Genomic DNA, 57,192 nt, shown 5'->3' on the forward strand with positions numbered 1-57,192 from the left:
GGCCTGCTACTACGCCCTCACCGCCTGGAGTACTGCCACCGGTGGAGAAGGCCCGTTGCCGTGGGACCGTCAGCGGCTCACGGACTGGCTCAAGGACCGGCAGAGCACGGACGGCGGATTCACCTTCCAGGCGGGCGACGAGACGGACTGTCTGTGGGCGACGTTCCGCGCCTGCAACGCACTGGACCGCCTGGGCGAGGCCCCGAGGGATCCCGACGGCTGTGTCGCCTGGATCCGCGCCCGGCTGGACGCGGAGGGGGCCTTCACCCGCTGGCCCGGCTATCCCGTGCCGGATGTGTGGGCCGCCTTCTGTGCGGTGGGAGCGCTCAGGGCGCTCGGCGCCGGGCTCGACGACCTGGCGGACGGGTTGGTCAGGACGCTGCTGTCCTTCCGTACCGCCCAGGGCGGATTCACCTACCGCGCTCCGGAGTTCGCCTCGGACGTACTGACGACATCCGCCCAGGTGATGGCCGGCCGCTTCCCGGACTCCGCGGCGCGCGAGGCCGTGCGCTGGATGGAGAGCTGCATGCTGCCGAACGAAGACGGCATCATGTACATGCCTGGGCGCGGTAGCGAGGTGCGGTGCACCCTCTGGGCCCTGTCCGCGGGGGCGTTCGAGGAGGACGCCGACGCCCGCGGCAGGATCACCAGGTGGCTCGGCGACGCCATCCAGAACCCCGACGGCGGATTCGGGTACTGGGAGGGCCGTGCGTCGGACATGGTGTCGACGTGCGCGGCCGCGGAGATGATGCACCGTACGGGAGGGAGCTCCGCCGCCGCGCCGCTGCGCGGTGTCGCCGCGTTCGTGGCCACCTGTGAGACGGCGCCGGGCCAGTACGCCAACGTGCCCGGCGGCCGGCCCACCCTGCGGGCCACCCTCCAGGCGCGCAGGGCACTGCAGCGGGCGGGCACGGTCGACGGCGCACCCGTCGTCGACGCACTCGCCCGGCACCGGGTCCGCGGCGGCGGCTTCGCCAACGAGGGCAACCGGGTGCCCGACCTGCTGAGCACCTATGAGGCCGTACTGGCGGCGGACGCGTTCGGGCTGGCCTGGGACACCGGTCATCTGGCGAAGTTCCTCGACAGCGTGCGCACGGTGGACGACGGATTCGCCTGGACCCCCTTGATGGCCACGAGCGGTGGCCCGCTCGCCGACTGCCTGGGGCGGCGACTGGAGCTGCGGCTGACCTCCGATCAGCACACCCTGCCACCCCTGGCCCTCTCGTGAAAGGCGCGGAATCTTGCCGACCGTCGATGTGACCAGCAGCCCCCTGACCCCTTCCGCCCGGCTGAAGGCCACGCTGCGCCTCACCCGGTGGCTGGCCGCGCACGGTTCGGACGCCGCGCATGTCGTGGTCTCCTTCCGCACCGCGGAACCCATGGCGTACTTCGCCGGGGGAGTGCCGTTGACGAAGTACGAGGACGGCACGGAGGAGGGCCGACAGGCCCGATGGGCGTCGGTCGTGTGTCACGTACACCCCGACCGCGACCACACGTACCGGTCCGAGCTGGCCGGGGAGATCAGGGAGGCGCTCGGCCTCGACGCGGTGAGCGCCCACCTGATGGTGCGGTTCGAACCCACCCACCCCGACCGGGTGTTCTACCTGGTTTCGGGATCCCTGACGAGCGGCGACCCCCTGCCGGTCACCCGCGATGACAAGAAAGGTCTCCCTCATGCACACCGCTGACCGCAGCGAGATCAGCGCCCGTGTCCTGACGGTCCTCGAGAAGCGCTTCGGCGACGCCGCCCACGCCCTGGCTCCGGACGTCGACCTGTCCGACACCCTGCCGGGCTTCGACAGTCTGGCAGCCCTGGAATACGTCACCGCGGTGGAGGGCGAGTTCGGCATCGAGGTGGATTTCGTCGGCGACGATGTCCGCTACTGGTTCAGCACGCTGGACCGGACCGCCCTGTACGTCCACGAGCGTGTCGAGGATCAGGCGGCGTGACCACGACGCCAGGACGCGACGGGGGCTCCCGGGCCTGGGCCCTCGACGAGATCTGGTTCGACACCTCCGGCAGCACGGGAGCCGCGCGCCGCTGGTTCCGGCTCCCTCATCAGATGGAGCGCGAGGTGCGGCTGATCGGCGAGAGCCTGGTCGGTCCGGTCGACCATGTGGTCAACTACGCCCCGCCGCAGCATCTGTTCGGCGCCCTGTTCGGCCAGTGGCTGCCGCGCATGGCGCAGGTCCGCGTCCACCAGGCGTGGTCCTGCCCGTACGAGCCGCTGCCCATCACGCCTGGCGAGCGGGTCCTGGTCGTCTGCGTCCCGATGGCCTGGGACCTGTTGCGCCGGAGCTGGTCGACACTGGAACGCGCGGGCTCAGTCGTCGCCCTGCACAGTTCGGCGGCCCCGCCGTCCGCGGCCCGTGACCTCGTGCGCCGCGCCGCTCCACTGCTTCGGGCCCACGAGATCCTGGGGTCGACCGAGACCGGGGGCATCGCTCACCGGCCGCTGGTTCCCGGGGAGAACGCCGAGGGCCGCTGGCGGGCCTTCCCCGATGTGTCCTTCGTCCATGACGCCAAGGCGCCGGCGGGAAGGGCTCAGGAACTGGTCGTCAGCGGCCCCCGTCTGGCCCGCCCGGAGAGCAGGACGTGCCCGCCCGCCTACTGGGCCACCGGCGACCTGGTGGATTTCACCGGTCCCCGTGCTTTCCGGCTGGTCGGGCGCAGCAGTTCGCTCCTCAAGGTCAACGGGATCAAAGTGCATCTCGCCCGGGTCAGCGAGCGGCTGAGTGCCCGTTTGCCGCAGGCCGAATGCGTGGTGCTGCCCGTGTCCGACGCTCCTCTCACGGGGGAGGGATACATGATCTTCTGGTCCGACCGGGGTCGTGGAACCGGTGTGACGGACATCAGAGAGGCCCTCCGGGAATTCCCGAGCCCGGCACGGATCGTGCACTTGGCTGACCTGCCGAGGACCGCCACGGGAAAGCCGGACCGGAAGGCCCTCTTGGCGGCCCTCTGACCGCCGTCGGCCGCCCCTGCCCCACCGCCAAAGTTCATTCAAAGGAAATTCGATGGTGCCCAGGTTGATCGTGGTGACCGGTGCGAGCGCCGGCATCGGCAAGGCCACGGCGAAGCGGTTCGCCGAGAACGAGGACAAGGTGCTGCTGGTCGCCAGGGGGCAGCAGCGGCTCACCCGAACGGCCGAGGACATCAGGTCGAGTGTGCCCGGAGCGGACCTCGACACCCTCGCCCTCGACATGTCCGACGTCGAGTCGGCGCAACACCTTCAGCAGCACATCCGGTCGACCGGGCTGCCGGTCAGCGGGCTGGTGTGCTGCGCGGGCTCGGTGCCCGCGTCCGAGGACGAGGGCATTCAGGCGGTCGCGACGGAATGGGAGGACGCGTACCGCTCGAACGTCATGACCGCCGTCATCGCCGTGGAAGGTCTGGCCCCTGTGATGGCTGACGGCGGAAGCATCGTGCTCTACAGCTCCATCGCCGCCTACCGCGGGTCCGGAGGGACGGGCGGCTACGGTGCCGCGAAGGCGGCCCTCCACTCGTACGTGCACGTCCTCGCGACCCGCCTGGGAAAGCGCGGCATCAGCGCCAACGCCATCGCGCCGGGATATATCGCGGGCACCGAACTGTTCGGTGACGGTCTCCCCGTCGCACGGGAGCGGATGCTCGTCCGCCAGACCGCCTTGGGACGCGCGGGAGACCCCGCGGAGGTCGCGGAGCTGGGTTTCTATCTCTGCTCGGAGCCGGGCGGCTACATCACCTCGCAGATCCTCCAGATCAACGGTGGCTCCTACCACGGGGTGTGAGCCGCCTTTCCCCCTTACGTACTTCGAACTCCCCTCTTCGATCAAGAAAGCGCGGTGACCCGTCATGAACGCCCGCGAAAAGGCGGACGCACACGTCCGAGCGATGATGCGCTGGCACTTCGATCCCGCCACAGGCTCCCGGTTCTGGCTGGAGCGCCGGAGTCGGCTGGGTTTCGACCCGCTGGAGGACGTGCGGTGCGTCGACGATCTGCTGCAGTTTCCCAATCTGGTGGACGAACTCCGTGACGTTCCGGTCGAGGCGCTGATCCCGCGGGGCCTCGGCACGGACGAGAAGATCTTCGCCGTGTACGAGAGCGGCGGTACATCGGGGGCACCCAAGCGCTTCGTGATGTTCGAGAACTGGTTCGACACATACATGGCATGGGAGAACTCCCACTACGGCGAAGACGGCGAAGGACACACCCTGGCCGTGGCGCCCAGCGGCCCCCATATGCTCGGTGAGTACTCCAAACGGATCGCTCAGGCCAGGGGAGGGATCCGGTTCTCCATCGATCTGGATCCCCGCTGGGTGAAGCGCCTCATCGCCGTCGGCGACAAGGCGGGCGCCGCCGCCTATGTCGACCACCTCGTCGACCAGGCCGAGCTGGTCCTGCAGTCGCAGGACATCGCCTTCCTGATCACCACGCCGCCGCTGCTGGGCCGGATGGCCGAGCGGTCCTCGGTCCGTGCGCTGATCCAGGAGAAGGTCCGCCTGGTGATCTGGACCGGAGCGCACATGGACGTCGACACGCTGGACTTCCTGGCCACGGAGCTCTTCCCCAAGACGCGGTTCCGGGGCTCGTACGGCAGCACATCGGTCCTCAGCGGCACGGTCCAGCGCCCCGCCCCGGACGGCGCGGACGATGTGGTCTTCGACTCGTACGCCCCCTACGTCTTCTACCGCGTGGTCGACCCCTCGTCGCACCGGCCGGTGGAGTTCGGATCGGAAGGCGCCGTGGTCATGAACTATTTGACCAAGTACGGTCTCGTGCCCAACAGTCTCGAACGCGACCTGGCCACGCGGGTTCCCAGCCCCACGCGGGTCGGGGACTCCCTGCGGAACATCCGCCCGGTGGCCGAGATGGACGGCCAGAAGATGATCGAAGGCGTCTACTGACCCATGCCTGCGGCCCCCTACATCGAACTCGACGGAACCAGCCTCTCGCCCCGCGCGGTTGCCGCAGCGGTCCGCGGCCGGGACGACGCCCGGGTGAGCCTCAGCCCTTCGGCCGTCGAACGGATGCGCGCCTCGGTCGGCCTCAAGGACTCGCTGCTGGCCGAGGAAGTTCCGATCTACGCCGTGACCACGGGCTTCGGAGACAGCTGCGTACGGCAGATCTCACCGGACAAGGCGCACCGGCTCCAGCGCAGCCTGGTGCTCTATCACCTCAACGGGGTCGGCCCGAAGGCCGTACCCGAGGTCGCCCGGGCAACCATGCTCATCAGGGCGAACGCACTGGCCAAGGGTGTCTCGGGGGTCCGCCCCGAAACGGTGTCGACCCTGCTCGAATGCCTGGCCCGGGACATCCTGCCGTTGATCCCCGAACGCGGGTCGGTCGGCGCCAGCGGTGATCTGGTACCGCTGTGCTACCTGGCCGCGGCCCTGATAGGCGAGGGCCAGGTCCTGCACCGCGGCACCGTGCGTCCGGCGCTGGACGCCCTGAGCGACGAGGGCATCCCACCGCTGCGGCTCGAGCCGAAAGAGGGCATCGCGCTCATCAACGGGACCTCGTTCGCCGCCGCGTACGCGGTCCTCGCCGCCGCGGACGCACGGGAGCTGACCTTCGTGGCCGAACTCGCGACGGCCATGACGCTGGAGGCACTGCACGGCAACGCGTCGGCGCTGCACCCCTTCGTCCATGCGAACAAGGCGCACCCCGGCCAGGTCGCGTCGGCGAAGGTCATCCGGACCCTGCTGGAAGGATCGCGGCTGGCCACGTCCTTCGAGGACATCCTCGTACGCCGCGAAAGACTGGACGGGCGGGGCTATCTCCGCTTGAACGAGAAGATCCAGGACACGTACTCCGTGCGCTGCGCCCCACAGATCATCGGCATCGTCCGGGACACGCTCGACTGGACGGACCGATGGCTGGGCACCGAGATCAACTCCGCAACGGACAACCCGCTGTTCGACGTCGACGAGTCCGGACTCCACCTCGGTGGAAACTTCTACGCCGGCCATGTCGGACAGGCGATGGACAGCCTGAAGACCACGGTGGCGGGCCTGGCCAATCTGCTCGACCGGCAACTCGCCCTCGTCGTGGACGAGAAGTTCAATGCGGGGCTGCCGCCCAATCTGATCGTCGCGCGCCCTCCGGACGATCCCGAGGCGGGGCTGCACCACGGCTTCAAGGGGATGCAGATAGCGGCCTCGGCCGTCACCGCCGAAGCCCTCAAACAGACCGGGCCGGTATCGGTGTTCTCGCGCTCCACGGAGGCGCACAACCAGGACATCGTCAGCATGGGCACCATCGCGGCCCGTGACGCGCGCACCGTCAACGGACTGGTCCGCGAAGTGGCGGCCATACATCTGCTCGCCCTCGCCCAGGCACTCGACCTGCGAGGGGTCGAGGCCGCCTCACCGGCGGTCCGGGCGGTGCACCGGCTCATCAGGAAGCACAGCGCTTTCGTCACCCATGACCGCCGGCTCGATCACGACATCGAGGCGGTGATCGGGCTGATCGAGACCGGAGCCCTGCGGCGTGCCACGGGCATCGACGACAACGACGACGACACCACCGCCTGACGACACCACGGTCTGACGACAACGAGGAGACTCATCGCATGATCAACAAGAAGATCCGCCTGTTCGGTATGGCGGGAACCGGAGTGCTGGCCCTGGGCATAGCCGCCGTGTTCGCCTTCCCCGCGCAGGCCACGTCCCAGCGGGTCATCGACCTGGAGATCGGGAACGACGGAGTGGTGCATACGGATGTCGGCGCACGCGGCCTGAGCGTCGGGGACGAGTTCGTCTACTCCGACAAGCTGTTCCAGGACGGGAAGCAGGTCGGGGAGGACGGCAGTTCCTGCCAGGTGACCAAACTGGTCGGCGAGAAGATCACCACCAACTGTGTGCTGTCCGTCCAGCTACCCGACGGACAGCTCACCGCGCAGTCGTTGTGGACCAAGGGCACCGATACGGTCCGGATGGCCGTCACCGGTGGCACCGGCGCCTACCGCGGTGCCACCGGCGAGTTGACCTGCAATGACATCCAGACACCGCATGAGACCTACCGCATCGCGCTGGACAGGTGAATCCGCCCCCCGTCCGCACGGGGACTACCTCTCACCCCGTTCCGGGTGTCCGGTGAGTTCCGGCTCCTCGGGACTGGCCATGTCCAACAGCAGCATCGCATCGTAGTCCGGGGTGCCGGGCGCAGCCTGATAGGTGACCAGGCGCTGACCGTCCGTGCGGAAGATCGCCATCACCTCGAAGTCCAGGCACATCGCACCGACCTCCGGATGCTGGAAGTGTTTCTGGCCGCCACCGCGCGCCTGTACGTCGTAGCGCTCCCACAGCCGGGCGAACTCGGGGTTCTTCAGGACCAGTTCACCGACGAGCCGGACCAGTTCCGGCTCGTCCGGATCCGCGCCCGCGATAGCACGCAGATGAGCCGCGCTGTGCGCGGCCATCTTCTCCCAGTCGCGGTACAGCGTCCGGGCCGTCGGGTGCAGGAACATGTAGCGGGTGAGGTTGCGGCGCTCCCGCGGCCAGTCGGTGATGCCCGGGAAGAGACGCAGCCCCGGCCTGTTGGCGGCCAGCAGGTCGTTGGCACGGCTGACGACGTACGCGGGTGCTGGGCGCAGTGTCTCCAGCAGGTTGCGGACCGATTCCCGCACCGCACGTGCGGGCCCCGTGGACGGGGTGGGTGTCTGGCCCGCGGCGAGCGCCACCAGTTCGTGCAGCCGGCGCGTCGCGTCGGCGGAGAGCCGGAGCGCCTCGCCGATGGCGGTGACGACGGCGGGTGAAGGTCTGGTCTCCCGGCCCCGCTCCAGCCGTGTGTAGTAGTCGACGCTGACCCCGGCCAGTGTCGCCAGCTCCTCGCGGCGCAGTCCCGGGGTACGTCGAAGACCCGTGCCCACGGGCAGACCCACGTCCTGCGGGTGAATCCGCGCGCGGCGAGCACGAAGGAAGCGACCGAGTTCCGTACCTTCACTCATCCCTCCATTGTCCCCAGAAGCCACCCATTCAGAGGGGCCCTGTCAGGGCCAGGAACGCTGGTGCCCCTAACACTTCGGTCTGTCAGCGGCCGTGCGCACCGGCCACGCTGGCCTTCCACGTCGTGATCCACATCCGATGTCCGCATTCGAATCCGTTGCCCGTATCCGATGCCGTGCCCAGCAGGGGCGCTGCAGTGAGGAGTAGTGCACGATGGGCGTGCAGCAGTCCGAGACAGACACAGGGACGGAAGAGGCCGCGGCCTCCGGGGAGGAGTCGGGGGGTACCGGCTCCGCCACCGCGGCTCTGGTCGCCGCCGTCCTCGGCTTCTTCGTGATCACACTTGATGTCTCCGGCGTCAACGTCGCGCTGCCCGCCGTGGGACGGGACCTGGGCGGTTCGTTGTCCGGGCTCCAGTGGGTCGCCGACAGCTACACCCTGATGTTCGCGGCCCTGATGCTCTCGGCCGGCGCGCTCTCGGACGCGGTGGGCGCGCGGCGCGCGTACGGCTGGGGGCTCGGGCTCTTCGTCCTGGCCTCGCTGGCCTGTGGGGCGGCGCCGACGCTCGGGGCGCTGACAGCGGCGCGGGTGGTGCAGGGGAGCGCGGCGGCGGTGATGGTGCCGGCCTCGCTGGCGCTGATCCGGCAGGCGTTCCCGGACCCGCAGGCGCGGGCGCGAGGCATCGCTTTGTGGACGGTCGGCGGTGCGGTGGCGATCGCCGCGGGGCCGGTCCTGGGCGGGCTCCTCACCACGGAGTGGAACTGGCGAGCCGTTTTCTTCCTCAATGTGCCCGCCGGGCTGGCCAGTGTTCTGATGCTGACCCGGGCGGGACGTTCGCCACGCCATCCTGCCGTGTTCGACCTGCCGGGGCAGCTGACGGCTGTGCTGGCGCTGGCCTCGCTGACCTTCGCCGTCATCGAGGGCGGGCACGACGGGTTCACCGGCACCGTGCTGGTCTCGATCGGGCTCGCGGTGGTGGCCGGGTCCTGTTTCGTGGCCGTCGAGGCACGACGGCGTATGCCGATGCTGCCGCTGGAGCTGTTCCGGCTGCGTGGCGTCAGTGTGCCGGTCGTCGCGGGTTTCGCCCTCAACGCCGCTTTCTACGGTGGGGTGTTCGTGCTGAGCCTCTTCTTCCAGGAGCAGCGCGGTCAGTCGGCGTTCTCAGCCGGGCTGATGTTCGTGCCCATGGCGGCGGTCACCGCCAACTTCAACTATCTCTCCCCGCGGCTGGTTGCCCGCTACGGCCCGCGGGCGGTGGTCGTCGCAGGGCTGCTGACCGGGGCATCGGGCAGCGGCAGCCTCATCGCCGTCGACACCGGCACGCCTCCGTGGGTCACGGCCCTGCTGATGATCCCGCTGGGCATCGGTGGTTCCCTCGCGATGCCGGCGTTGACGTCCCTGATGCTCGACAGTGTCGCCGCGGAACGGGCCGGCACCGCGGCAGCGCTGCTCAACACCAGCAGGCAGATGGGCGGAGCGCTGAGCATCGCCGTCTTCGGCGCACTCCTCGCGGGAAACTTCGCCACGGGCATGCGGGAGAGTCTTCTGATCACCACCTGCCTGCTGTTGGCCAACGCCTTGGGCGCCACGGCGCTGTTGCCGCGAAAGTGAGAACGTGAGCGAGCGCCGGGCGATCCGAGTGCCGCCGCCCGACGCCACGCGCCACTCACCGGATCCGCAGGCCGGCGAGGTACGAGGTGATGTTGCGCCGGGTCTCCGGCACGCTGTCGCCGCCGAACTTCTCGGCGACCGCGTCCGCCAGGACCAGCGCGACCATGGCCTCGGCGACGATCCCGGCCGCCGGGACGGCGCATACGTCGGAGCGCTGGTGGTGTGCCGTGGTGGCCTCGCCGGTGGCCACATCGATGGTGGCCAGGGCGCGCGGCACGGTCGCGATCGGCTTCATCGCGGCGCGCACACGCAGCAGTTCACCGGTGGTGATCCCGCCCTCGGTGCCGCCGGAGCGGCCGGAGGCGCGCCTGACGCCGTCCTCGGTGGCGAGGATCTCGTCATGCGCCTGGGACCCCGGCACCCGCGCCAGCTCGAAGCCGTCGCCGACCTCGACACCCTTGATGGCCTGGATGCCCATGAGGGCGGCGGCGAGCCGGGCGTCCAGGCGTCGGTCCTCGTGCACATACGAGCCGAGGCCCACCGGCACCCCGTAGGCCAGGACCTCGGCGACGCCGCCGAGTGTGTCGCCGTCCCGGTGGGCCTGGTCGATCTCGGCCACCATCGTCTTCGACGCGTCAACGTCCAGGCAGCGCACCGGGTCGGCGTCCAGCTTCTGCACATCGGAGGGGGTCGGGTACACCCCGTACGGCGCCTTCGCGCAGGCCAGCTCCACGATGTGCGAGACGATCTCGATCCCCGCGGTCTCCTTGAGGTACGACCGGGCGATGGCGCCCAGCGCGACGCGGGCCGCCGTCTCGCGGGCGGAGGCCCGCTCCAGGATCGGCCGCGCCTCGTCGAAGCCGTACTTCTGCATGCCCGCGAGGTCGGCGTGGCCCGGGCGCGGCCGGGTCAGTGGAGCGTTGCGCGCGAGATCCCTGAGCACCTCGGGGTCGACCGGGTCGGCCGCCATGACCTGCTCCCACTTGGGCCACTCGGTGTTGCCCACCATCACCGCCACCGGGGAGCCGAGCGTCAGCCCGTGCCGGACACCGCCGAGGAACGTCACCTCGTCACGCTCGAACGTCATCCGTGCCCCGCGCCCGTGGCCGAGGCGTCGCCGTACCAGGTGGTCCGCCACCATCTCCGTGGTGATCGGGACACCGGCGGGAAGTCCCTCCAGTACCGCGACGAGTGCGGGGCCATGCGATTCCCCGGCGGTCAGCCAGCGCAACCTGCTCAAGGGTGCTCCTTTCGCGTCTCAATTACCAGAAAATGAGTCCGGGATAGTTGAGCGATCTCCGTGTATGCGACTGTGACACTAGTCGTACATTTGCGGCCCGTGACGTGCAACAAGCTGCACTACAGGTTTCTGCACGCCGTTGCGGCGAGGAACCACTGGGATTCGTGCGGGATTTCCGCTTCAGTTGATGTGTTCTCCGGTGCACGCAATAAGAGATGGGGGATCATCATGCCCAGCACCGTCGCACTGTCGCTGCCCGCCAAAGGAGCGCCTTTCACGCTGACCGAGATCGAGCGCCGCCCGTTGCGCGATGATGACGTCCGGATTGACATCATGTTCTGCGGGGTCTGTCACACCGATCTGCATTTCGGTCATGACGACTGGGGTGGGACGTTCTTCCCTCTCGTTCCCGGTCACGAGATCACCGGGGTGGTGTCCGAAGTGGGCCCCTCCGTCACCACGTTCACGGTCGGCGACCGCGTCGGGGTGGGCTGCATGGTCAACTCCTGTGGAAAGTGCGCTCCGTGCGCATCGGGCGAGGAGCAGTACTGCACCGAAGGCTTCGTCAAGACCTACTCCGCGCTCGACCATGACGGGGAAGTGACCCTGGGTGGTTACAGCCAGTCCATCGTCGTGGCGGAGCCCTTCGTTCTCCACATTCCCGAAGCGCTGGACCTCGACAGTGCTGCCCCGCTGCTGTGCGCAGGCGTCACGGTCTACTCGCCGCTCCGGAAGTGGCAGGCGGGACCGGGCAAGCGGGTCGGTGTGCTCGGGATGGGAGGGCTCGGACACCTCGGCGTCAAGATCGCCGCGGCGATGGGGGCCGAGGTCACGCTGTTCGGCCGGTCACCGGACAAGAAGGACGACGCCCTGGGCTTCGGCGCCGCCCGGTTCGTGGACACCGGCGCGAGCGCGGACCTCGCCGGACTCGAGGGGTATTTCGACCTGCTCATCAACACGGTGCCGGCGCGTATCGACGTGGACGCGTATCTGGGGCTGCTCGGCCTCGGCGGCACCCTCGTCAACGTGGGCGCACCGGGCGATCCGATCGCCTCGTACAACGTGTTTTCGCTTCTGGGTGCCCGTCGTTGTATCGCCGGATCCTCCATCGGCGGAATACGTGAGACGCAGGACATGCTCGACTTCTGCGCGGCGCACCGCATCACCGCTGAGGTCGAGAAAATCTCGGCGGCCCAGGTATCAGAAGCCTGGGAAAACCTGTCGGACGTCCGGTACCGGTACGTTATCGACATCGCCACGCTCACCATGGCCTGACTCATGGAATCACCCGGAGAGCGATTCCCGGCTCACTTCCTGTCGTCTGCCGGCATTCAGGAAGAAAGCTGCTCGGGCCCGACCCGACTTCGCGGAAAAGAAGTTACGGAGGCAGATGTCATGTCAGTACAGCGGGTTCCCGTCCTCGTCGTCGGCGGCGCCTATACCGGGCTCACGACCGCGCTGAGTCTGGCAGCGCGCGGTGTGCGCCCCCTTCTGGTGGAGCGGCGGACAGCCATCTCCACGCTGCCGAAGGCATGGGGTCTCAATACCCGGTCCCAAGAACTGCTCAACACCTTGCCAGGTGTGGCAGAGCGCATCCGCGCCGCCATCGCCGATGCGCAGTGGCCGCGTATGAGCCACGGCACCTCTCTGGCCGATCCCGAGCGACAGTATCTCGACCCACCCCTGGAGCCCGATCCGCAAGAGCTCTCATCGGTGCCGCCGCTCGCGTGGATATCCCAGGCACGGGTGGAGGAGATCCTCCGCGCCAGCGCGGAGGAAGCCGGTGCGGAGGTGCGCCTGGGTACCGAGATGATCTCTCTTGTCCAGGACGAGGAGAAGGTCACCGCGACGCTGCGCGAGGCATCCACCGGGCATGAGTATGCCGTCGAGGCCGACTACCTGGTGGCAGCCGACGGAAACATGAGCCCCACACGGCACATGGTCGGGATCGGTGTCCAGGGCGGCGGAGTGATCGGCCATATGTACGTCATCACCTTCGAAGCCGATCTGACGCGGTACGTCAAGGACGCTGTCGAGGTCATCGGCATGCCCGGCAGTGGCTGCAGCTTCATCCTGGACGGCTCCGAGCGGCACACCCTGTGGGTCGACTACTTTCCCGAGCGTGGCGAGACACCGGAGGACTTCACGGAGCAGCGCTGTGTGGACCGGATCCGCCGTGCGATCGGCGACCCGGACATCGACATCACCTTCATCAACGCCCGCTTCTTCCCCATCAACCACAAGCTGGCGGACCGCTTCCGTGAAGGCCGGGTCTTCCTGGCCGGTGACTCCGCACATGCCTGCCCGCCCAACGGCGGCCAGGGCGGCAACCTCGCCATCCAGGACGCCTACGATCTGTCCTGGCGGCTCGCCCTGGTGCTCACCGGACAGGCCGGGCCCGATCTGCTGGACATGTATGAAGTCGAACGGCGCCCGGTCATCGACATCACGCTCAAGCGCGAGGTCGAGCTCGCCAAGGTCTCGGAGGGCCGGGTGCCCGCCAGCTACAACCCCGCCGATCCCCATGCCCCCATCCCCACGCCCAAGGAGTTCCTCGGCTTCCGCTATCGCTCCCCGGCGATAGGGACCGAGGCCGACGATGACGGCAGCGTGCAGGAGGATCCGTGGCATCCCACCGGGCGCCCCGGAGGACGCGCCCCGCATGTCGCCCTCACCGATGGCCCAGGGGAGATCTCCACCCATGACCTGTTCGGTCACGGCTTCGTGCTGCTGGCCGGTCGCGAGGCCCCCGGCTGGGTCGCCGCCGCCGAAAAGGTCGCCCGCAAGCTGGGGGTCACCCTGGCCGCGCACCGGATCGGCGACCGCTATGCCGACAGCGACGACCTCTGGTGCACTCGCTACGGCATCGCGCCGGACGGGGCCGCGCTGATCCGTCCCGATGCCGTGGTGACCTGGCGTGCCAAGACGGCCGCGGACGACCTTGAGGGTGCCCTCACGACGGCCCTCAGCCACGCCCTCACCCGCTGACGGGAGCGTTGTCGCATCCGGTTCGGGTGCGGCAACGCTCATCGGCTTCCTGTCGGTGTGACGTGGCGCCGTGGTCTTCCGCATCCTGGCCGACGCCGGAGGCGAGCATATGGTCGCGCATGATCCAGCCGGCCTGGAAGCGGCTCTGCGCTCCCAGGTCGCCGAACATCTCCGCGATGTACTTCCGGCAGGTGCGCACTCCGATGCCCAGCCGCTTGGCCACGACCTCGTCCTTGTAACCGGCGGCGAGGAGTTGAAGGATCGCGCTCTTCGTCTCCTGGGTGAGGCACTCGGGGATTCTGCTGTTCCCGCCGGTCGGCCGGAAGGCCACACTGGTGGCCCAGGCGCTCACCACCATGTGCACGATGAACTCCACCAACGCTCCGTGCCTCACGATATGGGCTCTTCCGGTGTCCGCGCCGTCCAGCAGGAAGGCCACGGACCGGTCGAAGACGATGAGGGCGGGCAGGGTCGCCGCGGCGGTGCGGACCTCACCCCCTGCCGCCAGGACGTGCTCGACGCAACCGCGCACCTCCGCGTCGTAGCGCGATAAGTGCGGGAGCAGCACCCGTACGTTGACCGACGGGTTCAGCAGTCCGGAGTCCCGGCAGGTCACGTCCCGGGCGATCGAGGACACTCCCCGTCCCAGCGGCTGCACGGCGAACACTTCCTCTGCGCACCGCGCCGCGTAGTCCTCCACCATGTCACGGATGTCCGACGCGCCCTCGACCGTGACCACGGGGCTGACACCGACGTTCTCCGCGTCGTCGGCGCAGAGCCCGGAGATCATGTCGAGCTGCTCGCGGATCTCGTTGAGTTGGGTCTGCCAGGCGTCGATGGCTCCCGAGAGCGGCTTGGCGTACTGGAGTCTGATCATCTCCGGGTGCACCGCGGTCCAAGCGCCGTGCCCCTCGGTGTTGTGGCGCGCCAGCCGCATTCTCTTCAGTGTGGACAGCACGCCCTCCGCGTGTCCCGCGCCCCACCCGAGGCTTCTGGACAACCCCTCCATGGTGGCTCCGCCCGTGGTGACGAGGAACTGATAGGCCGTCAGCTCTTCATCGCTGATCAGCGGAATGATGTGCCCGAGGTCCACAGCCTTCTCCCATACTCGCTCCGAACCCGCTCTGATGACTGCGAGTCAAGAATAGACACGCAGTCATGTATGGACGCAAGTACAGACTTTGACTCGAGTTCGCGATGCAAATTCACAAAGGTCCGTACAAGCGCCCAGGTCAGTCAAATCTGCCTAAAGAAATAGTCGGGCTTGAGGCAAAAAATGTTCCGCGGTGTATTTTTGCATCCCTCTTTAACGATCACTGACTCACTCACCCACCCACCTGGAGTCGTCCGTGTGCGGAGCAGAACTCATGCCTTACACACCTGTCGCGATCGTCGGCATGGGATGCCGGTTCCCCGGAGCCGAGAGCGTCGACGAACTGTGGGACGTGCTCATGGGCAACACCGGCGCCGTGAGCCCGGTACCGCACGAACGCTTCGACATCGCCGACTGCTACGACCCCACCCCCATGACCCCCGGTCGAACGGTGTCGCGCCACGGTGGTTTCCTCACCGACCCCTTCGGCTTCGACGCGGCGTTCTTCGGTATCTCACCCGTGGAAGCAAGCGAGATGGACCCGCAGCAACGGCTTCTGCTGCACGTCGTATGGGAAGCCCTGGAGTCGGCGGGGATACGTCCATCGCTGCTCGCGGGAAGCCAGGGCGGTGTGTTCGTCGGGCAGGCGACGGCGGAGTACGCGGAGACCCCTCCCCGAGCCCATGAACCCGATGTCCGCGCCATGGTCGGCAGCCGGCTGCGTTCGGTGACGGCCGGCCGTGTCTCCCACGCCCTCGATCTGCGCGGTCCCAGCGTCGTGCTGGACACCGCGTGCTCCTCGTCCCTGGTGGCCGTGCACGCCGCACGCCAGAGTCTGCTGACCGGTGAGAGCGACCTGTGCATCGCCGCCGGAGTCAACGTCATCATGTCCGCGCACGACTCCATCGCCTACTCCCAGGGCGGCATGCTCTCACCCGGCGGACACTGCCGGTTCGGCGACGCCCGCGCCGACGGATTCGTCCGCAGCGAAGGTGTGGGCGCGGTCGTGCTCAAACGGCTGGACGACGCGCTGAGAGACGGCGACCCCGTGCGCGCGGTATTACTCGGCAGCGCGATGACCAACGATGGCGCGGCGAGCGGACTGCTGGTCCGCCCTTCCGTGGAGGGCCAGGCCGATGCGCTGCGCCGGGCCTGCGCCGGCGCCGGCGTCAAGCCTTCGGAGCTCGACTACATCGAGGCGCATGGCACGGGAACGCACATCGGAGACGAGGTGGAACTCCGCGCGCTCGCGGAGACGGCAGGGCTGGGGCGGGCGCCGGACCGGCCGTTGCTCACCGGGTCGGTCAAGACCAACCTCGGGCACCCTGAGGCCGCGGCCGGTCTCGCCGGACTGATCAAGACGGTGCTCATTCTCGAACACGGTGTCATTCCCGCGTCGCTGCACCTCGACGAGGCGCACGGCCTGCTCGCACAGGACGACTTCCCGGTGCGCGTGGTGACGCGGAACCAACCGCTGGACACGGCCGGTTCCGGTGCCCTGCTCGGCGTCACCTCCTTAGGACTGTCCGGGACGAACGCGCACGTCGTCGTCGGCACGCAGATCCCCGAGCGCACATCCACCGCCCACCGCACCGCCACGGACTCCGGGCCCCACCTGCTGGTGCTCAGTGCGCGGACGACCAGTTCCCTCCGCCGCCTGGCACGGGATTACGCGGACTACCTCGGGCCCTCGGGCCCCGGGCGTCGTCACCGGCTGGGTGACATCTGCTCCGCCGCGGCCATGGGACGCGACGCCCACCCTCAGCGGCTCTGGGTCGTGGGCGACGACCACGACTCCCTGTCGCAGCGGCTGCGGGCCCTCGCCGACGGCGAGATGCTTCCGGACGGCGGCATCGCGGAGGCCGGCCTGTCGGGGGACAAGCGCGTCGTCTTCGTCTTCTCGGGCCAGGGGTCCCAGTGGGAGGGCATGAGCCGCACGCTGTATCGCTCTTCGCACGCCTTCCGGGCCACGTTGGACGCATGTGACCAGGCCGTGCGCAGGGAACTCGGCTGGTCGGTCCTGGACCGTCTGATGTCCGACGACACCGAACTCCCCACCGACGTGAGCACCGTCCAGCCCGTCCTGTGGGCAGTGCAGGTGGCCCTCGCCGCCGCCTGGCGCGAACGTGGCGTGGAACCGGATCTGTGCATGGGGCACAGCATGGGGGAAGTAGCGGCCGCCCATGTCAGCGGCGCCCTGTCGCTCGAGGACGCGGCCGCGGTGATCTGCCGACGCAGCCGGCTGATGCAGCGCACGGCGGGGCAGGGCGCCATGCTGGTGGTCGAGCTGTCGGCCGCCCAGGCGCGGCAGCACATCGAGGGCCACGGCCGAGCCGTGTGCATAGCGGCGGAGAACGCGCCCACCACCACGGTGCTCACGGGTGATCCCGTCGCTCTCGACGCCCTGCGGGCCGAACTGGAGGAGAGCGATATCCTCTGCCGTCCCGTGAAGGTGAACGTGGCCTCGCATTCGCCACAGATGGACGCGCTGCGGGACGACCTGCTCCAGGAGCTCGCCGAGCTCTCCCCGCTGCCCGCCACGACGGGGATGATCTCCACCGTGTCCGGCACCGAGGTCAGCGGCCGGGAACTGGACGCCGCCTACTGGATGGACAACCTGCGCCGGCCCGTCCGGTTCGCCGATACGGTGCAGAACGTGGTCCGCGCGGCAGAGAGCGTTCTGCTCGAGGTGAGTCCGCACCCGGTCCTCCTCGCCGCTCTTGACGACACGTCGGACGGCGATGCGGCCGCGGTGGCATCGCTGCACCGTATGTCCGACGAGCCCACCGAGCTGGCACGGGCGGCCGGCCGGCTCTTCGTCCATGGCGGGCGGCTCGACTGGCAACGCTGGTACGGCGGTGACGCCCCGCGGCACGTGCCGTCGCTCCCCACCTACTCCTGGGACGTGGTGCCGTTCCGGCGCGCGGCGGCCGACCCCGTTGCCGGACATCGTTCCGGTGCCGCTCGGGTCCGGCACATCGATCTCGCGTCGTGGAGCGAGACCGCCGAGTGGGGTGACGGTATAGCGGTCCTGGGGTTCACACCCGTGCCACCCGTCGTCTATCTCTCGGCGATGCTGGAAACGGTGCAGGAGGCCGATCGCACCGCGGCGTTCGAACTGCGTGACGTGACGCTGGGCGATGTGCCCGTACCCGCCGAAGCGGCCGGGGACACAACCCTCCACGTCGCCCTGGGCGAGTACCACGACGGTGCAGGACAGGCCCGCGACGTGACGGTGCGGGCCTCGCTCCCGGGCTCCTCCGCCACGGTCGTCTGCGCTTCCGGACGGGGCATCAGAACAGGCACCGCGGATGCTGTCCCGGACACCTCGGGTGTCCTGGATGCCGCACTCGCACGGTGCCCCGACTACGTCAGCGCCGAAGGCTACTTGTCGCTCGCCCAGCGCCACGGATACGACATCCGTGGGCCGTTCCGGGCCGTCGAACACCTGTGGCGGGGGAAGGGCGAGGCCGTGGCCCGGATACGCCTGGCGAAGCCCCTGCCGCGGGTCGGGTGGGAAGCGGGACTGCTACCGGTTCTGGCGGCGCGGCCGGACACCGCGTCCGGAGACGACGGCATCCATGTCCCGGTCGCCATCGACGCGGTCCGGTTCTACGGCGAGCCGGAGTCGGAGTTCTGGAGTCTGAGCACCGTACGGGCCGGGAGCGATGAAGGCTCACTGCTGGCTGACGTCGTCCTGCTCTCCTCGGACCAACGCCCCCTGGCGCGATTCTCCGGAATCCGTATGCAGAGCCTCGCGCGGCGGGCCGGCACGAGCGCACCACTGCCCTCCGTGTTCACACGTATGTCGGCACTGACCGAACGGTACGTGGCACCAGTGGCCGGCGCGGTCAAGAAGGTCACCCAGCCTCTTGTGGACGGACTCCTCACCGCCCTGCTGCGTTCCGCTACTCCTCCCGCCGCCGACCGGCCGGCCACATCAGGCACGACGGGTACCGCCTTCCCCGAGGCGCGCACCGCGGATCCCACTTCTTCCCCGCGCCCCCAGCCGGGAGACGCCTCGACGTCACTGCTCGAACACTCCGCGAGGCTGCTGGGCATGTCCCAGTCGGAGATCGACGAGCGAAGGTCGCTGCGTGACCTCGGACTCGACTCCCTCATGGCATCCCAGCTCCGCCAACGCCTGCGCCAGAGCCACGGCATCGATGTCCCCGCCGGACGGCTGCTGAGCCGGGAGAGCCTGGCCACCCTGCGAGAGAGCCTCGTCCCGCCGCACGCAGGATCGGAACAAGCCCAGCACGAGGAGCCACGCCACATGACCTGAAGCCAACTCGCGTTACATGTCCGTTCCTGTCGAACTTCGGTGGCACAAGCACCAACTAAACTTGCACTGTGGTATAAAAAGTTGGAGGTTGGCCCGATGAGAGCGTCACCGGGATAGGCAGCACCGCTCCCGGCGGAGCCGTAGCCCTCAGCTTCACCAGCTCAGCACGAACGGGAGGGACGGAATGAACGTGCGCGCAACGCCGCCGCCGATCAGCCGCCGGGAACGCAACAAACAGAGAGTCAGGGAGCGTCTCTACTCCGCGGCGCTCGAGCTCTTCCTGGAGAAGGGGTACGACCAGACCTCCATCGGTGAGATCGCGGAGCGGGCCGATGTGGCACGCGGGACGTTCTTCAACTACTTCCAGCGCAAGGAAGACATCATCAGTGCGTGGGGAGAAAGGAGACGGGCCGCGCTTGTGACTGGTATCGGTGAATCCGACACGTTCACACCCAGTTCGATCGCGCAGCTGCAGGAGTGCATGGCGATCCTCGTCCGTATCAACGACGAGGAACCGCAGCTCACGGCGGCGATGCTGACTGCCTGGGTCAAGGCGGGGCGGCCGATACTTGAAGAGCCGTATGTCGCGGAAGTGTTTGGAAAGATCATTGACGGTGGCGTGCACCGGGGTGAGTTGCGCCCGGAAATGTCGCCCAGCGGAGTCGGTAACGTTCTGCGCGACGTCTATCTCGGAGCCCTCTACCGGTGGGCCAGTCAACCAGCCGACGAGACCAGGCCATCACTCGCCGAAGAACTTCAGCAAATTCTGCGGCTTCTCCTGGAGGGCATGGCCCCGGTGGCCCCACCTGCTCCTTGAGGTGGTAAGCGGCTCTGCGGAGATGTCCGTGAAGGCGATCACGGATTTCGACTGTGCAGACTGTCCGTGTCCACTGTCCTCGACGAGTGGAATCCGCTCGCGTGGGAGAGAAAAGCCGTCCCGAACACCCGGTGGGCTGAAAGGAACGCGGATTCCGCGTTGGCTCAACCGTTTCTGCGGTGCCGCAGATCCCGTTGGGCGACGTACAGATTGGCCGGTTTCACCGAGGTGTCGCCGTAGCCCTCCAGCCGGGAGCGCAGCGGTCCGCTGAAGTCGGGCTTGTCGATCTGGCCGCTGTTGGTCACTTTGGAGATGCCGACGGTGGCGCTGTACGGGGCCACGTCGTCGATCTTCACGCACCCGGCGCGCTTGTTGGTGACCTCGATGTTCCAGTGCGTGAACCGGGCGCCGTACAGGGGTCCGGCGTCGTCGCTGCCGCCGTGCTGACCGTCGTTGTTGATGGTGATCTCGGTGCGCACATTCCCGAAGGGGAGCGCGCGGTGAGTGTCGAACGTACCGGCCGCCATCTGCCCCCGCGACCAGACGTTGCCGCAGGAGAGCCCCTCGACGTCGACGCCGTGGTGAATCGAGCCGGGCGTCGGCTTCTCGGTGAAGGCGTCGATGGTGAAGTCGTCGAAGAGGTTGTCGTGGGACTGGTGCCGACAGGCGTAGGAGTGGTGCTGGCCGCGCCCGGAGATCCGGGTCCGCTTGAGGGTGACCCCCTTGGCGGATACCAGCAGGATGCCGTTGTCGCTGTTGACGACGCGGACGTCATCGGCCCAGCAGTCCCAGGCGCACTGGAAGGCCAGTCCGTTGAATCCCTTGTCCTCCAAGTGCCTGGGACGCTTGGTCTTCACCATCTCGATGGTCAGGCCCTCCACACCTGAGTCGGTGACGATCGGGCACATCGTGGTCAGTCGGGGCTTCCAGCGGCCACGGACGGCGAGTGGCAGCGGCTGGGCCAGGGTGACCCGCTCACCGCTCACCTTCGCGATCCGCACCGGCCATACGAAGGGGGCCAGGGACAGCAGCTTGGTCTTCTTGGCCCAGGGGTACGTGGCGGCGCCCGGGATGTCGCCGCACATGTGCTTGAGCAGGCTGTGCTCGCGGTCGTCGCTGAGCTGGAGCAGCACGCGCTGGTCCGGCCGCAGCTTGCCGCCGTCGGCGACGGTGATGCTGAAGGCGCCCCGCGAGGCGTCGGCGGAGATCGTGGTGATCGCTTTGCCCTCGTCGCCCTTGTTGCCCGTCCAGCCCTCATCCGGCCACCGGCGGTGCCGGATGGCGTCGATCAGGTCGTGGAGGCGGTCCCGGTGGCAGACCCAGACCAGCCCTCCCGACCAGCTCCAGGCCGATTTCGTGGAGCTGCCGTAGCGGTCGTGGTTCTTCCCCACGATCGACTCCAGTGAGTGCGGGGCGTAGAGGGTGGTGCGGTCGCTGCCCTCGCCACGCAGCGTCACATTGCTGTGGCCGAGCTGGATGATGTGGTCGATGCGGTATCTGCCGGCGGGGAGCAGGACGGCTCCGCCGCCCTTGGCGCCGACATCGGCGATGGCCTTGTTGATGGCGGCCGAGGCGTCGGCCGAACCGTCGTTCTTCGCACCGTACTTGAGGGCATTGGCGTGTACTTCCCGGCGCGGGAGGGATTCACCGGTCCGGTACCCGGCGTACGCCACATTGGGCACCTGGGGGTGGTCGAAGGGGTTGTCGGTGAACTCCTGCCATATGCCCTTCGGCGCTGCGGAGGCAGGGGCGGGCAGGCCGCCGAGCATGGCGGCGGCCCCCGCCGCGGTGCCGAGCTGAGCGCTGCCGATGAGAAGCGTGCGGCGTTTGATGGGCATCTTGGTGATCCCTTGGGTGTGGGGGAGGAGTGCGGAGAGTGGCCGCGGAGTGGTGTGACCGAGAAAGCACACGAACAAGAACCAACTCAAGCCAACGTGGCCGAACGGAAGCGCAACACATGACAGCCGCGTTTCCGAGGTGTGTCAATAGTGTTGCCAGGATGGATCGATGGCGCATGTGCGAGATGCGCCCCCGGCTCGGCACGATGACCCCGCCAGGGTAAAGCGATGGCAAACCCCCGTGATGGATGACTAGTTGAGTGGTCGTCACATGTGGAGAGCAACGCACGGCACCCCGCTGATGACGAGGGAGACCACTCGTGAATCGCCGACACTTACTTGCCAACGCTGTCGCACTCGCCGCGACTTCTGTTGTACTCAGCAACGCCGACGCGACGGCGTCCGTCCAACGGCCACCCGCGACCCGACTGCCCTCACCGAACGACATCGCCCAGGTCCTGCACCGCGTGGCGGACCACTGGGTCGGTACGCACGCTGACTCCGGTGACAACAAATGGGCCAACGCCACGTTCTTCAGCGGTCTTCTCGCGCTTCAGCGGATGACCAAGAACCTGCGCTATCTGCGCTACGCCCATGAGTGGGCCGAGAAGCACGACTACGGGCTGAACGCGGGTTCCACCACACGGCACGCCGACAACCAGTGTGTGGGGCAGGTCTATCTCGACCTCTACGAGATCGATCCCCGTGGGCACAAGATCGAGGCCCTCGAGACGTGTCTGCGCCGCATGGTGTACGACGACCGGCCCGCCAAGGACGACGACTGGTGGTGGGTCGACGCCTTGCATATGGCCATGCCGCCGTTCGCCCGTCTCGGCCGCCTCCGCGGGGACCGGCGATACGAGGAGAAGCTGTACCGCCTCTACCAGCACACCAAGCGCAGAGAGGGCGGCCCCGGGCTGTACCACCGCGACACCGGCCTCTGGTACCGGGACAAGCGGTTCCTGCCGGGCCACATCACATCCCCCTCGGGTAAACCGGTGTTCTGGTCACGGGGGAACGGATGGGCGGCGGCGGGCCATGTGAAAACCCTCAAGGCGCTCCCCGCCGACGCTCCCCACGTTCCGGAATACCGTGAGGCCCTGACCCGGCTGGTGAAGGCCGTGGCCCAGCGGCAGCGCCGGGACGGCTTCTGGAACGTCAACCTCGGCGACCCGGAACACCTGCCGGGCCCCGAGACGAGCGGTACAGCCTTCTTCGTCTATGCGACGGCGTACGCGATCCGGACCGGCCTGGTCGACCGCGCCACGTTCCTCCCGGTCGTCGCCCGCGCCTGGCACGGTCTGGTCACCATGGCCGTGCACCGGGACGGCTTCCTCGGCTATGTGCAGGGCGTCGGTGACCGGCCGGAGTCCAGCCAGCCGGTCACGAAGGACACCACGGCCGACTTCGGCGTCGGGGCGTTCCTCCTGGCGGGTACGGAGGTGGCGCGTCTGGCGCGGTGAGCCGCCCGGCGGCCCACCGCGCCGCCGGATCAGCGCGCGCCGCTCGGAGCGGCGGATACGGATTCGGCGAAGGCGACAGTGGAGCACTCAGGTGTCCGTCGGTGCGAGGCCGATGGCCCGGCCGCCCTCCGGCCGGTGGTCGCGCAGCCCCAGCGGTGACTGGCGCAGAAGCGCGACGAACTCCCGTACCAGCCCCTGGGGTTCGCCGCGCAGATAGCAGGTGAGCTCACGGAACAGCCGGGGCCGGGCCGGCCGGACCTCGGCGTCGAGCCCCGCCGGGAGAGCGTTGTCCGGGAGCAAGGCGGGGCCGACGCCGGCGGCCGCCAACCGGGCCGCCGCGTCGACCTGCCAGGTGCGCACCGCCGGGGCGGGCTGGAACCCCTCAAGCGTGCAGGCGGCGTGGACCAAGTCGTTGAGGCCGTGCTCCTGCCCGAAAAGCACCCAGTCACGGTCGGCGAGATCGCCCAGCGCGACCCCACCGGGGTGCCGGGCCGCGGCGGTGGCGGGCAGCACCACGACGAACTCCTCGTGCCCCAGGGAGAGCACCGGCCCGTCCCAGGAGGACGGGCGGGGTCCGATGGCGAGGTCGCCCAGCCCGTCGTGCACCTGTTGCTCCAGCAGGTTCCGGTGGTGGAACTCATGCAGCCGTACGGCACTGCCCGCCCGCCGCTCGTGCCAGGTACGGAGCACCTGCGGGAGGATCCCGGCGGCGATCGAGGACACGGTCGCGATCTCGATCTCGCCGGCATCACCGGTGGCCACGGCCCGCGCCACCCCGTAGGCGCGGTCGGCCGAGCGTACCGCGGCCCGGGCGTGCGGGAGGAAGGCGCGGCCCGTCGGGGTCAGCCGCATCCCTCGGGACAGGCGCTCGAACAGGGGACCGCCGACGTGCCGTTCCAGCGCTCTGAGCTGTTGGGAGAGCGAGGGCTGGGCGATGTGCAGCTTCGCCGCGGCCTGGCTGAGGGAGCCCTCCTCCGCGATGGCCAGGAAGTACTCGAACTTGCGCAGGCTCATGCCATCAGTCTAGGTATAGGCATTGCCTAAGTGAATCCCCAGAGAACAAGTCTTGGACTCTGGGCGGCTCGGGCGAGCATGCTTCCGGTATGACTCACCACGAGCAGCTCACCCCCACGGCTGAGGAGCGGGCGGCCGCCCGCGGCAATCGGGACGTCGGCACGCGTCTTCTGTTCGAGAACGACGCGGTGCGGGTCTGGGAAGTGCGGCTCGCTTCCGGAGAACGTGCACCGTTGCACTGTCATGCACTCGACTACTTCTGGACCTGCGTCGAGGCCGGAACCGCCGGTCAGATCACGATGAACGGCTCGGACTGGCAGCGGACCCGTGTGGACTACACCGTCGGGGACACCCGGTTCTTCCACCACGGCCAGGGCACGCGCACCATCCACGACCTGCACAACATCGGCGACACCACACTGCGCTTCATCACGGTCGAACTGCTGGGCACCGCGCACCAGGGCACAGACGGCCCCCTCTGAGAAGGAACACCGCCATGGCCATCCGGCTCTCCATGCACAACTGGATGCGTCCCGAGCCCGTCGAGGACACCGTCTCCCGACTCGCCCGGCACGGCTACGACGCCATCGAGATCTCCTCGGACCCCCGGAACATGGATGTCGCGGACATCCGCCGACTGCTCGGCGAGCACGGTGTCGCCTGTGCCGGGGCGCTGGCACTCTTCATGGGCGGGCGGGACCTGGTGCACGAGGACGTGTACATCCGCGAGGCATCCCTCGGCTACCTGATGGACACGATCCAGCTCACGGAGGCGCTCGGCGGCACCTTCGTCACCGTTCCCTGCACCGTGGGCAAGGTCGTGCCCATGGCGGACCCCGAGGCCGAATGGGCCTGGTATGTCACAGCGCTCCAGCGGGCGCAGCGGCACGCCGCGAACTGCGGGATCCGGCTCGCCATCGAACCGCTGACCCGCTACGAGACCTATCTGATCAACCGGGCCGATCAGGCACTGCGGCTGGCCGAGGAGGTCGGTGACGACTGCGGCATCTGCCTCGACATCTTCCATATGAACATCGAGGAAGCCGACTGGAAGGCCGCTCTCCGCGCCTGTGCGCCCCGCCTGGTCAACTTCCACGTGGCGGAGAACAACCGGCTGGCCCCGGGTTCGGGCGCCATCGACTGGTCGGTGCTGATCGAGGAACTTCTCGCGGTGGGATACGACGGCCATCTGTCCGTGGAGTTCATGCCCGCCGTCGACCGCACTCCGATCTCCGACCGCCACATCCTCGACGCCGATGACGCCACACTCGGCCGGGGCATGGCGAAGTGGCTGCGCGACCACGCCTCGGGCATCCTGCCCGCGGACCTCTACGACGCCTACACCGCGCAGTCGGCTCAGACTCTGCGTCACCATCTGACCAAGGCGTACGCCCGCCGCTGACCGAGGCTCTCGCCTCCGGCCGAAGTCCGTTCCCTGTTCACGGCGCGTGCCCGTCCTCCCCCTCTCCGCTCCGGGCACCGTGCCGTCACCGGCCCGCGCCGCTCCGCGCGTTCCGCCGCGTCCCCGCACCGCTCTCCCCGTTCCCCCTGGAGCCGCACCATGCCCAGACCCATCCCACGCGTGTCCGCCGACACGACCGCCCCGGACATGTCCCCGGCCGTCGTCCGGCGGCTGTTCATCGGCAGCTGTATCGCCCTCGCCGCGACCGGTATGACCTTCTCCGTGCGCGGCGACATCATGGCCGCGCTGGGACAGCAGTTCTCGCTCGACCACTTCCAGCTCGGCCTGATCGCCGGCGCCGCCTTCTACGGATATGTCGCCGCCATCCTGGGCGGCGGGCTCCTGGTCGACCTGCTCGGCGTCGGGCGGATCCTGCACGCCGCGTTCGTCGCGCAGATCGTGGGGCTGCTGCTCACCATTGCCGCCCCCGGCTTCGCGCTGCTGTTCACCGGCACCCTGGTGGTCGGCCTCGGCAACGGACTGGTCGAGGCCGCTACCAATCCGCTGGTCGCCACGCTCTATCCGCGGCGCAAGAGCCAGCGGCTGAACGCCTTCCACGCCTGGTTCGCCGGGGGCCTCATCGCCGGCGGGCTGGTGGGCTACGGCTTCACCCGAGCCGGGCTGGACTGGCGCGTCAAACTGGCGGCGATCATCGTGGTCACCGTCGCCTACGGTGCCGTCTTCTTCCGGATGCGATTCCCCCGCACGGAGCGGGTGACCTCCGCGGTGTCCACCGGCGAGATGTACCGCACCGCGACCCGACCGATCTTCCTCGTCTTCCTCGGCTGCATGTTCCTCACCGCCTCCACCGAGCTCGGCCCCAACCAGTGGATCCCCGAAACCCTGGGGCAGACCGCCGGTGCCTCAGGGATCCTGGTGCTGATCTTCATCAACGGCATCATGTTCGCCTCCCGCACTCTGGGGTCCCGGCTGGTCGAGCGGGTCAGCCCGGTGACCGTGCTCGCCGTCTCCTGTGTCCTGGCGGCTGCCGGACTCCAGATGCTGTCACGCGCACACTCGCCACTGGCCGCCTACGGCGCGGCGGCCATCTTCGCCCTCGGCATCGGGCGGATGTGGCCCACCATGCTCGGAGTGGTCGCCGAGCGCTACCCCACGGGCGGGTCGTTCGTACTGGCTCTCATGGGCTCCGGCGGCATGCTCGCCACCGCTTTCACCCTGCCGTGGATGGGCCACCTCATCGACACCCAGGGTGTGGCCGCCACCTTCGCCACGGTCAGCGTGCTGCCCGTGCTGTGCGCGGTGGTCTTCCTGGCGGTCTGGCTGCGCGACCGCGCGGGAGGCGGTCACCGCGCCCAGAAGCCGGGCTGCACCCCGGATCTGCCTTCGCTCACCCGGCCTGAGGCCGAGACCCCCTAGGCATGTTGTCCGGCCTGGAGCCCCTGGGCCCAGGGGCTCCAGGCCGGACCCGGCAGGAGCATGATGGCAACAGGGGCAGAACGGATACGCAGGGAGCCACCGCCATGCCATCGGCAGGCCGGAAGCACATCGCGTCCCGCGGCCCGGGTTCTCCATCACCGGACCGGGCGCCGCTCCAGACACCCCTGACCTCGGCGGTCCAGGAGGCCGTCGTCGAGCTGGACGCCGTCGCCGGGATCGTCTACTTCGTGGAGGACGACCGTGAAGGGCTCCGGGCGGCTCTGATCGGCGGCACACCTCCGGCCGTCTTCACCATGCCCGAGCGGATCCCGTTGGACGGCCCCTACGCCTCCTCGACGGCATGGCGGACCGGCACGATCGTGGTCATCGGCGAGCCGGTGATCCGCCCCGACGACCCCGGGCTCGCCCGTCTGGTGCCCTTTCCGTACTCAGCGGTGGCCACCCCGCTGAGCGCCCACGGCCACCGGCTCGGGGTCCTGACCCTCATTCGCATTCCCTCCCGGGACGGCATGCTGACCGCCGGGCAGCGCCGACGGCTGCGGGAGATCGGCGACCGGCTGGCTCACGACCTGGTCCCGTCGGCGGAACGCGGGGCGCCGTCGGCGCCCGCACCCGACCCGGTGGTGTTTCCGGTCTATCCCGCCGACCCGTGTCCGGCCCGCGCGTCCGCCGACGTCTGGGGGCTGCCCGATGTCCGCGGGTCATCCGGGATGACGCTGATGTACCAACTGCACAAGCTCAGCGGGGCGCTGAACGAGGCCGTGGACATCGACGCGGTGGTCGCCGCCGCCCGGTCCCGGATCATGGAGCCGTGCCGGGCGCGGTCCGTGGTGATCAGCACCGTGAGTGACGGCCGTCTGTGGGTCGTGGGCCACTGCGGCACCTCCACTGGTGTTCTCCGCCTGCTCCACGGTTCCAGCGCGGACGGCGGGTCCCCGACTGCCGATGTCCTGCGTGGCCGGGACCCCCTGCTCTTCGCCGACCGCGCCGAGCTGCTCGCCGCGTATCCGGACACACCGGAGGACGGCTGCCGCGCCTGGGCGTTCCTCCCGCTGCGGGCCCACGACACCGCGGTCGGCGTATGCGGTCTCGGCTTCGCCGAGGAACGCCGGTTCGGGGCGGAGGAGCAGGCCGTGGTGATGATGATGGCGGGGCTGCTCGCCCAGGCCCTGGAACGCGCCCGGCTGAGCGAGAGCGCACACGCGCTCGCCGAGAGCCTCCAGAAGCGACTGCTGCCGCGCATCCTGAGTGATCTGCCCGATGTGATCACGACGGCGCGGTATCTGCCCGCCCCCTCGAGCGCCGGAGTGGGCGGCGACTGGTACGAGGTGATCACCCTGCCCGGCGGGCGGATCTGCCTGGTCGTGGGAGATGTGGAGGGCCACAACGTGGAGAGCTCGGCGGTCATGGGCCAGCTGCGCAGCGCGGTGCTCGCCTACGCCCGCGAGGGGCACGGCCCGGCCGCGGTGCTCACCCGGACCAGCAATCTGCTCACCGAGTTGGCCACCGAACTGCTGGCGACCTGCTGTTTCGTCTGCCTGGACGTTACCGAGGGGGCGGTCGAAGCGGCCCTGGCCGGCCATCCGGCACCACTGGTGCGCCGCCCCGACGGCCGTACGGAAGCGCTGGACATCCCCGCCGATGTGCCACTGGGCGTGTACTCCGACGTTCCGTACCGAACCTATGAGACCACCCTCGAACCCGGCTCGCTGCTCCTGCTGTACACCGACGGCCTCATCGGCGTCCGGACCCCCGATGCGCTGCCCCGGGTCCGCTCCCTGCTGGCGGCGGGCCACCGCAACCGCGAGCACAACCTCGAAGGGCTCGCGGATCGGCTCATCGCCACCGTGCCCCCGCCCCCCGAGCGCCGCGACGATGTCGTCCTGCTGCTCGCCCGTTACGAGGGAACGCCGCTCGAACTCGGCTCCCGGTTCAACCGGTTGGAGATCCAGCGGCACGATCTGCAAGGGGTCAAGGCGACGCGCAGATTCATCCGCGAGAGCCTGGCGGCCTGGGACCGGGACACGCTGGCCGACGATCTGGAACTCATGGCCTCGGAGGTCGTGACCAACGCGCTGATCCACGCCGACAGTCATGTCGATCTGCGGCTGCGCGCATGCCCGGACCACATCCGGCTGGAGGTGCGGGACTCCGACGCGACGCCCCCGGTGCCTTCCGCGCTCTCCGCCTCCGACGAGGAGAACGCACAGGCGGAGCACGGGCGCGGACTTCTCATCGTGGAGAGCCTTGCCACCGCGTGGGGCACCTCGCCCAGCGGGCGCGGCAAGACGATCTGGCTGGAGCTGTCCACCTGAAAGGCGGTCAGTCCTCGTGGGGGCAGCCTTCTCCGCCCACCCACTCCTGCCAGTCGAGGTAGCTGGTCGAGTCCTTGTCGCCGACGAGGAGGTCGGCGGTGGTGAGCAGATGGCGGCGCATCGCGCGGGCCGCGCCGGAGGGGGCGCAGGTGGCGATCGCCTTCGCGATGGTCTCGTGCTCGGCGATGATCTGACGCGCCATGCGCCGGGCCGGGAGGGTGCGCCGTCCCTGGAGGGCGATGGCGTCGCGCAGGCTCGAGACATGGTCGGCGAGCCGGTGGTTGCCGCTGCCCCGCAGGATCACCTCGTGGAAGCGGCGGTCCGCGGCGAAGAACGCCTCCTCGTCCTCGGCCCTCTCCCGCATGTCCTGGAGCGCCGCTTCGAGGTCCGCACGCTCCTGGTCCGTCATACGCGCGGCCGCGCGGCGCGCCGCGGGCGGTTCGAGCAGCAGGCGCAGGGTGCAGATCTCGGCGAGGTCCTCATCGCTGGTGGTCATGATGCGGACGCCGCGGTTGCGCTCGATCCGCACCAGTCCGGCGTCGGCGAGCCGGAGGAGGGCCTCCCGGACCGGTGTCCGGGAGACACCGAAGCGCTGGCCGAGTTCCTGGGCGGAGTACAGGGAGCCGCCCACCAGTTCTCCCTGACCGATGGCGTCACGGATCGCGGTCGCGAGTTGATCCGTCTTGTTCGGTACGGCACCCCGTGGTTCCACAAGAGTCCCCATCATTCTGTGCGGCGGCATCGCCGCGTGGCGGCCGGGCGGGCGGAACCGTATGGCCCCGCCCATCCCACTCTGCTGTCCCGTTGTTTCAGGAGACCGTATCCTTCACCGGCGCGGCCGCCTTCGGCGACGGCTGTGCGGTGCGGTCGCGGCGGGACCTGAGGGCGAGGATCACGACCGTGATGAGGGCCAGGGCATCGGCGGCGATCATCACGGACATCGACAGGCCCACGTTGCCGCCGGTGGCGTCCTGGATCCAGCCCACCGCGAACGGGCTGACGAAACCGGCGGCGTTGCCCATGGAGTTGATGAGCGCGATACCGGTGGCCGCCGCGGCTCCCGAGAGATAGGCCGTGGGCAGTGACCAGAACAGCGGCTTGGCCGTCTGGGCGGCCACCGTGGCGATGGTGATCATCACAAAGGCCAGGGCCGCGGCCTTCAGGCTGAGGGCGGTGGCGATGAAGGCCACGAAGGAGACCGCCAGCGCGAGGATGACCGGCATCGCCGACCTGCTGTGCCGGGACGCCTTCCGTCCGGCGACGTACATGCCCACCGCGGCGAAGGCGAACGGCACCGCGGTGACGAAGCCGAGTTCGGTCTTGCTGAAGTTGCCGAGTTCGTCGATGACCGAGGGCATCCAGTAGACCAGCGGGTAAGCACCGCACTGGAGCAGGAAGTAGATCAGACAGAGGGTCAGCACCCGGCCGCTCCGGAACACCTCCCAGTGGCCCAGCGGGGCCGCTTCCCGGCGTTCGGCCTCCTCCGCCGCCAGGGTCCTGTCCAGCCAGTCCCGCTCAGCGGAGGTCAGCCAGGGGGCCTTGGCCGGGCTGTCGGCCACGGTGAAGAAGAACACGAAGGCGAGGGCCACGGCGGGCAGTCCGCCGACGATGAACACCCAGCGCCATGCCTCCAGGCCCAGCGTGCCTTCGAAGGTGCTCAGGATCCAGCCGTTGAACGGGCCCGCCAGGGCGGAGCTGAGGGGGATCGCCATCATCAGGACCGCGATCATCCTGGTCCGCTCGCGGTTGGGGTACCAGCGGGCGAGGAAGACGATGATGCCGGGGAAGAATCCCGCCTCTGCCGCGCCGAGCAGGAACCGGGCGGCGTACAGGGTGGCCGCGCTGTTGACGAACGCGGTGGCGACGGCGATCACACCCCAGGTGAGCATGATCCGGCTGAGCCAGATCCGAGCGCCGACCCGGTGCTGGACCAGATTGCTCGGCACCTCGAAGAGGATGTAGCCGATGAAGAAGATGCCGGCCGCGAAGCCGAAGCCGGTGGCACTGAGGCCGAAGCTCTCGGTGAGTCCGAACTTGGCGAAGCTGATGTTGATCCGGTCCACGTAGCTGACGAAGTACCCCGCGATCAGGACCGGCATCAATCGCCAGGTGACCTTGCGCAGGGCTCTCGCTCCCACCGCGTCCGCGTGTTCCTTGATGTCGGGTGCCGTCGACACAGCGCACCCCTCGCCTTCTTGGATCGTGGGCGACATGGCTGCACGAAGTAACATGCAACCCTGGAGGTGTCGAGCACCATAGTGGGTTACCGATGGGCAGGGAACCCTTGCGGCAGGCGGCGGAACATATGCTTCCGATTCGGGCATCCGCTCACTTGAGCTGCACAGATAAGGCGTAGGCGGCGACATGAGTCATGTCTGAGGTGGCTCCTTGTGTGGAATCTTCGCCCCATCATTTGCATGTAACATGCCGCGTCACGCACGGCTTGCTGAACAGACATGACCTTCGGGCCCCACGCCGGGAGGAGAAGGGATGCCATCGTGACGCGCACAGGACCGGACGCCGCTCATCGATCCGATGTCCTCGAGGAGTTCCGGGCGCGGCTCGCCCTGTCCCTCCCCGAAGCCGCCCGCACGGATCTCGCCGCACGAGCGGCCTACAGCTCCGACGCCTCCGTCTATCGGCAGGTCCCCTGTGCCGTGCTGCACCCGCGCCACCCCGCGGACGTCCGCCAGGCGCTGGCCCTCGCCACCGCTTCCGGGATCCCCGTGGTCGCCCGCGGCGGCGGCACCTCCGTCGCGGGCAACGCGATCGGGCCCGGGCTCGTCGTCGATTTCTCCCGGCATATGAACCGGATCCTGTCGATCGACCCGGCGCGGCGGACCGCCGTCGTCGAACCCGGAGTGGTCCTCGACGACCTGCGGGCGGCCGCCGCGGAGCACGGCCTCACCTTCGGCCCCGACCCCTCGACCCATTCCCGGTGCACCATCGGCGGCATGGTCGGGAACAACGCCTGTGGCTCCCACTCGGTGGTCTGGGGGACCACCGCCGACAACGTCACCGGCCTGCGGATGATGCTTCCGGACGGCAGGGAGATCGACGCCCGCCGCGGGACCAGCGGCGACCCCGTCCTGGACGACCGGCTGCGAGACCTGCGCGACAGGACCATGGCGCCGCTGAGGGTGGAGCTCGGCCGGTTCCGGCGCCAGGTTTCCGGCTATGCCCTCCAGCATCTGCTCCCGGAGAACGGGTTCGACGTCGCCAAGGCGCTGGTCGGCAGCGAGGGCACCTGCGGGCTGCTGACACAGGCCACGGTCCGGCTGGTCGAACCCCCCGCCGCCCGGGTCCTGTTGGTGCTCGGCTTCCCTGACGTCTACGTGGCCGCCCAGCACGCCCCACGCCTGGCCAAGGCCGGAGCCCTCACCGTGGAGGGCATGGACGCGGGTCTCCTCGCCGCGCTGCGGAGCCGGCCAGGAGGCGAGAGGGCCGGTGCCACGCTGCCCTCGGGCACCGCCTGGCTCTACTGCGAGACCGGCGGCCACACCGTGGACGAAGCCGAGACGGCGGCGTACGCACTGGCGGACCTCGTACCGGAGGCTTCCCGGACCGTGGTGAGGGCCGGAGCGGAGAGCCGTGCACTCTGGCGCGTCCGGGAGGAGAGCGCGGGTATCGCCACCCGCGGCGCGGACGGCGGTGAGGCATGGCCCGGATGGGAGGACTCCGCCGTACCGCCCGAGCACCTGGCGCCCTACCTCCGGGACCTCCACGCCCTGCTGCGGCGGTACGGGCTGCACGGCTCCCCCTTCGGACACTTCGGCGAGGGCTGTCTGCACCTGCGCACCGACTGGGACCTGACCACGGCGCCCGGCATACGCGACTACCGCGCCTTCGTGGAGGAAGCGGCCGACCTGGTGGCGGAGTACGGCGGCACCCTCTCCGGGGAACACGGCGACGGCCGGGCCCGGTCGGAACTGCTTCCCCGGATGTACCCGCAAGAGATCCTGGACGCCTTCGCCGCGTTCAAGGCCGTCTTCGACCCTGGCGACCTGCTCAACCCGGGCGTCATCGTCGATCCCGCGCCGCTGGACGAGGCCCTGCGCCCCGGCCCCGGCGGCGACCGGCTGGAGCTGATCCCGGTCCATGCCCTGGAGCGGGACGGGGGCTCCTTCGCCGCGGCGGTCCGCCGCTGTGCGGGGGTGGGCAAGTGTCGGGAGGAGACCCAGGGCACCATGTGCCCCTCGTTCAAGGCGACCCGCGACGAGGTGCACTCCACACGCGGCCGCTCCCGGATCCTGGCCGAGATGCTGCGCGGCGACTCCATCCCGGACGGCTGGCGTTCCACCGAAGTGCGCGACGCACTCGACCTGTGCCTGTCCTGCAAGGCGTGCGCCGGCGAATGCCCGGTCAACGTCGACATGGCCACCTACAAGGCGGAATTCCTGCACCACCACTACGCCGGGCGGCTGCGCCCCGCCTCCCACTACTCGATGGGCATGCTTCCGCTCTGGTCCCGGCTGGCGGCCCGGATGCCCGGCGCGGTCAACGCCGTCACCTCCCACCCCACCGCGTCCTCGGTGCTCAAACGCCTCGGCGGGATCGAACCGCGCCGCGAGATTCCCCGCTATGCGCACCAGACCTTCCGCTCCTGGTTCGACGCTCGGGAGACGCCACCCGCGGCGGCGGATGCGACCCCCACGGTGGTCCTGTGGCCCGACACCTTCACCAACTTCTACACCCCGCAGGTCGGCAGGGCGGCTGTCGAGGTCCTGGAACGGCTCGGATTCCGGGTCGTCCTCCCACCGCGCCAGGTCTGCTGTGGCCTCACGTGGTACTCGACCGGACAACTCACCACCGCCCGAAGGAAGTTGCGCCGGACCCTCGCCACGCTGCGCGACCATCTGCGGTCAGGGCACACCGTCGTGGGGCTGGAACCGTCCTGCACTGTGATGCTGCGTGACGAGGCCGTCCGGCTGCTGCCGGACGACCCGGACGCCGCGCTCCTGCGGTCGGCCACGACCACCCTGGCCGAGTTCGTTCTCGCCCAGGACGGCCGGTGGCCGTTCGAGCGAATCGACACCACCGCGGTGCTCCAGCCGCACTGCCACCAGCAGTCCACCACCGGAACCGAGGCCGATCGCGCACTGCTCACCCGCCTCGGGGTGGAACAGGACGTGGTCTCCTCGGGCTGCTGCGGCCTGGCCGGGAACTTCGGTTTCGAGAAGGGGCACTGGGAGGTGTCCCAGAGCAGCGCCGAACGGGAGCTGTACCCGAAGGTCCGGGCCGCTCCGGAAGGGCTGATCCTCGCGGACGGATTCTCCTGCCGAACCCAGATCGCCCAGGGCACCGGCCGGGAGGGCCACCACCTCGCGGAAATCCTCCGCCGCGCGATGGAGCCGTTCTGAGGCGACCGGGGTGGTGGCTGTTGTCCTTGCGTCTACGCAGGTAAGTCCGGGTGCGGTGATAGCGCACGCCTCGCCGGTTCGCGATGTGTGGGTCTGCTCTGGTGCTGGTGACAGCCCGGGGGACTTCGCGCCCCGCGTCACCCGGCGGCTCGTGCCGCACCCGGGGGGTGGCCGCTCGTACTGCGTGGTGGCATCAGCCAGTGGCGCAGAGGGGCCAGCTTGTACGGCTACCACCCGACGGGGGCGCCCAGCGGACTCGCCTGTACACGGGATCGAGAGCTGCGTCGTTATGTCCGTCGGTTGAAGCCAGTGTGGCGCAGGCATTGCTGCCACGTGCATTCACGCTGAAGGCAAATGGGCAGCCTCACTCGTTGAATTGATAATGAATCCGGATCAACTTTGGCTCATTCCATCCGCACATTGGCGGGCTGGTCAACCGTGCGTTGACCAACCTCTTCTTCTGGGGCAGAGTGTGTGCAGTCACACGGCAATTCATATAAATCTCCCCGGAGTTCTCTGACTCGCCGACCCCTGGCTCCGAACGCAAATGGTGCTTGAAACAGTTCGGTTTCATGCCTGGCCAGTCCGTCCCCGTGACTTGCATTCTGATTCGTTCACTACGAGTTGGAGATACCCTTGCGACGCATACGCAAGAGACCACTGGTGTTCGCGGGTACCGCGGGCACCGTCATCGTTCTTTCCTTATCCGGTATCGCGCCGGTCCATGCCGCAGCCCCCACGCGTGCGTGCAGCTTCGCCTACGGCGGCAACATCGTCTCGTACGCAATGACGTGCAGTGAGCCCGGTGAGCCGATGTATGGCGGTTTCGCCACATGGAGAAACGTTCCGATCGGCTTCGACCAGGTCGAAACGCGCAACAGGACCGTCCTCGCCTCCGTCTATCTCCGCGTCACGCCCAACACGGAGGAGTCTCCTGTTGCGCAGAACATCGAAATCGGCCTGTACGCCGAGAAAACCGGAAGAACAACCAAGACCTACGGTCCCAAGTGGTGGGAACTAGGGAAGCGTGGTGGGAGAGTCACAGCAATCAAAGCCGGTGTTGACCCCAATAAGCCTGATAGACGAAACCATACCTACATGGCTCTGCGGAAGTCCACCGGAAACCAATGGGACGTCCTCTACGACTTCAACAGCGTCGGCAGTACAACAGAGCAGCTGAAGGTAGTCCCCGGATCTACGAACCGGATCGACACGGGGCTGCACCTCATGGGGCACGAATACATGGACGTGCCTGAGATCGCGGACCGCATGCGCTTCATGGACGGCAACAACACATGGCGCAGAGTCAAGAATGAGAACGCCGCCAAAGTGGTGTCGCTCCCTCAGTGCAGTGCAACAAAGAAGCCCCCGAACTGCTTCAAGACAAGACTCAGCACGGACGGCGCGGTGTTCAACCAGTGGACGGTGAGCAAACCACGCAGAGCAACACCGGCCAAGGCCGCTGCCCATGACGCTCGGCCCCAGACCCCTCTCGGTCCCAAGGCGCAACCAGCGCAGTTCAACGGAGTCGACCAGACTGCGCTCCAGAAGTGCCTGGTCGAGGACGCCGACAGCTGTCTGGCCGCAGTCCCCGGTCTCGCCGAATGCGTTCGGACCACACGCGTGTGCAATGCCGCTGCCCTGGAGACCGACGCCACGTCCGCCGAACCTGACGCGGAAGTCGACTCAGCATCGATCAAGGAACGGGCAGCGACCGCCTTCGATGTCGATCCACAGCAGATCAGCGTTGGTGGTCCCAACCCTGCCAAACAGGTTCCTGCGGGGTTTACCGATCACAGTCTTCTGACCGTCACCTCATCCGCTGCGACCCCCGGTCTGCGGCCGAACGGCCAGAGCTACGAAGGCTTTCAAGCCACCTACTCCAGGACAAGCGGTGACCTTGTCGAAGCGTGCTGGGGAGACATGTGCGGCGCCTGACACGCAAATCAACCCGCACGTCGGACCACTCACGAAGCCCCCTGAACCTCTTTGCGTCCGTACAACCGCGTCGGGAGCCGAACTTGTCCAAGCATAAACCGATAGCTCGCTGGGTCCGCGGTGCCATGGCGGCCTGGACCCTTGCTTTCTTAGCCGCCTCGGGTGCCTCGGCATCCCCGGCAGACATGCAGGCCGGAGGAGAACACGCGGGCCGTCCGCACTTCGTGGACACCGCAACCGTGCCAAGGGAAGAACTGCGGGAACTCCCTGACCCGGTGCCACTCAGCACCTACCTGCACACTGGCAAAGACAAGGTCGCTGCTTCACCCTCTGAGCGCCACGGCATCGCCGGCGAAGGGGACCTGCGCGCTGAGTGCGCCAAGCACGAAGCCCAGGCGAAGTCCAAGAAGGGCTGGATCAAGAGCCGTTTCGAAAGCTGCTTCAAGCGCCACTACGATCTCTTCCTTCGTAACCGGGCAAACACAGAAGCCATTGGAAGGCTCATCTTCGATGCCTGGGTCCTCGGTTTCGCGTATGACGGAAAACGAAGGGTCGACTTCGCCGTCAGTGTTGAGAACATCTACGTGGCAGCAGACAGTGGTCAGAACGCCAGGACCTGGCGCATCGCCCAGGAGTTCAGCCATGCAATCGACACAGGAGAGAGCGACCCGGGCGCGGCGGTCACGGAGCCGACTGTGAAGCGGCGGGACGATCTGCTGGGGGAGTGGAACTCAACTCCCCACTGGAATCTGGTCTACACTTCCCCTGACAACGGACCTCAGCACCGTACGGGTAACTTGCAACGCGTCCAGACCATCATCGACATGGACACAGCGGTCACCTCTCCCAGCGTCGACCCGTATGTGGAAGTCGCGAGCCATCAGAACCTCGTCCGCTTCGACTACGCGGGGCCGATCGTGGGGAAGCATAAGGGAACGGTCTTCACACAGGCTCGGGTTGAGCTCGTCATGAGCAAGAAGAATCCGGAGGTCAACGAAAGCGCCCTGCACATATACGACGCGCAGGAGCGACCGGAACGGACCTTCCCGTCCTTCGTGGGGAAGACAGTGCCCGGAGAGAACGACCCTCTGCATCGTGTCACCGATCCCAACAAGATCGAGGACCAAAGGCGGCATTCAATCAAGGAATGCAACAAGGTGTGGGGCGACTACACGGGGACAAGGCTTCAGTGCGACGAATATCCGTTCGCGAGTACCCGAGAGGGTTCGCTCAAGGGTGACAATCGCTTCTCCGTAAGGCTCATCGAGGGAACCGACAACCACAACGGCGGAAAGGCGATTCAGGCGACCTACGATGCCAATCGGATCCTCAACGGTGATCCATTTTACGTAAAAATCACGTCCTAGCGCTAAGAGGAGGACGCCTTCATGGTGCCCCTAGCCGAGTACAGCGTCAAAGCCACCCCTGCTCGAGGAATGGTGGAGGTGTACGACGCTGACGCGTACCTCGGTGACGATTCCGCCTTGAAGGCGTCGGAGCGACAGGTGGTGGCCGGCAACGGCTACCACCTGTACCTTCGCAGCCTCCAGGCCGATATCCAAGTGACGGTCACCATTCGCATTTGGCCGTCAGAGCAGCAACCCCCCGCAGAGGCTGACGGCACTACCGCCGTAACTCTGGAGTCGGAGACCGGACTACTGGTCATCAGACAACCGACCTACGGCCCGGCCGGGGAAATGGAGCTGCCGGAACCGGGAGTGTACGAAGGGTATGCCTGGTGGACGGGCAGAGAGTCCACCGGTGCCTACTACAACGAGGCCCTCGCCCGTATCGGCGACGATTGGACCATTGAACAGATCGGTCAAGGGTGGGCCGAGTGCCCCTTCGAGGAGGTCTACACCCTCGATCTGCACTTCGTTCGCCCGTCCGAAGAAGTCGATGAGGATGACTGACGGACTGTGCTAGGCGTGACCTCCATCTGCCGTACGCGCGAGGGTGGATGGAGCGCCTGGATCGTCTGGGCGTGGCGAGCCAACGCGGACCGCATCGACCGGCTTGCTTTGGCGCGCGTGTGGATATTCGGCAGGTGCCGGTCAGCGCGGGCCTGGTCGAGGAAGGCGCTGACATGGGCGATGCAGCCGTTGTCTCCGTCCAGGGCATAGCCGACGCGCATCAAGAGCTCGCCTGACCCGCCGCAGCCTATCGGCATGTGACCTGCGGGCCGCCGTACAAGAGCCTGTCTTGCGTAATCTGTGCCCGGTCCGCCTCGGTGCCCTCATTGACCTCCTTCCCGCCATGGAAGAGGCACTGAACGTCTCGCCCGTGCTCCGGGCTGGGTCGGGAGCTGCGAAACCGGGACGACGTAGCGCTGACGTTCGCGGCGCACACCTCCTCCCGGCGGTAGTCGCGGCCGCGGGATCCGCCTTTGCCGCGGCCGTCCCGGGCGCGGCAAAGGCGGCCGCGCGGGCGTCGGGATTCGGCGGTGACGATTCGCCGGTTTCGAGGGCTTGACTGATGCTCGAATTCCTTAGAGAACAAGAGCATACCGGAAGTCGGAACTGGCCCGGGACGCTCAGGGACGCAGCGCCGTGCGGTACTATCTGGCATGGCGTGATGGAAGTCAGCGCCTGTGCGGCACTGTCCGGTTGGGCCCGTATAGATTTCGCAGTCGAGTCGGCCTCGTGTGTCAGCACTGTCACGCCGGGTGTGCCCGCTCTCGGAATCCCAGAGAGTGAGTTCTTCCAGTGGTGCGCTACCGGCTGGCGACGATCTGCATCGCCCGCATGAGCCGCACCAATTCACCGGTACTGGTTTGGCGGCTCCTTTCTGGAGATCACGTTGAAAATCCTGCCCGAGATTTCTCGTACCCTGAGTGAGTATCTCCTCATTCCCGGCCTGACCACGGAAGACTGCACGCCGGATAATGTGGATCTCGGTGCGCCGCTGGTGCGTTACCGGATCGGTGAGGAACCGCGGATCCGGATAGCCACGCCCATGGTGAGCGCCATCATGCAGGCGGTGTCCTCCCCGACTCTGGCGGTGGCTCTGGCGCAGCTCGGAGGCTTGTCGTTCATCCACCAGAACCAGCGGATCGAGGATCAGGCCACAGACGTGCTGGCGGTGAAGCGGCACAAGGCCGGCTTCCGGACCAGCGAGGTCATCGTGGCGCCGCAGACGCCCCTCGGCGAGCTCGCCCGACGGCTGTCCGAGGCCGAGCAGGGCGTGGCGGTGGTCACGCAAGATGGGGAGGTGGACGGCGAGTTCCTCGGAATCATCGGTCTCGACGACTTCCACCTGGAGCGTCACGGGGCCTCCGAGCTGACCGGCAACCGGATGCGGGGCCGTGACGGCTTGGTCACCGCGCCTGTCTCGGTCACCCTGTCCGAGGCGAACGAGCTGATCTGGAATCACCACTTGGACGTGCTGCCGGTGCTCGAGGACGGCCGCGTCGCCTCCCTGGTCCTCAAGCGGGACTACCAGGCCCACAAGACCTTCAACCGGGCGACGGTGGATGGCGAGAAGCGCCTGCGGGTGGGCGCCGGCATCAATTCCCGCGACTACAAGGACCGCATTCCCGCCCTGGTGGAGGCCGGTGCGGACGTGCTGTGCCTGGACTCGTCCGATGGCTACTCCGTGTACCAGGCGAAGACCATCGAATTCGCGCAAGAGAAGTACGGCGACGACGTCTTCGTCGGTGCGGGGAACGTCGTGGACGAGCGGGCTTTCCGCTACCTGGCCGATGCGGGCGCGGCCTTCGTGAAGGTCGGGATCGGCGGCGGGGCCATCTGCACCACGCGGGAACAAAAGGGCATCGGCCGTGGCCAGGCTTCCGCACTGCTCGATGTGGTTCAGGCTCGCGACGCGTACGCGCAGGAGACCGGGGTGTACGTGCCGCTTTGTTGCGACGGCGGTCTGCTCAACGACTCGCACATGGCGATGGCGATGGCGATGGGGGCGGACTTCATCATGCTCGGCCGCTACTTCGCCCGTCTCGACGAGAGCCCGTCGCGGAAGATCCAGATCGGCGGCCAGTGGTACAAGGAGTACTGGGGCGAGGGCTCGCGGCGCGCCCAGAACGAGGCCCGGTACGGCCAGCGAGGCCGGATGGTCTTCGAGGAGGGCGTCGACGGCTATGTGCCCTACGCCGGCAGCATGTACGACAACGTGGAGCGGACCCGCGCGAAGCTGATCTCCACGATGATCAGCTGTGGCTCGACGAATCTGGGGGACTTCCACCGGGATGCGGTGCTGGTTCCGGTGTCCTCGGAGTCGTTCAAGCAGACCGGGGCGGAAATCGAGGTACGTCGGCCCGCGATTGATGCTGGGGACTAATTCGACCGGTGCAGGCCCGTGGCCGTCGGCCTGAACGCGCCCACGGCATCTCGACTCCGCGGGGCGGTGGTCCTGGCGGGCCTCCACGAGGGCGCGCCTTCGTGATGGAGGAGCTCCAGCAGGGCGACGAGTGGCTGATCGACAGTGTTGTGTACACCGGAGAGATCCGCTTCGCCTCCCTCACCGAGTGCACCCGACCCTGCCTGAGCGTGGTTGAGTCGCAGACGTCATTGCAGATTCGCTGGTTCGACCCTGCCGCGGAGGCGTGGACGTACGATCCGGCGGAGCCCGTGGTCGGAGCAATCCAGTGGCGGCCATCCGGTCCGGCTGAGCCTGCCACTGGCGGCCCGGTTCTCGGACCGCCAGTGGCTGGAGGTCTTGAGGAGGACGCGCGGCAGCCGTCGACCTGATGGTGATGGCTGGTTTCAGCTCCAGCTCGGTGAGGTTTTGGGCCACTTGCTGTACGGCACCGGTCGGCCCGTGAACGCGTCCAGCAGAATGCGATTGCCGGTGGGCCGGTCCAGCGGCACCGTCAACCTTTCACCGCGCATTTCGCTGGTGCACACTCCGTCCTTGGCCCCGACGGTGGCTGCCGACAGAACCACGCTGTTCTTCGTCTCCAAGACGTTCACCGTAGGTCCGTCGTCGCAGGATCCGTGATTGGCCGCCACGGTGACGGACCGCCCAGCCGCCGTGACCCGGACCAGCCCGCCCAGTGGCGCCAGCACATCGGTGGATGTCCGTCCGGCAGGCTTGATCGGTGACTCGGGGAGCTTGGAGGGTATGACAGCGGCCCGCTTGAGCGGGGCGTCGTAGCCCTTCAGGGTGAACAGCCAGGCCAGCACAGTGGCCTTGCCACGGCTGGTCATCACCGTCATCTCACCCAGTTCCGCTCCGGTCACCGTCAAGCGTCGTCCGGGGCTGCTGTCCCGGTCCAGGGCCTTGTACGCCCGACGAACGCCCATGAGCGGCAGGGTGAGCGAACCGCCGCTCTGCCACGTCACCCGGGCGTCCTTCTGCGGCAGGTCAGGGAGATCGCCGTCCAGATCGAAGTTCCCCGCCTCGAAGGCCCGCTGGTCGGCTTCGTCATGGAGGCCCCCTTCGGGTACCTGGACAACCTCTCCCATGGGGTAGAAGCCTTGGTGCCACATCTCGGCGGCCTGGGAGCCGTCCCATGCATCGGCCACCTGACGGGCGCGGATTCCCCACGGTGGTGCCGGCTCGGTGTGACGTGCCCTGTCGTCATCGCCTTCGCTCTTCCCGCTGCCGCAACCGGCGACTGTGCTGATCCCCCATGCGCATGCGGTGATGACGACGGACAGTCGGCCAAGAGTCTTGGTGGTCCCGTGCATGGGTCTCCCCGAGCTGATGGTGACGCCTGGTGTGTTGCCATGAAGGCAGGGATGCCTCACCGCTCCTGTGACGTGTCCGCCCCGAACGAGGTTCGGTCGTGTTGGGTCGTCACGGTTGCGTCCAGCGGGGTGGCAGAAGCCTGGTGGTGGATGTGAGGAGGCCCGCATCCGCCCGACGCCCGGGCCTTGATCCATGTCAGCGCAGCCGTAGGATGAGTGCCGCCTCGGGCAATGGCGATCCGCTCAGCACGAGCTGCTGCAGCTCTTGCAGTTGTTTCGACGGTTCCAGTCCGAGTTCCTCGCCGAGCCTGTTGCGCAGCATGTGGTACGCGGCAAGTGCATCGCTCTGCCGACCCGACAGATACAGCGCGAGGATGCGGGCCATCCAGAGGCGTTCACGGAACGGGTGGGTTCGGATCGGCGCATCCACTGCCGCAATGACCTCGGCGTGTTCCCCGAGAGCCAGCGCGGTGTCGAGATACTCCTCCATCGCCGAGAGCCTGAGTTCTTCGAGATGAACGGATTCCGCATAGAGAGCGGGTACCGACAGGACGTCCGCGAGCGCCTCCTCCTGCCAGCCTGCGAGTGCTGTGCGGAACTCTGTGAGGGCGCCGCGCAGATCGCCGCGGGTGCGCTGCCGGCGGGCGGAGGCGACGCGCCGTTCGAACGAGGCGAGGTCCAGTTCATCCGGTCGCAGTGCGAGTCGGTACCCCGGTGGCGCGTGTTCCAGCCGGTCTGCGGCGTTGTGTTTGCCGAGCACTTTGCGTAAATGCCATACGTAGACCTGTAAGTTCTTGCCGGCACTCGGCGGGGGAGCGTCTTGCCACAGGGTGTCCATCAACCGCTCGACGGAGACCGCGGCCCCGTTGGCGCATGCGAGTTGGGCGAGAAGTGTGCGTTGTTTGAACGAGCCGATCCGGAGGGTGCGCCCGCTGACGGTGAGCCGCACCGGCCCCAGGATCTTTAGTTCCATGAAGTCCCCTTTGATACCGGTCCCCGACCGTGAGGCGGTGGTCGACACCTCTCGTCGACTCCCGGCCACGTCCGGGATCGACCCTTCCTCTGCGTTCGACTCTGTGGGGAAATGGTGACAGTTGGTGCACCAATGGGTCAACTGGTAGACGAATCGCCAATACAGTTACCAACTGGTAGTTGATGTGGGAGTAGATGCGATCGGAGGTGCTCATGTCGGACCAGCCACACGGGGCGCCACTGTCGGAGTTGTTGGACCAGCTGTTCCTCGGCAGCCGTCCGGAAGGGCGTCGCTGGACCAACGACGAGGTGGCGGCCCGTATCAAGGAATCCCACCCGCGGATCCGGGTGAGCGGCGCGTATCTGTCGGCGTTGCGCAACGGCAAGCGCACCCGTCCGTCTCCTGAACTGCAGGCGGCCCTGGCCGAGTTCTTCGGGGTGTCACCCGCCTATTTCGTCGACACCGGCCACGCGGAGAAGGTGCAGGAGCAACTGGCTCTGCTCGACAGCATGAGTCAGTCCGGCGTTCGCGCTCTCGCCCTCCGGGCGGTGGGGCTGCCGCAGGAAAGCCTGGAGGCGATCGTCACCGTGCTCGACCAGGTACGCAAACTGCAGGGACTACCCCCCGTGGAGGATGACTGATGTGTGCGCCTGGCTGTCCGACCGACGGCCTGATGCGTAGACGACATCTCAAGAAGCTGCGGCGTGCCTGTCGGGAGCGGCTTGCCACGCTGGACATTCCGGCGCTGCCGGACATGGCAGCCCTCTGTGCCTTCCTGGGGGGCCGTTCGGGGCGTCCCGTGCACCTGCTGCCCGTGGAGCTGCATGGCACCGGGGCCTTCGGACTGTGGATCCGAGCTGATGACGCCGACTACATCGCCTACGAGCGACACACGAGCGCGGCCCACCAGTGGCACATCATCGCCCACGAGGTGTCGCACATGCTCTGTGGCCATCACGGTGACGGCACGACCGCGAGTGTTCCCACCGAGCTCTTCACCGGTCTGGATCCGAGCGTCGTCCGGGGCATGCTGAAGCGCTGCGGATACGCGAGGGAAGTGGAGCAGGAAGCCGAAGTCATGGCGTCACTGCTCCTTCTGTCGTTGAACGCACGGCAGCAGGACGCCGAGCCCGCACGGCGTGCTGCTCCTGGCCATCGGGAGACCTTGGCACGCATCGAGGACGTGATCGGGCCGGCCGGTGGCGGGATGATGGCGCCCGACATCACCCGTGGCCGCCGAGGCTGCGGATGACCTACCAAGCCCTTGCCTGGTGCTGCGTCACGGGGGGCATGGCGGCGTTTCTGTACAAGGTGCCGGGGCTGGTGGGGGGTCGCACCGACCCCGCGCGCATCGCCCTGTGCGTCTATTTCCTCGCAACCTGCCTGTATTTCGCCGTCAGCCTGGAACCGCTGCGGTCGTTGACCGTCACACTCGTCGGTCCGCCCGGTGCCATGCTCCTGTTCGTGGAGGCGATGGTGATCGTCCTTACCGCCGCTCAGCAGGTGGTGCTTGTCCACTGGGCGGATCCTCCCGAGTCGGCAGCCCGCAAGGCCCGACGCCGCATCGCGGGCTACGGCATAGCGCTTCTCGCCCTGAGTCTCGCCTTCGTTCTCCTCGAGTTGCCTCGGTACCGAGTGAACAGCGACGCCGACATGCTGCGGAACCTGCGCGACCCGTGCTACGCCACGCTCTATCTCGCGCACCTCGCGCTGTACGCGGTGGGACAGTTCGAGACGGGCCGCCGCTGTCTGCACTACGCCAGGATCGCTGGTCGCCCCTGGCTGAGCCGGGGTATGTGGGCGGTGACGGCAGGATCGGTGTGCATCCTGTGCTATTGCGTGATGCGGAGCGTGGAGACACTCGGCACATGGCTCGGCTCGACGACCCTCTGGAGTTCCCATTGGTGGGTCACAGGGAGCATGGGGCCGCTCTTGCAGATCTTCGGCTGGACAGTTCCCTGTTGGGGGCCGAGGGTGAGTGCCGCCTACCGCTGTGCCACCGCCTACTGGTCCTACCAGCGGCTGCGTCCATTGTGGGAAGCCCTGTACAGGATCACGCCGGACATCGCTCTGGAGCCACCACGATCCCGGTTCATCGACCTTCTGCCGCGGCGCGGATTGTCCTACCGCTTGTACCGGCGTGTCATTGAGATCAGGGACGGACAGCTATCGCTGCGTTCATACCGTGTCGAAGCGGACGAGCGCCCGGTGGCTGACCGTCAGGTTCAAGAGATCACTGTTGCGCAGGAGGCGGCCATGATCATGGCGGATGTGCGTGCCCGCATGGCGGGCTCTTCGGCGGTGGCGGCCCCAGCCGGTGTTCACGCGTCGTTCTCCCCGCAGAGTGGTCTGTCCGCGGAAACCCACCGGCTCACCCAGGTCGCGCGCGCTTTTCGGCGCCTGCAACGGCAACCATTGAACGGATTCCGGGAATGACCGCTCTTCCGGCCGGCGTTCACGGTGACCGTGTTCCATCGAGTGTCCGCAGGCGCAGTGCCATGGTCGCAGGCAGTAGATTCGCCACCAGGGCGAGGAGCACCGTCGAGACGACGGTACCGACCACCAACATGATCGGCAGTGACGGCAACACCGAACCCGTCGCCCCACGACTGAAGACCATCAGCGGCAGTACGGCCACGATGGCACCCGCCAGCAGGGCGAGCACGGAGACGGCCAGCCACTCCCACATCACGACCCGCATCAACTGGCGTCGATCAGCGCCGAGAGTCCGCATCAGCCGCAGATCCCTCTTCCGGTGCACCGAGGCCATCGTGAGGGCCGTCGCCGCTGCTGCGGCACCGAAGGCGACGAGCGAGCCCAGCAGCAGGTAGCGGCTGCGTGTATCGGCTGTGGAAACGGCCTCCACCTGCTCTGCGGCACGTGTCCGATTCAGCACCAGCCCCGCCGGAACGTGCTTGCGCAGCCGGTCCAGTTGGGCATCGGCGTTCGGAGCCCCCGGGCGCAGGGCCAGATACAGCTTCGTGATCAGCCCGAGCGAAACGTGGCGCAAGGCGAGGTCGTAGGGGAGGAGCAGCTCACCGAATCCCTCGGACCGCTGAAAGACCGCCACCACCCGCAGACGGGCTGTCGTCCCGTCCCCCAGCACCACGGCCACACGGTCACCGACGCTCCATCCCGCCTTCCGGGCCAGAGAAGCGGACACTGCCACTGTCTCGGCCCGCAGAGCGGCTAATTGTCCGGAACTCACCTCCAGGTCCAGGAGGTCCGCCGTGGTCTCGGGCTCCACGCCCTGGGCGGGAAACGACTCCAGGATGTCTCCTACCGGGCTCGAATGCCGGACCACGACTCCGGTCTCCACCGCGGGAGCGACCTCACGCACCGCAGGGAGCTTCCGGGCGGCTGCCACCACGTCAGGGGGCAGCCCCTCGGTGCCGTCCGCGACCAGCACACGGTCCACCCGGTTCATCCGCGCCTCGGCTTGCTCAGCGCACCGTGTCTCCAGCGTGGCCCCGGTGAAGAGCACGGTCCCGGTGAAGGCGCTGACCACGGTGAGAGGTACGACCGCACTGGCCAGCCGGCGGCTGTCCGTGCGAAGGGCGCCCCGGGCGACCCGGCCGGACACTCCGCCCAGGCGGACCATCAGCGGGCCGAACAGGATCATGCCGCCCCGTACGACCAGCGGGCCGATCAGCACCACCCCCAGCAACAGGACGCCGACTTGGGCCAGGGTCTTCATGACCCCGACCTCGGTCCCCGTGCTCCGCAGGGTCAACACGATTCCCGCCGCGATGGTCAGAACCCCGGCGAGGACGCGTACGACGGACATCCGTCCCGGGGGCCGCTCGGCCTCGCGCAGAGCCTCGACGGGCCGGATACGGACCGCTCCGCGAATGGCGAGCAGCGCGGCGGCCTGTGTGCCGACGAGGCTCAGCAACGCCGCGGCAAGGATCGGTAGCGGCCCTCTGACCAGGGTGAGCCCCGCAGGAAGCACCCCCATCGAGACGAAGAGGTCGCGGACCGGCCCGGCCAGGAGGAGCCCCAGCGGTCCGCCGACCACCACGCCGACACAGGTCAGGGCCAGCGCCTCACCGCAGAGCAGAGCGCTCACCCTCCCGCGCGTCGCACCCACTGCGCGCAACAGGGCGATCTCGCGCCGTCGTTGCTGCACGGCGATGGTGAAGGGTCCGATGACGATGACGGTCGCGAAGAGCGCGGCCAGAAGGCCGAAGGAGGCGGACACGGCGAGTGCGAAGTCGCGTCCCTGGACGATCTCCCGTCCCTCGGCTTCGCCCTTGTCGCTGCCGTACAACACACGAACACCCGGACGGTGGAGCCGATCCTCGATGCGTGCGGCGAGCTCGCGGGCGGTGACACCGTGGTCCGCCACGACGGCGATGGCGTACGGGCCAGGGACCCCGCCCGCCGCCCGGGCCAAGCCCTCTGCCGCGCGATCCGAGAAGAACAGGGCAGCCTCGGCCCTCCACCCACCTCCGGAGGACTCTTGGCCGGCCCGACCGCGTTCGGCGATGCCGCTGACACGGTAGTTCCGGGCCCCTGACGCGGTCAGCACGCGGATCTCGTCCCCCGGCTCGACGCCGGCCTCCTCCGCCGTGCGGCGATCGGGCATCACCTCACCCAGTCGGGCGGGCGGCTTCCCGGACACCACACGGAAGGGCCCGAGCGCTGCGGTGCGCCATGAGTACCCCCTGGAGTCCCTATCGCCGGACGCACCCACCACCTTGCCGTCAGCGTCCGCGAACCGTGCGGAGAAGGGCCGGTCGGCGACCGCCTCCCGCACTCCCGGAACGGCGCGGATCCGGTCGGTCAGGTCCTCTGGTAAGGGGCGTTCTTCAGGGAGCAGCGCTTGGAGCCGCCGCCCTCCGGGTTCTGTGTCCTTCACCCAGGGATCGCCGTCGACCACGACGTCGGCCGCGGCGAACCGCTCGGGTACGGCTTTCATCCGCAGGCTCGACTCGAAGCACACCCCCCATACCGTGGTGAGCACCACGCCGAGCAGGATGCCCACGAGCGCGCCGGCCAGTCCCGGAACCCGACCCCGTACCGTTCGCCATGCGATAGGCGGCATGGTGCGTCCTCAACTCTCCAGCCCCAGTTCCTCGCACAGGAACGCCAGTGTGTCGGCGCCCAGAGCGGCTGCCTGGCTCATCGTTCGTCTGCCGTGGCCGCTGCCTCGTTCGTGCCGCAGGAGCACCGGTCTGCCCGAACTGCTCGCATGCTGCACGGCGGCGCACATCTTGCGCGCGTGGGCAGGATCGACACGGGTATCCCCTTCGAATGTCTCGAACAGCACCGCCGGATAGGCCGTGCCCTCCCGGACGTGATGATACGGAGAGTAGCCGAGCAGCCACTGCACTTGCTCCGGATCGTCCGCGCTTCCGTATTCGGCGCGCCACAGCCGTCCGAGACCCATGCGTTCGTACCTCAACATGTCCAGAACAGGAGCCGAGCAGACCACCGCCCGGTACAGATCGGGACGCTGAACCAGGGCCGCGCCCACCAGGAAGCCACCGTTCGAACCACCCACCGCGCCGAGCTGACCGGGGGTGGTCCAGCCATCAGCCACGAGCCACTCGGCTACCGCGTTGAAGTCGTCGATGCTGTTCTGCTTGCCCGCGCCAGTCCCCGAGCGGTGCCAGTCCGCTCCCTGTTCGCCGCCACCGCGTACCTGCGCTATGGCGTACACGCCGCCTGCCTCGACCCAGGCCACGGCATCGGGCTGGTACACGGGGCCGATGCTCACGCCGAACCCTCCGTAACCGGTCAGCATGGTGGGGCGTGGGCGTCGGGGTGTCGTGTCCCGGGCGAGGATAAGGAGGCCGACCAGTGTCCCGTCCTTGCTCGGACAGCGCATATGGCGCACCGTCATATGCGGTGGACGCCGGTGCCGTGTGGTGCGTTCGGGGCGCACCGGTTGCCACGAGCCGATCTCGTACCGCAGCACGTGGCCGGGTGTGATCAGGCTCGAGTAGCCGATCCACACCTCGCCCGCCGTGTGCCCGGCGGGGGCCGGTACGGATACCCCGGTGACGGTCCCCGGTCCGGGGAGCGATACCCGAGCCGTCACCTCACCTGTGTCGATACGGTGCGCGGTGGCGTCGCCGATCGCGTCCCGTTCCCACACGGCCAGCAAGAGACCACCGCCCAGGTGGGTGAATCCGGTGAGAACGGCCTCGGGGTGCTCACCTATGAGTTCCCGCATCGTCCCGTGCGGCTCCGCCGGGTCCATGACGCACAATCTCCGACGCGGGGCGCGGTCGTCCGTCAGCAGGTACAGGCGGCCATCCGGCCCGATTTCGCCCCGCACACGCGCGTGTGCGGCGCTGCCTTCCGGATGGATGCGACGCCACTGTGGCCGGTCCGGCCGGCACCGGGCGAGGTCTGCGAGCAACAGTTCGTGTGGGCGGGCGGGGCCGTCGGCGAGGGAGGCCAGAAGCAGGCGTCCGTCGGGTCCGATGCCGATGTCGTAGACGCGTCGGGGGTCGTCCGGGCCACCCAGCACCCGCACATCGGCACCGGCGGATCGGCCCACCCGGTGCAGCCAGAGCCACCGTTCGGTCCCAAGCCCGCCACCGGCATCGGCCGGGATCGGAGGACGCACGTAGAAGAAGGACCGGCCGTCGGGGAGCCAGGCGACCGGCGAGGCACGACACCCCCTGATCCCGTCGTCTCCCAGCCGTCCGGTCGCGACGTCCAGGACCTTCAGCACCGCCGTCTCGGCTCCGTCGCTGGACAGCTGGCATGCCACAAGGCGACCGTCGGGGGAGGGGGCCCAGGATTCCAGCATCGTCGTCCCCGGGCCCTCCGACCGGGCCGGGTCGAGCAGTACACGCTCCGGCTCGCCCGGCGCCGCCGTGTACAGCACTTCGTGCTCGCCACCGGGTGGCCGCCGCACGAAGAAGCGGCGTCCAGCGCACCAGCGCGGGACTTCCTGCGCGGTGGTTCCGTACAGTTCACGCAACCGGGGGCCGAACCGTGTCGTCCACTGGCGCCGGACCTGTTCGAACCGAGTGTCCTGGGCGCGCTGCCACTCCAGCGTCCTGGGTTCCGCGGTGTCCTCGAGCCAGCGATAGGGGTCAGGCACCCGATGTCCGAAGAGGTAATCGGTCATGGGGTCCCTGAACGCCTGCCCCGGAATTCCGCGATCGGGGCAGGGTGTGCTCTCCGCGCCGGTCACAGCACGGATGCGGCGAACCGCAGAACCGTCACCAGATCGGCCATGGCACCGGGGCCGCTACGACCGGTGTGCACCGAGACTCCCTGCTGGGTGGGCACCACGTAGTAGCCCTCCTCCTCGACGCGTGCGAGATTGCGTTTCAGCGATGGACGGCGCAGGGCCGCCTCGGGAAGCGACGGCACGACGATCACGGGGCTGACGGCGCTCATCACGATACTCAGGGCCAGGCTGTCGGGCATACCGGCCGCGCACTTGGCCACGAAGTTGGTGGTGGCCGGCATCACGAGGACCAGGTCGGCCCAAGCGGCGAGGGCTTGATGAGGCGCGACACCATCAGACGTCGGCCACGTCGGTCCCCATACGGCGGCGCCGGCGCCCGCGGCGAGCGCCTCGCGCGCCACGAGCCGCTCCGCCGAGTGGGTCAGGCATGGCCTGATGGACCAGCCGTACCAGGAGCGCAGCAGTGCCGCCCATCCGGGCAGTTCCGCGACGGAGAACGCACCCGTTCCGATGAGCACCACCTGACCGCGGGCAAGCGGCAGTTGACGCGGGGCACGCGGTGGAGGGAGCGGTACCGCTGAGGTCTCTTGCCCCGCGGTGAGCGGCGTCATGTCCATCAGACAACTCCTCTGCGGAACAGCGAAACGGCCCACCAGACGATGGTGATCACCAGCGCACCGATCACGGCGAACCCGGTCGGCACGGCGGCGTCGGTGAGGTGACCTGCCATGAGGCTTCGGGCGGCCTCGACGGCGTAGTAGAGCGGGTTGGCCTGTGCCAGCATCCGTAACCAGCCGGGCGCCAGCGCCACAGGGAGCAACAGACCACTCACCAGCGTCATCGGCATCGTGACAAAGTTGACCGCACCGGCCAGGGTGTTCTCATCGCGTACCACGAGGGCCAGGGCGTAGGAGGCGCCGGCGCCGAGGACACCGACCAAGGCCACCAGCGAGAGTGCCAGTGCGGTACCGGCCAGGTGGATGTGCAGGCCCATGGCCGCGCCGACTCCCAGCAGCAGAAGCGCCTGTGCGGTGAGCAGGGTGACGTCCCGCAGCAACCATCCGATCAGCAGGCACACCGGGCTCACCGGAGTGACCGCCAGCCGTTCGAGGAACCCCGCGCGCAGATCCGCCAGCAGCCCCAGTCCCATGAAGGTGCTGCCGAAGAGAGCCACCATCATCAGCAGCCCGGGGACGAACATCTCGAACTGGCCGCTGTGCCCCATGCCGGGGCCGGAGAGGGATTCCAGCAGTGGCCCGAACAAGACGAGCCACATCACCGGCTGCCCCAGGCCCAGCATGATCCAGGCGCGGTTGTTGACCGCCTGGTGCAGGGCGAAGCGGTAGAGCACGCCGGATGTCCGAAGGAGGATCACCCCGCCACCTCCGGTGCGCACGCAAGGGAGCGGCCCGTGTGGTGCAGGAAGACATCGTCGAGACTGGGGCGGGACAGGGCTACGGTGTCGACGGCGAGACCCTGAGCCTCGAGGACACGAAGCGCGGCGGGCAACGCACGTTCGCCGTCGTCCGCGTACAACCGCAGCACCCGGCCTTCCGACCGCACCGAACGGACCGACGGCAGGCCGGCGAACAACGCGTCGGCCGAGGCACCGGGGTCCTTGCTCAGAAGCAACCGCAGGACATCGGGCGACAGGGCCCTCTTGAGCTCACCCGGTGTGCCACGGACCATGATCCTGCCCTGGTCGATGATGGCCAGGCGGTCGCAGAGGCTGTCCACCTCGTCCAAGTAGTGGCTGGTCAGGAAGACGGTACAGCCGCGTTCGCGAAGACCGTGGATCTCCTGCCACAGGCCTGCCCGGGCACGGGGATCGAGGCCGAGTGTGGGCTCATCGAGGAAGAGCAGATCAGGGGCGTGCGCCAGGCCGACGGCCAACGCGAGCTTGCGGGCCTGGCCCCCTGACAGACTGGACACACGCCGTCCCGCCAGATCCTCGAGGCCGAACAGCCCGAGCATCGCGTCGGCCCGCCGCAGTGCCCGCGCTCCGGTCAGTCCGAACAGCCGCACCTGGAGCAGCAGGTTGGCACGTACGCACGTCGCGGGATTCACACCGCCGTTCTGGCTCACGTAGCCGATACGCCGACGGACCTCGTGCGGCTGGGACAGCAGGTCGTACCCGGCAACCGTGGCTGTCCCACTGTCCGGGGTGAGCAGCGTGGTGAGAAGCCGGACCGTGGTTGTCTTGCCGGCGCCGTTCGGGCCGAGGAAGCCGAAGATCTCGCCGCTGGGCACCGACAGATCGATGCCGCGCACCGCTTCCACCACTGGCCCCTGCCGGTCCCGGCGTCGTCGGAGGGGCTTCCGCATCGCATACGTCTTGCGCAGCCCCTGGACCTTGATGGCGGCCGCGCGTGCGCCCTTGCCAGTGGACCGGGTTTCTTCCGCCGGTCCGGCCGGACGTGTGAAGGGCCCCTTCATCCGCCGAGCGCTTCCGAACGGTTGAGGAAGGCCCGAAGGTGGTGTCCCGTATCGCCGGACAGCAGACGTTCCATCGCGTGGCGGGCCGCCACTCGCTCCTCTGACGGAACCGTGTCCTCCAGGACGGGGCCCGTCGTCGTGGAGCACATGGCGTAGTAGTCGTCCCGGAGCATCGATATGGCCACGCCGTCGTGGTAGCGGCCGTCGAAGAACAAGTAGTCGCGCAGTAGCCCCTCCACGATGAAGCCGCGGGTGCAGACGAGCTGAATACTGCGTTTGTTGTAGAGCCCGACGACTCCTTGAACCCGGTGCGCGTTCTTGGAGTGGAACAGATGACGCAGGAGGAGCCCCAAGGCGTCGGCTCCGTACCCGGCTCCCCATTGCTCCGGGTCCCCGATGTTCACGCCGATCTCGTAATTGCCCGGATAGGTCACCCGGGCGTAGTCCACGACTCCGACGTGCTGTCCGTCGTGGGTGACGACAGCGAGGTAGACGTGGCCGCTCCGCCGTGCGAAGTCCTGGAGCTCCGCGCCGGAGACGAAGTCCGTCGATCCCGAGGAGTAGGTGCCCGAGCGGTCCGAACACCACTCGGCGAGATGTTCGTAGTCCTCGTGCGACATACGCTTCAGACGGACGAGCTTGCCGACCAACGCCATGAGTCTCTCTCCAAGGGGTTTGCCGGATCCACGAGAACCCGTACGGTGGGTGCCGGGTCCGCTGCTGACAGAGGTGGCATCCTCGTGGCAGCGCAGCGGACCCGGCCGGCATGTGTGAGGCCATGTGGTGGTGGCAGCGGCTTCACACCGCCCTTTCACAGGCTGGGCACTGTGGTCAGCAGTGCCAGCTGGCGGTGCTCACGGGAAGCTCGGATCCCTCCGTGGAAGTCTCCAGCTCCTGGAGTTCGAGAATCGTGGCCATGTCTGTCACCTCCTCACGTCGATGGTCGGGTGTCCCTCATCTCCCCTTCCGGAGCAAGGGCCGTGGGACAGCGGCCCTGCCGGTTGCCCGCTGCTCGTGTCAGGGTGTGCGCGGGCGGAAGAAGGGAAGAAACTCGGCCGAGTCGGCGAAGGCGGATGTGATGCCCAGCAGCACTCCGGCATTTCCGGTGGCCAGGTCCATGGACAGCCGGAGGCTCTGGTCACCCGGAAAGGCGAGTTGGCCTCGGTAGGACAGTGCCAGCCAGCGAAAGCGCCTGAGGTGACGCTCCACTACCTGTTCGGCGTCACCTGCGGGTTCGTGGTGGCTCAGTCGGGCCAGCGTGGCCAGCAGTCCTGCCCGCCCATTGAAAAGGTGTGATTCCACGATCAGTTCGGTACGGCAAGCGGACACGATGCCCCGCGCGGCTGCGGCCAGCCGGTCGTCCGCGCGGTGGGCCAGGAACTCATCGGCCACAAGACCGACGCCGGCGCTACCGCTCTCCAGGTAGGTGAGCGTGCGACGACCCGCCTCCAGAACCTGGACGGTTCCGTTGTCGAGCCGCACACACCCCGCGAGGTCACGGCTGAGCGCGGCACGGGCCGTGTCGAGGTGGGACGGATCGCCCGTGTCCTCGTAGAGCCGGATGAAGAACAGCGCGGGGCCGGACCAGCCATGCATCAGCCCGGTTCGGTTCTCCGCCCCCGGCTGTCGACCCGTGCGGATCAGTTCGGCCAGGCGATTCGCGACGCGCTCCGTCTCCCGGCGCGCCTCTTGTTCCCCATAACCCTGTGCGAAGGCCAGCGAGTTGAGCCCGATACCGGCCAAGCCGCTGAACAACGAGATGCCATGGACCTCTTGGGCGAGCGGATGAGCCTCGGCCAGGACGGAGCGGGCGGTCTCACGGTAGCCCAAGCGGTCCAGCGCGTAGGCGGTTCCGTGCAACCCGGTGTAGAAGCCCGGTCGCGGTGCCAGCCCGGCGCGCACCTTCGCCAGAAGCCATTCCTCGTGTTCCGGAAGCCGTTCCTGGCCGGTGGCGGCCAATGCCCACAGCACCCCGGCCGCTCCATGGGCGAGAGTGGCCGGGGCGTAGCGGAACTGACGCGCATCCCCGGGGTAGAGCCGGTCCGTGCGTTCCGGCGTTGCGCTCAACCGGATGGCCTCCGCGAGTGAGTCGCACAGGACGGTCCAGTCCATCTCCTCGGCCTCGAAGTCGACATCGAGAGACTCCCCGAGAAGGGAGCTCCGGGCATTGGCGAGCTCGGCCGGCAGTGCGGGCGGCACCTGGTCGCTGCGGCCGTTCATGACTCCCATGTCCCGCAGGATCCGGGTCCCGAAGTCTTCCGGTACCGGAAATCTGTCCCGCACGGCGGCCACCGTCTGAGCCACCTTGGTCGGCCCCAACGGAAAGATCCGGTTGACCGGGAGGAAGAACCACAACGTCAGGGCCGCCAGCGCATACCGGTCCAGGTCCTGCCCGCGGCGCAGCCACGGAGCCGCGAAGCCCTGGGCTCCCATCGCCGGCCGGTCGGGCTCTTCTTCGCGGAAGGCCGTCTCGAAGTCGATGAAGGAGACACTGCCGTCCGCCGCGACCAGGACGTTGCCCGGGTGCAGGTCACCGAAGAAGACCCCTTGCCGGTGTATGCGCTCCAGCAGCTCGGAGATGCGGTCCAGAAGTGTCAGTGCCGTGTGCGTATAGCGGGCGACGTCCTGCTCGTCCGGGTCGGGCTGGAGCAGCGCGTGCTCGCGCCCGGCCCACACATGCAGGGAATCGCCCGGCAGATATTCCATCGCCAGGAACTCGTGTTCCCACGCGGTGAAGTAGTCCTCGACGGCCGGGACACCGTTCAGGCCGGAGAGCTGGTTCAGTACGTCCCGCTCTCTGCGCAGCCGCGCAACGGCGTCGCGGCCGTCGCGGTCGAGCCCGGCACCTGGGCGTGCCTCCTTGAGGACCAGGGGTGCACCGTCGGCCAGACGCTCCGCCAGGTAGACGCCTCCGCCGTTGGAGAAATGAAGGGCCTTCTCGACGCGGTATCCGAAATTCGCGTCACCGGCGCGAGCCGCCTCCTGGTGCGGTCGCAGGAAGTCGGGCAACTTCACCCAGCCCGGCAGATGGAAGACCGGTTTGCGATGGTCCTGGACCAGAGCGCCGTCCGGTCGCTCCAGAGCTGACACGAGTTCGCCGTCCATGGTCAGGACTTCTCGGTGGCGGAACCCTCCGTAGCGCACATAAAGGGGGCCCTTCCCCCAGCGCAGGTCGCTCAGTACATAGGGCCCGTCCTCCGTCTCCAGCAGCGGGGACAGTTCCTCCAAGACCGTTCGGCACGCCTGGTCATCGCTGGGATACAGGGCGGCCAGCTTGCCGCTCGAATGCCGCGGCGCGTACTTGGAGTTGAGGATGAGGTGCATATGGGCATCGCGCAGATGCTTGAAGGGCAGATGGTGTGCGACGCAGTAGTCCCACACGATGCCAAGTACCCGGTCGGCGTTGTCCGCTCGGGAGGAGACGTGGATCTTCCAGCCCTGCGCGGGCGGCAGGACGTGTTCAGGGCGCAGTACCGTCCACAGGTCCTCCGCCGAGCGGGTCCAGCCGTCGGGCAATGACCGCTGGGTGACCGCGAACTCCGCGTCAGGGTCCACCCAACGGCTCGGAGTGTCGTAGAAGACCAGGTCCGACCATCCGAACAGCTGGTGGTTCTCGTCCACGGTGTCCTCGCCCCCTCTCGTTCGTCCGTGTGCCACTGTCGCGGTGTATCGATCGGACCGGTGTCCCGTCCGTCCGGCACAGCAGAGAACCTACAAACGGGGTGGTTTACCGCCGGTATAGAGCTGCTATACGCGCTGCTCCCAGGGGGGAGGGAGAGGTCGGCCCAGGCTCTCGGCGGCGGCCCGAGGGCGGGCGACGCCGTGCGCCTCTGATCCCACTCGTGTGGTGAGTGGATGTTGTGCCAGTGAGCGCATAGGTCCTGATGTGGCCCGGCCGGTCGCGGTGGCCACATCTTCTCCGCGTCCCTCAGGTGCCAGGTCCGGTACATCCGAAGGGTTCTGGTGTCGCCCGGCGATCACACGCGCCCGGAAGAGGTGGACCGCCGCGGGGTCGCCGACGCTGTGGCGGACTGTTTCCCGAGCGAACGTAGCGCCGGTGCGACGGGGCCACCGGGCTGGATGGAGGGGGGGCTGACCGGCTGCGGCCGCCGCCCGCTAGGGGGCGACGGCCGCTACCGTTTTGACCTGCGAAAACGCAGTTTTGTTGAACTATGAAGCTGACGGTCCGACGCGTACGGTCATCTTGGAGCCGTCCTTGCGCTCCTTGAG

The 57,192-nt window shown here is 68.1% G+C and carries 44 protein-coding genes (1 of these 44 cut by a window edge); 27 read left to right on the forward strand and 17 right to left on the reverse strand.

All coding sequences use genetic code 11. The annotated features are described in order from the left end of the window. The 8 genes from NMK44_RS31640 to NMK44_RS31675 form a co-directional block, all read left to right on the forward strand. Positions 1-1,228 carry the 3' portion of a prenyltransferase/squalene oxidase repeat-containing protein gene (locus NMK44_RS31640; protein WP_254749667.1) on the forward strand. The gene continues 503 nt to the left of window position 1, outside the view, so the window shows 1,228 of its 1,731 coding nt (coding positions 504-1,731); its start codon lies off the left edge, out of view; its stop codon occupies positions 1,226-1,228. Positions 1,229-1,241: 13 nt separating this feature from the next. Beyond that, positions 1,242-1,688: a hypothetical protein gene (locus tag NMK44_RS31645; protein WP_254749669.1), complete on the forward strand. Its 447-nt coding sequence runs from the start codon at positions 1,242-1,244 to the stop codon at positions 1,686-1,688. After that, on the forward strand, positions 1,675-1,950 hold the full coding sequence (locus tag NMK44_RS31650; RefSeq protein ID WP_254749671.1) for an acyl carrier protein: 276 nt from the start codon (positions 1,675-1,677) through the stop codon (positions 1,948-1,950). The genes NMK44_RS31645 and NMK44_RS31650 overlap by 14 nt, the downstream gene beginning before the upstream one ends. Continuing rightward, entirely contained in the window at positions 1,947-2,966 is a 1,020-nt protein-coding gene (locus NMK44_RS31655; RefSeq protein ID WP_254749673.1) for a class I adenylate-forming enzyme family protein, read from the forward strand. Before NMK44_RS31650 ends, NMK44_RS31655 begins: the two co-directional genes overlap by 4 nt. Before the next feature lie 52 nt (positions 2,967-3,018). Next, positions 3,019-3,771: an SDR family NAD(P)-dependent oxidoreductase gene (locus tag NMK44_RS31660; protein WP_254749675.1), complete on the forward strand. Its 753-nt coding sequence runs from the start codon at positions 3,019-3,021 to the stop codon at positions 3,769-3,771. Between the two features lie 64 nt (positions 3,772-3,835). After that, on the forward strand, positions 3,836-4,888 hold the full coding sequence (locus NMK44_RS31665; RefSeq protein ID WP_254749677.1) for a phenazine antibiotic biosynthesis protein: 1,053 nt from the start codon (positions 3,836-3,838) through the stop codon (positions 4,886-4,888). 3 nt (positions 4,889-4,891) lie between these two features. After that, a complete protein-coding gene (locus NMK44_RS31670; RefSeq protein ID WP_254749679.1) occupies positions 4,892-6,517 on the forward strand; it encodes an aromatic amino acid ammonia-lyase in 1,626 nt (541 codons plus the stop codon). A 38-nt stretch (positions 6,518-6,555) separates the two neighbouring features. Then, the gene (locus NMK44_RS31675) at positions 6,556-7,026 is read left to right on the forward strand and encodes an allene oxide cyclase barrel-like domain-containing protein (protein WP_254749681.1); all 471 of its coding nucleotides are present in this window, start codon (positions 6,556-6,558) and stop codon (positions 7,024-7,026) included. A 24-nt stretch (positions 7,027-7,050) separates the two neighbouring features. Here NMK44_RS31675 and NMK44_RS31680 read toward each other — a convergent pair whose 3' ends face one another. Then, on the reverse strand, positions 7,051-7,932 hold the full coding sequence (locus tag NMK44_RS31680; RefSeq protein WP_254749682.1) for a helix-turn-helix transcriptional regulator: 882 nt from the start codon (positions 7,930-7,932) through the stop codon (positions 7,051-7,053). Positions 7,933-8,143: 211 nt separating this feature from the next. Between NMK44_RS31680 and NMK44_RS31685 the strand changes: the two genes are divergently transcribed. Continuing rightward, positions 8,144-9,541: an MFS transporter gene (locus tag NMK44_RS31685; protein WP_254749684.1), complete on the forward strand. Its 1,398-nt coding sequence runs from the start codon at positions 8,144-8,146 to the stop codon at positions 9,539-9,541. A 55-nt stretch (positions 9,542-9,596) separates the two neighbouring features. Here the strand turns inward: NMK44_RS31685 and aroC are convergent, their stop codons facing one another. Then, complete coding sequence (gene aroC / locus NMK44_RS31690; RefSeq protein ID WP_254749686.1) at positions 9,597-10,781, reverse strand: chorismate synthase; 1,185 nt, start codon at positions 10,779-10,781, stop codon at positions 9,597-9,599. 228 nt (positions 10,782-11,009) lie between these two features. On the opposite strand from aroC, the gene NMK44_RS31695 reads away from it, so the two are divergent. Beyond that, positions 11,010-12,056 (forward strand): NAD(P)-dependent alcohol dehydrogenase, encoded by a 1,047-nt coding sequence (locus tag NMK44_RS31695; RefSeq protein WP_254749688.1) that lies wholly within the window; start codon positions 11,010-11,012, stop codon positions 12,054-12,056. A gap of 120 nt (positions 12,057-12,176) precedes the next feature. Then, the gene (locus tag NMK44_RS31700; protein WP_254749690.1) at positions 12,177-13,769 is read left to right on the forward strand and encodes an FAD-dependent monooxygenase; all 1,593 of its coding nucleotides are present in this window, start codon (positions 12,177-12,179) and stop codon (positions 13,767-13,769) included. Here NMK44_RS31700 and NMK44_RS31705 read toward each other — a convergent pair. Then, positions 13,759-14,862, reverse strand: a complete 1,104-nt coding sequence (locus NMK44_RS31705; RefSeq protein ID WP_254749692.1) for a helix-turn-helix domain-containing protein — start codon at positions 14,860-14,862, stop codon at positions 13,759-13,761. The two genes, NMK44_RS31700 and NMK44_RS31705, sit on opposite strands and share 11 nt — an antisense overlap. 274 nt (positions 14,863-15,136) lie before the next feature. On the opposite strand from NMK44_RS31705, the gene NMK44_RS31710 reads away from it, so the two are divergent. Both NMK44_RS31710 and NMK44_RS31715 read left to right on the forward strand, forming a co-directional pair. Continuing rightward, on the forward strand, positions 15,137-19,147 hold the full coding sequence (locus NMK44_RS31710; protein WP_254749694.1) for a type I polyketide synthase: 4,011 nt from the start codon (positions 15,137-15,139) through the stop codon (positions 19,145-19,147). 184 nt (positions 19,148-19,331) lie between these two features. Then, entirely contained in the window at positions 19,332-19,964 is a 633-nt protein-coding gene (locus NMK44_RS31715) for a TetR/AcrR family transcriptional regulator (RefSeq protein WP_254749696.1), read from the forward strand. A gap of 164 nt (positions 19,965-20,128) precedes the next feature. Here the strand turns inward: NMK44_RS31715 and NMK44_RS31720 are convergent, their stop codons facing one another. After that, a complete protein-coding gene (locus tag NMK44_RS31720) occupies positions 20,129-21,802 on the reverse strand; it encodes a glycosyl hydrolase family 28-related protein (protein ID WP_254749698.1) in 1,674 nt (557 codons plus the stop codon). 320 nt (positions 21,803-22,122) lie between these two features. Between NMK44_RS31720 and NMK44_RS31725 the strand changes: the two genes are divergently transcribed. After that, positions 22,123-23,265 (forward strand): glycoside hydrolase family 88/105 protein, encoded by a 1,143-nt coding sequence (locus NMK44_RS31725; protein ID WP_254749700.1) that lies wholly within the window; start codon positions 22,123-22,125, stop codon positions 23,263-23,265. 87 nt (positions 23,266-23,352) lie between these two features. On the opposite strand, the gene NMK44_RS31730 is transcribed toward NMK44_RS31725, so the two are convergent. Next, positions 23,353-24,279, reverse strand: coding sequence for a LysR family transcriptional regulator (locus NMK44_RS31730; protein ID WP_254749702.1), 927 nt, complete (start codon positions 24,277-24,279; stop codon positions 23,353-23,355). 89 nt (positions 24,280-24,368) lie between these two features. On the opposite strand from NMK44_RS31730, the gene NMK44_RS31735 reads away from it, so the two are divergent. From NMK44_RS31735 to NMK44_RS42225, 4 genes are all read left to right on the forward strand, one after another. Then, a complete protein-coding gene (locus NMK44_RS31735; RefSeq protein WP_254749704.1) occupies positions 24,369-24,761 on the forward strand; it encodes a cupin domain-containing protein in 393 nt (130 codons plus the stop codon). Between the two features lie 14 nt (positions 24,762-24,775). Continuing rightward, positions 24,776-25,681, forward strand: coding sequence for a sugar phosphate isomerase/epimerase family protein (locus NMK44_RS31740; RefSeq protein ID WP_254749706.1), 906 nt, complete (start codon positions 24,776-24,778; stop codon positions 25,679-25,681). A 159-nt stretch (positions 25,682-25,840) separates the two neighbouring features. After that, positions 25,841-27,118 carry an MFS transporter gene (locus tag NMK44_RS31745; protein ID WP_254749708.1) on the forward strand — a complete coding sequence of 426 codons (1,278 nt, stop codon included), beginning with the start codon at positions 25,841-25,843 and terminating at the stop codon, positions 27,116-27,118. Positions 27,119-27,222: 104 nt separating this feature from the next. Next, positions 27,223-29,454, forward strand: a complete 2,232-nt coding sequence (locus tag NMK44_RS42225) for a SpoIIE family protein phosphatase (protein ID WP_302888868.1) — start codon at positions 27,223-27,225, stop codon at positions 29,452-29,454. Between the two features lie 7 nt (positions 29,455-29,461). Here the strand turns inward: NMK44_RS42225 and NMK44_RS31765 are convergent, their stop codons facing one another. Continuing rightward, entirely contained in the window at positions 29,462-30,166 is a 705-nt protein-coding gene (locus tag NMK44_RS31765) for a GntR family transcriptional regulator (RefSeq protein ID WP_254749710.1), read from the reverse strand. A gap of 97 nt (positions 30,167-30,263) precedes the next feature. Then, on the reverse strand, positions 30,264-31,631 hold the full coding sequence (locus NMK44_RS31770) for an MFS transporter (protein WP_254749712.1): 1,368 nt from the start codon (positions 31,629-31,631) through the stop codon (positions 30,264-30,266). Between the two features lie 321 nt (positions 31,632-31,952). Between NMK44_RS31770 and NMK44_RS31775 the strand changes: the two genes are divergently transcribed. From NMK44_RS31775 to NMK44_RS31800, 6 genes are all read left to right on the forward strand, one after another. Further along, the gene (locus tag NMK44_RS31775; RefSeq protein WP_254749714.1) at positions 31,953-34,814 is read left to right on the forward strand and encodes an FAD-binding and (Fe-S)-binding domain-containing protein; all 2,862 of its coding nucleotides are present in this window, start codon (positions 31,953-31,955) and stop codon (positions 34,812-34,814) included. Positions 34,815-35,477: 663 nt separating this feature from the next. Next, complete coding sequence (locus NMK44_RS31780; RefSeq protein WP_254749716.1) at positions 35,478-36,752, forward strand: hypothetical protein; 1,275 nt, start codon at positions 35,478-35,480, stop codon at positions 36,750-36,752. 125 nt (positions 36,753-36,877) lie between these two features. After that, positions 36,878-38,119, forward strand: a complete 1,242-nt coding sequence (locus NMK44_RS31785) for a NucA/NucB deoxyribonuclease domain-containing protein (RefSeq protein WP_254749718.1) — start codon at positions 36,878-36,880, stop codon at positions 38,117-38,119. A gap of 69 nt (positions 38,120-38,188) precedes the next feature. After that, entirely contained in the window at positions 38,189-38,665 is a 477-nt protein-coding gene (locus NMK44_RS31790; RefSeq protein WP_254749758.1) for a hypothetical protein, read from the forward strand. 47 nt (positions 38,666-38,712) lie between these two features. Further along, positions 38,713-38,901: a hypothetical protein gene (locus tag NMK44_RS31795; RefSeq protein WP_254749720.1), complete on the forward strand. Its 189-nt coding sequence runs from the start codon at positions 38,713-38,715 to the stop codon at positions 38,899-38,901. Positions 38,902-39,551: 650 nt separating this feature from the next. Continuing rightward, positions 39,552-41,045: an IMP dehydrogenase gene (locus tag NMK44_RS31800; RefSeq protein ID WP_254749722.1), complete on the forward strand. Its 1,494-nt coding sequence runs from the start codon at positions 39,552-39,554 to the stop codon at positions 41,043-41,045. 425 nt (positions 41,046-41,470) lie between these two features. Here NMK44_RS31800 and NMK44_RS31805 read toward each other — a convergent pair whose 3' ends face one another. Next, positions 41,471-42,397, reverse strand: a complete 927-nt coding sequence (locus tag NMK44_RS31805; RefSeq protein ID WP_254749724.1) for a hypothetical protein — start codon at positions 42,395-42,397, stop codon at positions 41,471-41,473. A gap of 196 nt (positions 42,398-42,593) precedes the next feature. Then, entirely contained in the window at positions 42,594-43,370 is a 777-nt protein-coding gene (locus NMK44_RS31810) for an AfsR/SARP family transcriptional regulator (protein WP_254749726.1), read from the reverse strand. A gap of 251 nt (positions 43,371-43,621) precedes the next feature. Here NMK44_RS31810 and NMK44_RS31815 point away from each other — a divergent pair, with 251 nt between their 5' ends. The 3 genes from NMK44_RS31815 to NMK44_RS31825 are packed head-to-tail and all read left to right on the forward strand — an operon-like array spanning position 43,622 to position 45,806. After that, positions 43,622-44,011 carry a helix-turn-helix domain-containing protein gene (locus NMK44_RS31815; protein WP_254749728.1) on the forward strand — a complete coding sequence of 130 codons (390 nt, stop codon included), beginning with the start codon at positions 43,622-43,624 and terminating at the stop codon, positions 44,009-44,011. 32 nt (positions 44,012-44,043) lie between these two features. Further along, positions 44,044-44,622, forward strand: a complete 579-nt coding sequence (locus NMK44_RS31820) for a toxin (protein ID WP_254749730.1) — start codon at positions 44,044-44,046, stop codon at positions 44,620-44,622. Next, positions 44,619-45,806 carry an MAB_1171c family putative transporter gene (locus NMK44_RS31825; RefSeq protein ID WP_254749732.1) on the forward strand — a complete coding sequence of 396 codons (1,188 nt, stop codon included), beginning with the start codon at positions 44,619-44,621 and terminating at the stop codon, positions 45,804-45,806. Before NMK44_RS31820 ends, NMK44_RS31825 begins: the two co-directional genes overlap by 4 nt. Before the next feature lie 19 nt (positions 45,807-45,825). Here NMK44_RS31825 and NMK44_RS31830 read toward each other — a convergent pair whose 3' ends face one another. From NMK44_RS31830 to lanKC, 8 genes are all read right to left on the reverse strand, one after another. Further along, positions 45,826-48,417 (reverse strand): ABC transporter permease, encoded by a 2,592-nt coding sequence (locus NMK44_RS31830; protein WP_254749734.1) that lies wholly within the window; start codon positions 48,415-48,417, stop codon positions 45,826-45,828. Positions 48,418-48,426: 9 nt separating this feature from the next. Beyond that, positions 48,427-50,460, reverse strand: a complete 2,034-nt coding sequence (locus NMK44_RS31835) for a prolyl oligopeptidase family serine peptidase (protein WP_254749736.1) — start codon at positions 50,458-50,460, stop codon at positions 48,427-48,429. A gap of 62 nt (positions 50,461-50,522) precedes the next feature. Continuing rightward, positions 50,523-51,143 carry a flavoprotein gene (locus tag NMK44_RS31840; protein WP_254749738.1) on the reverse strand — a complete coding sequence of 207 codons (621 nt, stop codon included), beginning with the start codon at positions 51,141-51,143 and terminating at the stop codon, positions 50,523-50,525. After that, entirely contained in the window at positions 51,143-51,901 is a 759-nt protein-coding gene (locus NMK44_RS31845; RefSeq protein WP_254749740.1) for an ABC transporter permease, read from the reverse strand. Before NMK44_RS31845 ends, NMK44_RS31840 begins: the two co-directional genes overlap by 1 nt. Beyond that, positions 51,898-52,962, reverse strand: coding sequence for an ATP-binding cassette domain-containing protein (locus tag NMK44_RS31850; protein ID WP_254749742.1), 1,065 nt, complete (start codon positions 52,960-52,962; stop codon positions 51,898-51,900). Before NMK44_RS31850 ends, NMK44_RS31845 begins: the two co-directional genes overlap by 4 nt. Further along, positions 52,959-53,618: a GNAT family N-acetyltransferase gene (locus NMK44_RS31855; RefSeq protein WP_254749744.1), complete on the reverse strand. Its 660-nt coding sequence runs from the start codon at positions 53,616-53,618 to the stop codon at positions 52,959-52,961. Before NMK44_RS31855 ends, NMK44_RS31850 begins: the two co-directional genes overlap by 4 nt. A gap of 175 nt (positions 53,619-53,793) precedes the next feature. Next, positions 53,794-53,880, reverse strand: coding sequence for a class III lanthipeptide (locus NMK44_RS42800; protein WP_374215371.1), 87 nt, complete (start codon positions 53,878-53,880; stop codon positions 53,794-53,796). A 99-nt stretch (positions 53,881-53,979) separates the two neighbouring features. Further along, positions 53,980-56,619 carry a class III lanthionine synthetase LanKC gene (gene lanKC / locus NMK44_RS31860; RefSeq protein ID WP_254749746.1) on the reverse strand — a complete coding sequence of 880 codons (2,640 nt, stop codon included), beginning with the start codon at positions 56,617-56,619 and terminating at the stop codon, positions 53,980-53,982. Between the last annotated feature and the right edge of the window lie 573 nt (positions 56,620-57,192).

The sequence above is a fragment of the Streptomyces cucumeris genome, from assembly GCF_024295805.1.
GTDB lineage: Bacteria > Actinomycetota > Actinomycetes > Streptomycetales > Streptomycetaceae > Streptomyces > Streptomyces cucumeris.

Coding starts and splice junctions, on each gene's coding strand:
- NMK44_RS31735 (WP_254749704.1), top strand. CDS start 24,369: ATGACTCACCACGAGCAGCTCACCCCCACGGCTGAGGAGCGGGCGGCC.
- NMK44_RS31745 (WP_254749708.1), top strand. CDS start 25,841: ATGCCCAGACCCATCCCACGCGTGTCCGCCGACACGACCGCCCCGGAC.
- NMK44_RS31850 (WP_254749742.1), bottom strand. CDS start 52,962: ATGAAGGGGCCCTTCACACGTCCGGCCGGACCGGCGGAAGAAACCCGG.
- NMK44_RS31710 (WP_254749694.1), top strand. CDS start 15,137: ATGCCTTACACACCTGTCGCGATCGTCGGCATGGGATGCCGGTTCCCC.
- NMK44_RS31720 (WP_254749698.1), bottom strand. CDS start 21,802: ATGCCCATCAAACGCCGCACGCTTCTCATCGGCAGCGCTCAGCTCGGC.
- NMK44_RS31665 (WP_254749677.1), top strand. CDS start 3,836: ATGAACGCCCGCGAAAAGGCGGACGCACACGTCCGAGCGATGATGCGC.
- NMK44_RS31805 (WP_254749724.1), bottom strand. CDS start 42,397: ATGCACGGGACCACCAAGACTCTTGGCCGACTGTCCGTCGTCATCACC.
- NMK44_RS31660 (WP_254749675.1), top strand. CDS start 3,019: ATGGTGCCCAGGTTGATCGTGGTGACCGGTGCGAGCGCCGGCATCGGC.
- NMK44_RS31675 (WP_254749681.1), top strand. CDS start 6,556: ATGATCAACAAGAAGATCCGCCTGTTCGGTATGGCGGGAACCGGAGTG.
- NMK44_RS31825 (WP_254749732.1), top strand. CDS start 44,619: ATGACCTACCAAGCCCTTGCCTGGTGCTGCGTCACGGGGGGCATGGCG.
- NMK44_RS31695 (WP_254749688.1), top strand. CDS start 11,010: ATGCCCAGCACCGTCGCACTGTCGCTGCCCGCCAAAGGAGCGCCTTTC.
- NMK44_RS31740 (WP_254749706.1), top strand. CDS start 24,776: ATGGCCATCCGGCTCTCCATGCACAACTGGATGCGTCCCGAGCCCGTC.
- NMK44_RS42800 (WP_374215371.1), bottom strand. CDS start 53,880: ATGGCCACGATTCTCGAACTCCAGGAGCTGGAGACTTCCACGGAGGGA.
- NMK44_RS31830 (WP_254749734.1), bottom strand. CDS start 48,417: ATGCCGCCTATCGCATGGCGAACGGTACGGGGTCGGGTTCCGGGACTG.
- NMK44_RS31700 (WP_254749690.1), top strand. CDS start 12,177: ATGTCAGTACAGCGGGTTCCCGTCCTCGTCGTCGGCGGCGCCTATACC.
- NMK44_RS31795 (WP_254749720.1), top strand. CDS start 38,713: ATGGAGCGCCTGGATCGTCTGGGCGTGGCGAGCCAACGCGGACCGCAT.
- NMK44_RS31810 (WP_254749726.1), bottom strand. CDS start 43,370: ATGGAACTAAAGATCCTGGGGCCGGTGCGGCTCACCGTCAGCGGGCGC.
- NMK44_RS31650 (WP_254749671.1), top strand. CDS start 1,675: ATGCACACCGCTGACCGCAGCGAGATCAGCGCCCGTGTCCTGACGGTC.
- NMK44_RS31670 (WP_254749679.1), top strand. CDS start 4,892: ATGCCTGCGGCCCCCTACATCGAACTCGACGGAACCAGCCTCTCGCCC.
- NMK44_RS31840 (WP_254749738.1), bottom strand. CDS start 51,143: ATGGACATGACGCCGCTCACCGCGGGGCAAGAGACCTCAGCGGTACCG.
- NMK44_RS31820 (WP_254749730.1), top strand. CDS start 44,044: ATGCGTAGACGACATCTCAAGAAGCTGCGGCGTGCCTGTCGGGAGCGG.
- NMK44_RS31835 (WP_254749736.1), bottom strand. CDS start 50,460: ATGACCGATTACCTCTTCGGACATCGGGTGCCTGACCCCTATCGCTGG.
- NMK44_RS31715 (WP_254749696.1), top strand. CDS start 19,332: ATGAACGTGCGCGCAACGCCGCCGCCGATCAGCCGCCGGGAACGCAAC.
- NMK44_RS31685 (WP_254749684.1), top strand. CDS start 8,144: ATGGGCGTGCAGCAGTCCGAGACAGACACAGGGACGGAAGAGGCCGCG.
- NMK44_RS42225 (WP_302888868.1), top strand. CDS start 27,223: ATGCCATCGGCAGGCCGGAAGCACATCGCGTCCCGCGGCCCGGGTTCT.
- NMK44_RS31680 (WP_254749682.1), bottom strand. CDS start 7,932: ATGAGTGAAGGTACGGAACTCGGTCGCTTCCTTCGTGCTCGCCGCGCG.
- NMK44_RS31730 (WP_254749702.1), bottom strand. CDS start 24,279: ATGAGCCTGCGCAAGTTCGAGTACTTCCTGGCCATCGCGGAGGAGGGC.
- NMK44_RS31785 (WP_254749718.1), top strand. CDS start 36,878: ATGGCGGCCTGGACCCTTGCTTTCTTAGCCGCCTCGGGTGCCTCGGCA.
- NMK44_RS31855 (WP_254749744.1), bottom strand. CDS start 53,618: ATGGCGTTGGTCGGCAAGCTCGTCCGTCTGAAGCGTATGTCGCACGAG.
- NMK44_RS31790 (WP_254749758.1), top strand. CDS start 38,189: ATGGTGGAGGTGTACGACGCTGACGCGTACCTCGGTGACGATTCCGCC.